General features: G+C 64.0%; 54 protein-coding genes (1 of these 54 cut by a window edge). 29 read left to right on the forward strand and 25 right to left on the reverse strand.

What is annotated here, in order from left to right; genetic code table 11:
- Positions 1-65: 65 nt before the first annotated feature.
- The 10 genes from AC54AF_RS10965 to AC54AF_RS11010 form a co-directional block, all read right to left on the reverse strand.
- Positions 66-1,007: a type II secretion system F family protein gene (locus AC54AF_RS10965; RefSeq protein WP_496636626.1), complete on the reverse strand. Its 942-nt coding sequence runs from the start codon at positions 1,005-1,007 to the stop codon at positions 66-68.
- An 18-nt stretch (positions 1,008-1,025) separates the two neighbouring features.
- Positions 1,026-1,991, reverse strand: a complete 966-nt coding sequence (locus tag AC54AF_RS10970; RefSeq protein WP_496636573.1) for a type II secretion system F family protein — start codon at positions 1,989-1,991, stop codon at positions 1,026-1,028.
- 6 nt (positions 1,992-1,997) lie between these two features.
- Positions 1,998-3,344: a TadA family conjugal transfer-associated ATPase gene (locus AC54AF_RS10975; protein WP_496636627.1), complete on the reverse strand. Its 1,347-nt coding sequence runs from the start codon at positions 3,342-3,344 to the stop codon at positions 1,998-2,000.
- 50 nt (positions 3,345-3,394) lie between these two features.
- Positions 3,395-4,555 (reverse strand): CpaE/TadZ family protein, encoded by a 1,161-nt coding sequence (locus tag AC54AF_RS10980; protein WP_496636574.1) that lies wholly within the window; start codon positions 4,553-4,555, stop codon positions 3,395-3,397.
- A 37-nt stretch (positions 4,556-4,592) separates the two neighbouring features.
- A complete protein-coding gene (locus tag AC54AF_RS10985) occupies positions 4,593-4,865 on the reverse strand; it encodes a pilus assembly protein (protein WP_131690030.1) in 273 nt (90 codons plus the stop codon).
- Positions 4,866-4,874: 9 nt separating this feature from the next.
- Entirely contained in the window at positions 4,875-6,377 is a 1,503-nt protein-coding gene (locus AC54AF_RS10990; protein ID WP_496636575.1) for a type II and III secretion system protein family protein, read from the reverse strand.
- Positions 6,378-6,404: 27 nt separating this feature from the next.
- Positions 6,405-7,232, reverse strand: coding sequence for a Flp pilus assembly protein CpaB (gene cpaB, locus AC54AF_RS10995; protein ID WP_131690032.1), 828 nt, complete (start codon positions 7,230-7,232; stop codon positions 6,405-6,407).
- A gap of 42 nt (positions 7,233-7,274) precedes the next feature.
- Entirely contained in the window at positions 7,275-7,835 is a 561-nt protein-coding gene (locus AC54AF_RS11000; protein WP_496636576.1) for an A24 family peptidase, read from the reverse strand.
- A gap of 115 nt (positions 7,836-7,950) precedes the next feature.
- Complete coding sequence (locus AC54AF_RS11005; protein WP_070304077.1) at positions 7,951-8,124, reverse strand: Flp family type IVb pilin; 174 nt, start codon at positions 8,122-8,124, stop codon at positions 7,951-7,953.
- A 204-nt stretch (positions 8,125-8,328) separates the two neighbouring features.
- Positions 8,329-9,018 (reverse strand): LuxR C-terminal-related transcriptional regulator, encoded by a 690-nt coding sequence (locus tag AC54AF_RS11010; RefSeq protein ID WP_496636577.1) that lies wholly within the window; start codon positions 9,016-9,018, stop codon positions 8,329-8,331.
- 555 nt (positions 9,019-9,573) lie between these two features.
- On the opposite strand from AC54AF_RS11010, the gene AC54AF_RS11015 reads away from it, so the two are divergent.
- The 3 genes from AC54AF_RS11015 to AC54AF_RS11025 are packed head-to-tail and all read left to right on the forward strand — an operon-like array spanning position 9,574 to position 12,007.
- Positions 9,574-10,062: a TadE family protein gene (locus AC54AF_RS11015; RefSeq protein WP_496636578.1), complete on the forward strand. Its 489-nt coding sequence runs from the start codon at positions 9,574-9,576 to the stop codon at positions 10,060-10,062.
- Entirely contained in the window at positions 10,062-10,667 is a 606-nt protein-coding gene (locus AC54AF_RS11020; RefSeq protein ID WP_496636628.1) for a TadE/TadG family type IV pilus assembly protein, read from the forward strand. Before AC54AF_RS11015 ends, AC54AF_RS11020 begins: the two co-directional genes overlap by 1 nt.
- Positions 10,667-12,007 carry a vWA domain-containing protein gene (locus tag AC54AF_RS11025; protein ID WP_496636579.1) on the forward strand — a complete coding sequence of 447 codons (1,341 nt, stop codon included), beginning with the start codon at positions 10,667-10,669 and terminating at the stop codon, positions 12,005-12,007. The genes AC54AF_RS11020 and AC54AF_RS11025 overlap by 1 nt, the downstream gene beginning before the upstream one ends.
- Before the next feature lie 27 nt (positions 12,008-12,034).
- On the opposite strand, the gene AC54AF_RS11030 is transcribed toward AC54AF_RS11025, so the two are convergent.
- Complete coding sequence (locus AC54AF_RS11030) at positions 12,035-12,688, reverse strand: hydrolase (RefSeq protein WP_496636580.1); 654 nt, start codon at positions 12,686-12,688, stop codon at positions 12,035-12,037.
- On the opposite strand from AC54AF_RS11030, the gene AC54AF_RS11035 reads away from it, so the two are divergent.
- Both AC54AF_RS11035 and AC54AF_RS11040 read left to right on the forward strand, forming a co-directional pair.
- The gene (locus tag AC54AF_RS11035) at positions 12,687-12,863 is read left to right on the forward strand and encodes a hypothetical protein (protein ID WP_496636581.1); all 177 of its coding nucleotides are present in this window, start codon (positions 12,687-12,689) and stop codon (positions 12,861-12,863) included. The two genes, AC54AF_RS11030 and AC54AF_RS11035, sit on opposite strands and share 2 nt — an antisense overlap.
- A 44-nt stretch (positions 12,864-12,907) precedes the next feature.
- The gene (locus AC54AF_RS11040) at positions 12,908-13,162 is read left to right on the forward strand and encodes a hypothetical protein (protein WP_496636582.1); all 255 of its coding nucleotides are present in this window, start codon (positions 12,908-12,910) and stop codon (positions 13,160-13,162) included.
- Between the two features lie 164 nt (positions 13,163-13,326).
- Here the strand turns inward: AC54AF_RS11040 and AC54AF_RS11045 are convergent, their stop codons facing one another.
- On the reverse strand, positions 13,327-13,671 hold the full coding sequence (locus tag AC54AF_RS11045) for a HAMP domain-containing protein (RefSeq protein ID WP_496636583.1): 345 nt from the start codon (positions 13,669-13,671) through the stop codon (positions 13,327-13,329).
- Positions 13,637-13,906, reverse strand: coding sequence for a CHASE3 domain-containing protein (locus AC54AF_RS11050; protein ID WP_496636584.1), 270 nt, complete (start codon positions 13,904-13,906; stop codon positions 13,637-13,639). Before AC54AF_RS11050 ends, AC54AF_RS11045 begins: the two co-directional genes overlap by 35 nt.
- A 398-nt stretch (positions 13,907-14,304) precedes the next feature.
- On the opposite strand from AC54AF_RS11050, the gene AC54AF_RS11055 reads away from it, so the two are divergent.
- From AC54AF_RS11055 to AC54AF_RS11080, 6 genes are all read left to right on the forward strand, one after another.
- A complete protein-coding gene (locus AC54AF_RS11055) occupies positions 14,305-15,675 on the forward strand; it encodes a DEAD/DEAH box helicase (RefSeq protein ID WP_131688001.1) in 1,371 nt (456 codons plus the stop codon).
- A 133-nt stretch (positions 15,676-15,808) separates the two neighbouring features.
- On the forward strand, positions 15,809-16,600 hold the full coding sequence (otnI, locus tag AC54AF_RS11060; protein ID WP_496636585.1) for a 2-oxo-tetronate isomerase: 792 nt from the start codon (positions 15,809-15,811) through the stop codon (positions 16,598-16,600).
- Positions 16,601-16,688: 88 nt separating this feature from the next.
- Positions 16,689-17,507: a hypothetical protein gene (locus AC54AF_RS11065; RefSeq protein WP_496636586.1), complete on the forward strand. Its 819-nt coding sequence runs from the start codon at positions 16,689-16,691 to the stop codon at positions 17,505-17,507.
- A complete protein-coding gene (locus AC54AF_RS11070) occupies positions 17,492-17,965 on the forward strand; it encodes a hypothetical protein (RefSeq protein WP_131688004.1) in 474 nt (157 codons plus the stop codon). Before AC54AF_RS11065 ends, AC54AF_RS11070 begins: the two co-directional genes overlap by 16 nt.
- Before the next feature lie 84 nt (positions 17,966-18,049).
- Positions 18,050-18,466 carry a VOC family protein gene (locus tag AC54AF_RS11075; protein WP_496636587.1) on the forward strand — a complete coding sequence of 139 codons (417 nt, stop codon included), beginning with the start codon at positions 18,050-18,052 and terminating at the stop codon, positions 18,464-18,466.
- 110 nt (positions 18,467-18,576) lie between these two features.
- Positions 18,577-18,957 (forward strand): TraR/DksA family transcriptional regulator, encoded by a 381-nt coding sequence (locus tag AC54AF_RS11080; protein ID WP_496636588.1) that lies wholly within the window; start codon positions 18,577-18,579, stop codon positions 18,955-18,957.
- A 151-nt stretch (positions 18,958-19,108) separates the two neighbouring features.
- Here AC54AF_RS11080 and phbB read toward each other — a convergent pair whose 3' ends face one another.
- On the reverse strand, positions 19,109-19,855 hold the full coding sequence (gene phbB / locus AC54AF_RS11085; protein ID WP_496636589.1) for an acetoacetyl-CoA reductase: 747 nt from the start codon (positions 19,853-19,855) through the stop codon (positions 19,109-19,111).
- A gap of 177 nt (positions 19,856-20,032) precedes the next feature.
- Between phbB and AC54AF_RS11090 the strand changes: the two genes are divergently transcribed.
- Positions 20,033-20,899 (forward strand): universal stress protein, encoded by an 867-nt coding sequence (locus AC54AF_RS11090; RefSeq protein WP_496636590.1) that lies wholly within the window; start codon positions 20,033-20,035, stop codon positions 20,897-20,899.
- A gap of 21 nt (positions 20,900-20,920) precedes the next feature.
- On the opposite strand, the gene AC54AF_RS11095 is transcribed toward AC54AF_RS11090, so the two are convergent.
- The 3 genes from AC54AF_RS11095 to AC54AF_RS11105 all read right to left on the reverse strand — a co-directional run bounded on the left by AC54AF_RS11095 (position 20,921) and on the right by AC54AF_RS11105 (position 24,315).
- A complete protein-coding gene (locus tag AC54AF_RS11095) occupies positions 20,921-21,280 on the reverse strand; it encodes a hypothetical protein (RefSeq protein ID WP_496636591.1) in 360 nt (119 codons plus the stop codon).
- A gap of 196 nt (positions 21,281-21,476) precedes the next feature.
- Complete coding sequence (locus AC54AF_RS11100) at positions 21,477-22,031, reverse strand: hypothetical protein (RefSeq protein ID WP_496636592.1); 555 nt, start codon at positions 22,029-22,031, stop codon at positions 21,477-21,479.
- Between the two features lie 169 nt (positions 22,032-22,200).
- Positions 22,201-24,315 carry a serine hydrolase gene (locus AC54AF_RS11105; RefSeq protein WP_496636593.1) on the reverse strand — a complete coding sequence of 705 codons (2,115 nt, stop codon included), beginning with the start codon at positions 24,313-24,315 and terminating at the stop codon, positions 22,201-22,203.
- 175 nt (positions 24,316-24,490) lie between these two features.
- Between AC54AF_RS11105 and AC54AF_RS11110 the strand changes: the two genes are divergently transcribed.
- On the forward strand, positions 24,491-26,161 hold the full coding sequence (locus AC54AF_RS11110; RefSeq protein WP_496636594.1) for a histidine kinase: 1,671 nt from the start codon (positions 24,491-24,493) through the stop codon (positions 26,159-26,161).
- The gene (locus AC54AF_RS11115; protein WP_496636595.1) at positions 26,158-26,859 is read left to right on the forward strand and encodes a LytR/AlgR family response regulator transcription factor; all 702 of its coding nucleotides are present in this window, start codon (positions 26,158-26,160) and stop codon (positions 26,857-26,859) included. Before AC54AF_RS11110 ends, AC54AF_RS11115 begins: the two co-directional genes overlap by 4 nt.
- Positions 26,860-26,868: 9 nt before the next feature.
- On the opposite strand, the gene AC54AF_RS11120 is transcribed toward AC54AF_RS11115, so the two are convergent.
- Positions 26,869-27,741, reverse strand: coding sequence for a M90 family metallopeptidase (locus tag AC54AF_RS11120; RefSeq protein WP_496636596.1), 873 nt, complete (start codon positions 27,739-27,741; stop codon positions 26,869-26,871).
- Positions 27,742-28,054: 313 nt separating this feature from the next.
- Positions 28,055-28,555, reverse strand: a complete 501-nt coding sequence (locus AC54AF_RS11125) for a winged helix-turn-helix domain-containing protein (RefSeq protein WP_223278908.1) — start codon at positions 28,553-28,555, stop codon at positions 28,055-28,057.
- Between the two features lie 492 nt (positions 28,556-29,047).
- On the opposite strand from AC54AF_RS11125, the gene AC54AF_RS11130 reads away from it, so the two are divergent.
- The 10 genes from AC54AF_RS11130 to AC54AF_RS11175 all read left to right on the forward strand — a co-directional run bounded on the left by AC54AF_RS11130 (position 29,048) and on the right by AC54AF_RS11175 (position 40,992).
- Positions 29,048-29,284 carry a hypothetical protein gene (locus AC54AF_RS11130; protein ID WP_496636597.1) on the forward strand — a complete coding sequence of 79 codons (237 nt, stop codon included), beginning with the start codon at positions 29,048-29,050 and terminating at the stop codon, positions 29,282-29,284.
- A gap of 394 nt (positions 29,285-29,678) precedes the next feature.
- Positions 29,679-30,680, forward strand: a complete 1,002-nt coding sequence (locus AC54AF_RS11135) for an ABC transporter substrate-binding protein (protein ID WP_131688017.1) — start codon at positions 29,679-29,681, stop codon at positions 30,678-30,680.
- A gap of 36 nt (positions 30,681-30,716) precedes the next feature.
- Positions 30,717-31,526: an ABC transporter permease gene (locus AC54AF_RS11140; RefSeq protein WP_496636598.1), complete on the forward strand. Its 810-nt coding sequence runs from the start codon at positions 30,717-30,719 to the stop codon at positions 31,524-31,526.
- Positions 31,527-31,537: 11 nt separating this feature from the next.
- On the forward strand, positions 31,538-32,329 hold the full coding sequence (locus tag AC54AF_RS11145; protein WP_496636599.1) for an ABC transporter ATP-binding protein: 792 nt from the start codon (positions 31,538-31,540) through the stop codon (positions 32,327-32,329).
- Positions 32,330-32,431: 102 nt separating this feature from the next.
- Entirely contained in the window at positions 32,432-34,348 is a 1,917-nt protein-coding gene (locus AC54AF_RS11150) for a sensor histidine kinase (protein WP_496636600.1), read from the forward strand.
- The gene (locus tag AC54AF_RS11155; RefSeq protein ID WP_034758888.1) at positions 34,335-35,681 is read left to right on the forward strand and encodes a sigma-54-dependent transcriptional regulator; all 1,347 of its coding nucleotides are present in this window, start codon (positions 34,335-34,337) and stop codon (positions 35,679-35,681) included. The genes AC54AF_RS11150 and AC54AF_RS11155 overlap by 14 nt, the downstream gene beginning before the upstream one ends.
- Before the next feature lie 105 nt (positions 35,682-35,786).
- A complete protein-coding gene (locus AC54AF_RS11160) occupies positions 35,787-36,095 on the forward strand; it encodes a hypothetical protein (RefSeq protein ID WP_496636601.1) in 309 nt (102 codons plus the stop codon).
- Positions 36,096-36,170: 75 nt separating this feature from the next.
- Positions 36,171-36,851, forward strand: coding sequence for a hypothetical protein (locus AC54AF_RS11165; RefSeq protein WP_496636602.1), 681 nt, complete (start codon positions 36,171-36,173; stop codon positions 36,849-36,851).
- A gap of 92 nt (positions 36,852-36,943) precedes the next feature.
- Complete coding sequence (locus tag AC54AF_RS11170; RefSeq protein ID WP_496636603.1) at positions 36,944-39,262, forward strand: T6SS effector phospholipase Tle3 domain-containing protein; 2,319 nt, start codon at positions 36,944-36,946, stop codon at positions 39,260-39,262.
- A gap of 107 nt (positions 39,263-39,369) precedes the next feature.
- Positions 39,370-40,992: a type VI lipase adapter Tla3 domain-containing protein gene (locus tag AC54AF_RS11175; RefSeq protein WP_496636604.1), complete on the forward strand. Its 1,623-nt coding sequence runs from the start codon at positions 39,370-39,372 to the stop codon at positions 40,990-40,992.
- On the opposite strand, the gene pbpC is transcribed toward AC54AF_RS11175, so the two are convergent.
- The gene (pbpC, locus tag AC54AF_RS11180) at positions 40,993-43,110 is read right to left on the reverse strand and encodes a penicillin-binding protein 1C (RefSeq protein WP_496636605.1); all 2,118 of its coding nucleotides are present in this window, start codon (positions 43,108-43,110) and stop codon (positions 40,993-40,995) included.
- Positions 43,107-48,860, reverse strand: coding sequence for an alpha-2-macroglobulin family protein (locus AC54AF_RS11185; RefSeq protein WP_496636606.1), 5,754 nt, complete (start codon positions 48,858-48,860; stop codon positions 43,107-43,109). Before AC54AF_RS11185 ends, pbpC begins: the two co-directional genes overlap by 4 nt.
- 470 nt (positions 48,861-49,330) lie before the next feature.
- Between AC54AF_RS11185 and AC54AF_RS11190 the strand changes: the two genes are divergently transcribed.
- Both AC54AF_RS11190 and AC54AF_RS11195 read left to right on the forward strand, forming a co-directional pair.
- The gene (locus AC54AF_RS11190; protein WP_131688025.1) at positions 49,331-50,359 is read left to right on the forward strand and encodes an OmpA family protein; all 1,029 of its coding nucleotides are present in this window, start codon (positions 49,331-49,333) and stop codon (positions 50,357-50,359) included.
- A 69-nt stretch (positions 50,360-50,428) separates the two neighbouring features.
- Positions 50,429-51,376 (forward strand): YhjD/YihY/BrkB family envelope integrity protein, encoded by a 948-nt coding sequence (locus AC54AF_RS11195; protein WP_131688026.1) that lies wholly within the window; start codon positions 50,429-50,431, stop codon positions 51,374-51,376.
- Between the two features lie 55 nt (positions 51,377-51,431).
- Here AC54AF_RS11195 and AC54AF_RS11200 read toward each other — a convergent pair whose 3' ends face one another.
- From AC54AF_RS11200 to AC54AF_RS11210, 3 genes are all read right to left on the reverse strand, one after another.
- Positions 51,432-52,631, reverse strand: coding sequence for an AI-2E family transporter (locus AC54AF_RS11200; protein ID WP_496636607.1), 1,200 nt, complete (start codon positions 52,629-52,631; stop codon positions 51,432-51,434).
- A gap of 72 nt (positions 52,632-52,703) precedes the next feature.
- Entirely contained in the window at positions 52,704-53,015 is a 312-nt protein-coding gene (locus AC54AF_RS11205) for a BON domain-containing protein (protein ID WP_034786324.1), read from the reverse strand.
- An 82-nt stretch (positions 53,016-53,097) separates the two neighbouring features.
- Positions 53,098-53,652 (reverse strand): hypothetical protein, encoded by a 555-nt coding sequence (locus tag AC54AF_RS11210; RefSeq protein WP_496636608.1) that lies wholly within the window; start codon positions 53,650-53,652, stop codon positions 53,098-53,100.
- A gap of 269 nt (positions 53,653-53,921) precedes the next feature.
- On the opposite strand from AC54AF_RS11210, the gene AC54AF_RS11215 reads away from it, so the two are divergent.
- From AC54AF_RS11215 to AC54AF_RS11225, 3 genes are all read left to right on the forward strand, one after another.
- Positions 53,922-54,368: an outer membrane lipoprotein gene (locus AC54AF_RS11215; protein ID WP_034758920.1), complete on the forward strand. Its 447-nt coding sequence runs from the start codon at positions 53,922-53,924 to the stop codon at positions 54,366-54,368.
- Between the two features lie 67 nt (positions 54,369-54,435).
- Positions 54,436-54,588 (forward strand): DUF3309 family protein, encoded by a 153-nt coding sequence (locus AC54AF_RS11220; protein ID WP_010396415.1) that lies wholly within the window; start codon positions 54,436-54,438, stop codon positions 54,586-54,588.
- Between the two features lie 44 nt (positions 54,589-54,632).
- The gene (locus AC54AF_RS11225) at positions 54,633-54,935 is read left to right on the forward strand and encodes a hypothetical protein (RefSeq protein WP_496636609.1); all 303 of its coding nucleotides are present in this window, start codon (positions 54,633-54,635) and stop codon (positions 54,933-54,935) included.
- 166 nt (positions 54,936-55,101) lie between these two features.
- Here the strand turns inward: AC54AF_RS11225 and AC54AF_RS11230 are convergent, their stop codons facing one another.
- A protein-coding gene (locus AC54AF_RS11230; protein WP_496636610.1) for a patatin-like phospholipase family protein crosses the window boundary here: on the reverse strand, positions 55,102-56,223 show its 3' portion. The gene runs 33 nt beyond the window's last position; the window shows 1,122 of its 1,155 coding nt (coding positions 34-1,155); the start codon falls outside the window, past its right edge — the gene reads right to left on this strand; it ends in the stop codon at positions 55,102-55,104.

The raw sequence follows: 56,223 nt of genomic DNA on the forward strand, positions 1-56,223 counted from the left end.
AAGGGCTGACGTAAAAAAGCTGCCGGAGGCGACTCCGGCAGCTTTTTTTTGCTCCCGCCCGGCCCTCAGCTGCCGCGCATGGCCGGCAGCAGCACGCGGTAAATCTGCAGGAACGCCGGCCCCATCAGCACCACCATCAGCGAGGGGAAGATGAAAAAGATCAGCGGAAACAGCAGCTTGAGGGCGATCCTTGCCGCCGTTTCCTCGGCGCGCTGGCGCCGCCTGGTGCGCAGCTGGTCGGACTGCACGCGCAGCGACGCGGCGATGCTCGTGCCGAAGCGCTCGGCCTGGATCAGCAGGGTCACCAGCGCGTCCACATCTTCCACACCGGTGCGCAGGGCCAGGTTGCGCAGGGCCTTGTCCTTGGCGCTGCCGGCGCGCAGCTCCAAGGTCACCAGTTGCAGCTCTTCGGCCAGGACCGCGCTTTTCAGGCCGATTTCCTGCGCCACGCGCGCCAGTGCGGCATCCATCGCCAGCCCCGCTTCGACGCACACCGTCATCAGGTCCAGCGCATCGGGAAAGGTCTCGAACACTTCGCGCTGACGCTGTTTCAGGCAGTGCGACAGCCAGACATTCGGCAGGTAATAGCCGAGGGCCGCCGCCGCGACCAGCCACAACAGCATATTGTGCCCGCCCTGGCGCAGCAGGAAATACACGAGCAGCGGCAAGCCCGCGAACAGGCCCGTCTTGGCCGCGTAAAACAGGGCGGGCGCGGCCTGGCTGCGCCAGCCGGCATGCACGAAGCGGCGGCGGATGGGCGAACTTTCCCAGCCCTCGTCCGGCAGCGACAGCCTGGCCAGCGGGCGCGTCAGGCTGACGGCGCGCGCCAGCCAGCGCCGCCTGGCATGGCGATGCCGGTCGCCGGCGGCGCCGGCATCGCCGAGCGCCCGCAGCCGCTCCTGCACCGCGCTGCCGGCGCACAGGCGCAACACCAGCAGGGCCAGCGCGAAAACGATCAGGAACAGCAGGCCCAGCAAAGCCAACTGCGCCGCACTCATGCTGCTCATCATGTCGGTTCTTTCATGTCACACCCGGATGTTGATGATTTTTCTGATGCACAGCACGCCCAGCATCAGCAAGCCCAGCGATACGGCGACCATCTTGCGCCCGCCCGCATCCGTGTACAGCACGGCAATGAACTGCGGATTCATCCAGTGCATCATCAGCGCCGCGCCAAACGGCAGCAGGCCCAGGACCCAGGCCGACATGCGCCCTTCGGCCGACAGCACGCGCACCTGGCCCAGCAATTTCAGGCGGTCGCGGATGATGGCGCTGATGCTGCTCAGCAATTCAGTCAGGTTGCCGCCCGTTTCGCGCTGGATCAGCACGGCGATGACGAAATAGCGCAAGTCCGTGCTGGGCACGCGCGCGGCCAGGTTGCCCAGCGCATCGGCCATGGCGACGCCGAAACTGACTTCGTCGAACACGGCGCGAAACTCTTCGGCCAGCGGTCCCGTCATTTCCTCGCCCACCATTTTCAACGCGGTGGGAAAGGCATGGCCGGCGCGCATGGCGCGGCCCATCAGGTCGAGCGCGTCCGGCAGTTGCTGCTCGATGCGCGCCAGCCGCCGGCTCCTGGCGCGGCGCACCAGCAGATACGGCAGCGCGGCGCCGCTCACGCTCAGACCCAGGCGCACATACCATGGCAGCGGCAGCGCGCCGGCCAGCAGCAGGCCGGCCGTCCCGCCAAGTGCGCAATAGCCGAGGAAGCCGGCCACCAGCCAGCGCATGCCCGCCTGCAGCAGCAGCTGATCGAGACGCCGCGCGCCGGGCAAGCCTTCCAGCACGCCTTGCAGGAAGGCATGGGTGCTCAGCGGGCGCTGCTTGGTGATCGACTGCGCCTGTTCGCCATCGCTGGCCGTGTACATGGCTTGCAGGCGTCGCGCCACCCGCGCCGCGCCCGGCCCCCGTGCCGCCTGCCACGCCAGCCAGGCGCCGGCCAGCAACAGCACGGCCAGGAAGGTGAAAAGATAGACGAGGTAGGAAAGCATGGCGGATCAGCGCCCCGCCGCGATGGGTTCGAACAGGGCGGCCGACACGCCGATGCCAAAGCTGTTCAGGCGCTCGAGGAAGCGCGGGCGGATGCCGCTGGCCGAGAAATGCCCGACCACCGCGCCGCCCTCGGCCACGCCCGTCTGCCGGAAACTGAAGATTTCCTGCATCGTGATGACCTCCCCTTCCATGCCCGTGATTTCCTGGATCGAGGTGACCTTGCGCTTGCCGTCGATCAGGCGCGACACTTGCACCACCACCGAAACGGCCGAGCTGATCTGCTGCCGGATGGCCTTGCTGGGCAGGTTGGCGGCCGCCATGCTGATCATGTTCTCCAGCCGCGTGATGGCGTCGCGCGGCGTGTTGGCATGGATGGTGGCCATCGAGCCTTCATGGCCCGTGTTCATCGCGCCCAGCATGTCGAGCGCCTCGGCGCCGCGCACCTCGCCCAGGATGATGCGGTCGGGGCGCATGCGCAGGGCATTGCGCACCAGCGCGCGCTGGCTCACCTCCCCCTTGCCTTCGATATTCGCGGGCCGCGTTTCCAGGCGCACCACGTGCGGCTGCTGCAATTGCAGCTCGGCCGCGTCTTCCACCGTGACGATGCGTTCGGTCTGGCCGATAAAGCCGGACAGCACGTTGAGCATGGTGGTCTTGCCACTGCCCGTGCCGCCGGAAATGAGGATATTCATCTTCGCCTTGCCCAGGCCCTGCAGCACCTCGGCCATCTCGGCCGTCATGCTGTGGTAGGCGACCAGGTCGGCCAGGCGCAGCGGATCGACGGAGAAACGCCGGATCGACATCACGGGGCCGTCGATGGCCAGCGGCGGGATGATGGCGTTGACGCGCGAACCGTCGGGCAGGCGCGCATCGACCATGGGGCTCGATTCATCGATGCGGCGGCCCACGCGCGAGACGATCTTGTCGATGATCTTCATCAGGTGGGCGTCATCGTCGAAGCTGACGTCGGTCAGCTCCAGGCGCCCGCCGCGCTCCACATACACCTGCTTGTGGCCGTTGACCAGGATGTCCGACACGCCGGCATCGGCGAGCAGCGTTTCGAGCGGCCCGAAACCCAGCATCTCGTGCTGGATGTCGCGCGTCAGGCTCTTGCGCTCGGCGTCGTTGATGACCACCGCCTCTTCGTCCAGCAGGCGCTCGACCAGGCCGCGCAATTCGTCGCGGATACGCTCCTGCGACAGGCGCTGCATGCTTTCCAGGTCGACCCGTTCGAGCAGCAGGCCATGGATGCGCCGCTTGAGACCGCGGTAGCCGTGGTTGTCGATGGCCGCCGCGCGTTGCGGCGCGAGCACGGCGATCTTGGCGCTGCCGAGCCGTTCGCGGATGGACAAGGCGGCGATGGGGGAACTAGCCATGAAATGCTCCTGTTCTGGGTTGGGGATCAGGCGCGCCGCAGGACGCGGCCCAGCCAGCCCTGGCGCGCCGTGCCGGCCGCGCCGCCGGCCAGGCTGGCGGCGAACTCCTGCAGCGAACGGGTGATCGGGCTGGCCTTGTCGAGCTGCAGGATCGGCACGCCCTGGTTGACCGAGGCCGCCGCCGAGGCGTAGTGATTCGGCACGGTGCGGTAGACCGCCGTGCCATACGCCGCTTCCAGGTCGCGCAGGCGGATCTCGCCGCCCTTGTCGTGGCGGTTGACGATGATGTGCACCTTGTCCTTCGCGTATTCAAGCGAGCGGAACATGCCCAGCAGGCGCTTGCCGTCGCGGATGTAGGGCAAGGTCGCCTGCAGGACGGGAAAGATCATGTCGGCGTGATCGAGCGCGCGCACGCTGACGGCGTCGAGGTTGCGGCCCACGTCGAGCACGATGAAATCGTACTGGCGCCTGGCTTGCCGGATGATGGCGTCGATGTGCTCTGGCGCCACTTCGCTGGCGTGGGCCGGGTCCTCGGGCGCGGCCAGCACGCTGTAATTGGGCAGGATGTGCAGCATGCTCGAGCCCAGGAACGAAGGGTCGAGCCGGTGGATGTCGCGCGTGACGTCCGACAGCGTGGCCAGCGGCTTGTTCTCGGAAACGAAGAGCGAGGCGTCGCCAAAATGCAGGTTCATGTCGATCAGGGCAACGCGCTGCTGGCCGCCGGCGGCCAGCGCATAACCGAGGTTGCTGGCGATGAAAGTGGCACCGCTGCCGCCCTTGCAGGAGATGAAGGCCAGCACTTTGCCGTTGCCATGCTCGCGCCGCTCCAGCTTTTCCTCGATGCGTTCGAGCGCCGCATACAGGCTGGCCGGCGCGGCGGGATACGGCAGCACGTCGCGCACGCCCGCGCGCATGGCCTGCAGCAGGAATTCAGGCGCCTGCTGATGGCACAGCACGATGAAGGCCAGGCGCGGATGCAGGTTGCTGAGGCGTTCGATGGCGGCCAGGTCGCCGCCATCGTTCGACGGGCGGTCGAAGATCAGCACGTCGGGCAGCGACTGCGCCGCCTGCAGCGGTTCGAGCGTTTCGCCGCCTGCCTCGATCTCGTCGAGCCGGTTGCGGCTGCGCAGCAGCCGGCCCAGTTCGGACAGCGTTTTTTGATCCCTGGAGTGGATGGCGATTTTCACGATATGCCTTGCTGGTTCTGTGGTGACGATGCCAGGCTCACGGGCGCGCCCCGACGCCGATGGTGAAGGCGGCCGCTTGCGGGGCGGGCGCGGCAAAGCTTTTCTGATACGCCGCGTAGGCGGCCTGGGCGGCCTTGCCGTCCAGGCCGGCCACGGGGTCGCGGTTCGCGCCCGCCTGCGGCGACAGCACTTGCCGCAGGCGCAGTTGCGCGACGCTGTGGCCGAACTGCCGGTCCAGGTTCGGGGTGGCGGCGCAGCCGCTGGCGGCCAGCGCGGCCAGCAGCACAGAAAGGGAAAGGGAATGCTGCATCGGGTGCTCCTAGTGAATGTCCGGGCTGGCCGGCGCTGTCTGCGTGGCCGCTTCCTGCCGTGGCCGTGGCGCGCCAGCGCCTTCCATTTTTCCTTGCAAGAAAAACTCGCCGCGGCTGGGCGCCACATAGGTGTCGGTCGGCAAGACGATGTCGCCGTCGAGCGGCTTGACCAGGTGCGGCGTGATGATGAACACCAGCTCGGTGCGGTCGGTCTGGAAATCGCTGCTGCGGAACAGCGCGCCCAGCACGGGAATCTCGCCCAGGAAGGGCAAGGCCTTGATATTGGTCGTCACATTGTTCTTGATCAAGCCGCCCACGGCAAAACTCTGGCCGTCGAACAGCTGCACCGTGGTGGTGGTTCGCCGCGTGGTAAAGGCCGGCAGCACCGCATTGGCGGCGGTGCCCCCGCCGGTGGTGATGCCGATGCCTTCGCGGTTCAGCTCCGACACTTCCGGCGCCACCTTCAGGTTGATGCGTCCGCCTTCCAGCACGGTGGGAGTGAACTTGACGGCAATGCCGAATTCCTTTTCCTCCAGCGTGATCTTGTTGGTGGTGCTGTCTTGCGCGACCGGAATGAAAATCTTGCCGCCCGCCAGGAAACTGGCTTCCTGGCCACTGATGGCCATGATGTTCGGTTCGGCCAGCACCTTGACCAGGCCATCGCGCTTTTGCGCATCGAGCGTCAGAGCGTTGCCATTCTTGCCGTGCACGGCGCCCAGCTGGCTGGGGTTGCCGCTGAGCAGGTTCGACAGCAGGCCGTAGCTCCAGTTGCCGCGCGTGCCGCTGATGCCCACGCTGGCGCCCAGCTGGTCGACCAGGGTCTTCGACACTTCGGCGATCTTCACTTCCAGCATGACCTGTTGCGGCGCCGCGATCGTCAGCATATTGATGACCTTGACGCCGGCGGCGGCATTGACAGCGCTGGCAGCGCCGTCGGCCGGCGCGGCCGCTTCGCCGGTGCCGCGCTGCGCATAGGCTTGCGCCATGTCGAGGATCTGGCTGGCCTTGACGCTGTCGCTCACCTGCCCCGACAGCACGATGCTGCCGCCGGCCGCGCCGGCCTTGACGGCCCGCTCGCCGGGAAAGACATAGGCCAGCTGCGCCTGCAAGCCCTCGACGTCGATCTCGACTTCAATGTCGACGATCACGGGGCGCTGCTGCCGGTCCCACAGGATCAGGTTGGTGCTGCCCGGGGCCAGGCCCCAGACGAACAGCTGGCTGGACGAACCCAGCATCCTGGCGCCGGCCACGCGCGGATCGTTGACGGCGATCTGCGACACCGGCAGGCTCAGGCTGCGCAAGGTGGACTTGCCCACGGCGATGCGCACGGGTGCGCCCAGGCGGGCGATGTCGGCACCCAGCGACATGGCCGGCGCCGCGACGGGCGACATGACGGCCTGCCTGGCCGGCGGCGCCGCGCTGGCGATGCCCGGCCAGGCCAGGCCTGCCGCCGCGCCGCCCAGGGCCAGGACCAGGCGCATGCCCGGGGCGTGCTTACGAAATGTGTTCATCGATCATCCTTGCTTGCCTGCTGATGTTTAAAATTGCTGGACGCTCGTATCCATGCCCTTGATGACGGTGATGCTGTCGCGCGCGGGAGCGCGTGCCGGGACCGCCTGGCGCCGCGCCGCGCGCACCGGCGCGGCCGCCGGCGCCTTCAGTTCCAGCAGCGACTCCTTGGTGGCGCCGTCCGTGGTGACAGGTGCCGGATCGACCTGGTTGCGCAGCACCAGCGACAGGCTGCCCACGCTGCGCGCCAGGTCCAGCTTTTCCACCTGCTCCGGCGTCAGCTCCAGGGTCACGGCATTGACCACCTTGGGCTTGTTGTCGTCGCGGCCGGACTCCTGCGCCACGGCCAGCACCAGGATGCGTTCGAGCACGATCTTGGAAATGGCCAGCGGCCCGCCGCCCGCCGGCCTGGCGCGGTCATCCTGCGTATGCACGAGAATGTCGACGAAATTGCCCGGCAGGGCGAAGCCGGCCACGCCCACCACGTCGTTGACGCGCACGGTCATGGCGCGCTTGCCGGCAGCCACGATGGCCGACAGGCCGCCGGTGGCGCCAGGCGGCGCGAGCTTGCTTTCCAGCACAGGCTCGCCCCTGCTGACGGCCGTGCGCGTGATGCGCCCGTCCAGCGCGCCGGCCTCGCCAAACGCCCCCGGCGGCATGGCACCCGCCGGCCAGTCCATGCCGCGCAGCATGGCCGGCGTCACCTTCGCGCCCACGCCGATATCGACCAGCGCGACCATCACCGTCTGGCTGGCCGGCGCGCCCTGCCCTGACATCCAGCGCGCCGCCGCCAGCACGGCGCCTCCCGCCATCAGCAGCGCCAGCAGCAGCACGATCGCAACGCGGCTATTTCTCATGATTTTTCCTCTTGGTAAAACTTGGGTTTCCGGACGGGTGCGTCATGCATGGCCGCCGGCCGCCAGGGCCAGCCAGATGGCGGTGCCGGCGGCAATGGCGATTGCGTACGGCAAGTTGCCACCCGGTACGGCGGGCGCGCCGACACGCGGCACCTCGCCTGCCGCGGCGCGCAGCCAGCCTTGCAGCAGCCATTGCCGGACATTGGCCATGGACTGGCGCAGCGTGCCCTGGCACAGGGCGACGGCCAGCGCCAGCACGCCGCCCGCGAGCAGGCTGCACAGCACGGCAAACACGGCGGGGCGCGGGCCAAGAAAAGCCCCCACCATCGCCATCAGCTTGACGTCGCCCGCGCCCAGCGCCTTCATCACATACATGGGCAGCAGCAAGCCCAGGCCGACGGCCAGGCCGCCCAGCGCCAGCCACGGCCCGGCCGGCGTCACGCCGGGCAGTGCCAGGCTGTTGAGCAGCACGCCAAGCACGGCGCCGGAAAACACCAGCCGGTTGGGAATGCGCCGGCGGCGCACGTCATGCCAGACAGCCGCGGCAAGCAGCCCCCACAAGACCATGGCGGGGCTGAACGTCCAGAAAGAATGAGGGTCCATCGTGTACCTGATGCAAGCCGAGCGCATGACGGCATGCGCATCGTTGGGCGGGAAATCGGCAGGCCGCTGCGCATGGGCAGCGGCCTGCCGGGGTGCAGCGCGGTGGGCAGGCGCCTTAGATCGCCGCGCCCGTCAGCTTGGTGCCGATCGCCTTGAAGGCGCCATCGAGGCCGGTGGTGAAATAGCCGACGGCCGTGACCAGCGCCGCGGCCACCAGCGCCGCGATCAGCGCATATTCGATGGCCGTCACGCCATCTTCTTCGGCGATAAAGTTTTTAATGCAATTCATATTATTCCCTTTCAGGTCAAGTTTCAAACATGATAAAAACTGAAAATACAGTCTGAAAATAAAAACATCATCCTTGTTTTTATTTGCCAATTTCTGATGCGTGTATTTTATATAAACAAACATAAAACCGAATCAGAGAAAAGTCATTTTATGCGCAGTACAAATCATCTTAATTTTTTGTCTATAATCAGTACATATGTACTGTCATTCCGCGTGGACGGGCTCGGCCAGCCGGTTGCGGGTGGCGTACACATATAATTCCAGGCGGTTGGTGACATCGAGCTTGCTGTAGATCGATGTCAGATGATTACGCAAGGTTTGCTCCGAGATAAAAGCGCGCTGGGCTATCGCACGGTTCAGCGCGCCATTTCCTTCCACCATCATGGCAACGATCTTGCGCTCCTTCAGCGTCAGCCTGGCGATCCGCTGCTCTTCCGGATCGGGCGCCGCCTCCGGCTTGTTCAGCACGCCCAGCATGCTGTCGAGCAGCGCAGGATCCAGGCACAATTCGCCCCGATGCAGGCGGGCGATGGCGTCGACCATTTGCTTGACGGACGTTTCCTTGCCCAGCACCGCGCGCGCGCCGCTGCGCACGGCGCGCCCGCATGCGGCCTGGTCCTGCGTGCCGCTGAACAGCAATGCGCGCGAGACGCCATTGCCGAGCAGCTGCGGCAGATAGTCGATGGCGCAGGCGCCGCCGCAGCCAAGGTCGGCGTCCAGCACGATGACGTCGGGACACAGGGTCCGGGCCAGCAGCAGCGCGCTGTCGATCTCGGTGGAGCTGGCCACCACCTGCATCGCCGGCTGGGCACCGGCGAGCAACTGCTCCAGGCCCCACAGCCAGGTCTTGTGGTCCGACACCAGCATGACGCGGATGACATTGTTTGTTGACATGCTTTACCTCTTTACTTGTAGCCCACTCCCATCGGGGAATGCTGTTGATCCGAATCGGCTTGCCTGCCTCGTCCGCGCGCGCCTTCTGCTGCCGCGCGCAGGGGAAAGAAGTCATGGGGGCACAAGAGGCCTTGGGCCGGCACGCGCCAACGCGGTGCGTGCCCCAGGGCAGCGGTCGCCGCATGCCGGGTGGGTGCCGATGGATGGGCAGCGTGGCCTGGGCGGGAGCGCCGCTGGCGCGCCATCGCTGCTGCCACCGCTGCTGTTGCTTACATTGCAGCATTTTTGTTGCATCATCTTGCAAAACAAGTCCTTGCCTGCACGCAGGACAATCCTGACACCAGGCCTGTTTTCATACCCGCGCATATTACTCCCGGCCCTGTCGGGACGGAGCATGCACGTTTGAAATAGCGCAGTTAATTACGATTATCTTGACCTGTAATAATTTAAATGGCGGACACGCCCTTGAAAATCGATATAGAATAATCGCCAGTCAAATGGCGCAATGCCAGCCGCCCGACATTCGTCACCGCGGAACTTAACCGGATTATTCCCATGCGTTTAAAACAGGCCGATTCCCGCATATTCCGCAAGCCCGGCGGACAAGGCGGCGCCACCCTGGTTGAATTGGCCCTGATCACACCGGTCTTTCTCATGCTGATAATCGGCATCATCGAATTGAGCATGGCCTATTTTGCCAATATGACCATGCAGCACGCGGTGCGCGAAGGCGCGCGCTATGCCGTCACGGGGGCCAAAGACCTCGACCCGAACAGCGCCAACCAGCAGCGCTACCAGGCCGTGATGCACAAAATACGCGACAGTTCCATGGGCATGTATGACAAGGTCAGCCCCGTGATCTCCGTCAACGGCAGCGATGCGGTGGGCGCCGCCATGTTCGGCCAGGCCGGCGATATCGTCGTCATTTCCGTCGATTGCCGCTGGGCGTTCGCCACGCCTTTGATCCGTGCCCTGTTCCGCGACGGCCAGGCGCATTTCGTGGTGGCCGCCACCATGCGCAATGAAAGCTTTGGCGGCCTGTGATGCGCTCCCACCGTCCGGCACGCCGTGCCGCGCGCGGCATTGCCGCCATCGAATTTGCCATCGTGCTGCCCTTGCTGGCCTTGCTGCTGTTCATGCTGGCCGACCTGTCGCGCGCCATCCAGGCCAAGACCATCCTGCTCAATATCAGCCGCGAAGGCGCCAACCTGTCCGCACGCGCCACGTCCGACCTGAGCGCCTCCAGCCAGGGCATCATGAATGCGCTGGCGGCCACCACCCCGCCGCTGGACATGAAGGGACGCGGCATGATCTACATCACCAAGATCATGGGCTACACGGCAAAGAGCGGCTTGCGCAATATCGTGCTGGAACAGTACCGCTGGGAGGCTGGCGCGAAGGCCAGCGGCTACCTGCCCGCCAGCCAGGTGTGGCAATGCGGCAGCTGGAGCAATGGCACGTGCAGCGGCATCGCCAGGGACGAATACGCCCCCACGGTGTCATTGATGCAGAGCCAGTTGGCCGATGGCGAACTGATTTACGCCGTGGAAACTTTCTACCATTTCGACATGCTGTTCGGCACCTTGAAATTTGGCAACAGCACGACGCCCGTGCTGGCGCCCAACCTCACTTCGATGACGGTATTCTGATGCGCATTCCACACAAGCGGCAAGGCGGGCAAGTGCTGGTCATGGTGGCGCTGTCGGCCGTCGTCCTGATCGCCTCCGTGGGCCTGGCCATCGATTCGGCCCTCGGCTACTTCGTCAAGGCCAAGCTCAATGCGGCCGTCGATGCGGCCAGCCTGGCGGCGGCGCGCGGCGTCACCGCGGGCAGCTCGGAAGAGGCACAGCGGGCCAGTGCGCGCCAGTCGGCAAGGGATTTTTTTGACATCAATTATCCGGATCACTTCCTGCTGTCGACGCCGACCCTCCATCCCGTCGACGTCACGTTCGACAGGGGTAGCGTCACCATCGACGTTTCTGCCACCGCCTCGCTGCCCGTCTCGCTGATGGGCGTACTCGGTTTCAAGACCCTGAACGTGGCGGCCAGCGCGCAAACCATCCGCAAGGACCTGGACATGGTGCTGGTGATGGACACGTCGCGTTCGCTGGAAAACAATGCGGACGCCGTGCGGGCGGCGGGCAAGTCCTTCCTGAACAAATTCAATTCCACGGTCGACCGGGTCGGCTTGCTGCACTTCGCTTCGGAAGCGCAAATCGACGTGCCGATCAGGCAGGTCGAGCGCGGTTTCGACCGCAGCGGCATGACCATGAAAGGCGGAAAGATCGATCAATTCACCTTTGTCGGCGGCACCAACTCTTCCGCCGGCATGTTCCAGGCACGCAAGCAGCTGAAGGACATCGCCCAGGTCAACCGCTCCAGCCTGCGCGTCATCGTGTTTTTTTCCGACGGCTCGCCAGCGGCGTTTTCCGCGTACTTTCCCAATGCCGGCGGCAAATGCCAGACGGCGGGCGGGCTCGCGACCTTTCCGACACTGCAAAACCCGGCATTGGCCGGCCTGTACCGGATGAAAGTGAGCGACACGCTGCAGTACGGCGATTGCGCCGCCAATCAGATCACCGCGCTTCCCGCATGGTATAACGCGAATAATGACGCGGCGCTGCGCGAATTTCCCATCGTGACCAACACGCCCCGTGTCGTGACCGCTTCCATCGCCTCGGCGCAAGTGCAATGGACGAATGTGCACCGCGCCTCGCGCAACCTGGTCGAGGCGATGGCAGCCAAGGCGCGCCAGGAAGGCATTTTCGTCTTTACCCTGGGCATGGGCAGTTCGCTGACCAAGCCCGAGGGCCCGGACAAGGAAAAAGGCGAAGACTTGCTGCGCTGCCTGGCCAACGCGCCCGATGCGAAAGCCAGCTGCCGCAAGCCGGCCGAACCCGTGGGCTTGTACTGCTATGCGGCCACCGAAAGCGAGCTGAGCCCATGTTTCACGCGCCTCGCCTCGGCCATTTTGCGTATTTCCAAATAAGTAGCGGCGGCGGGGCATCAGTGAAAATCAATGGCCTTCGCTGGCGTTGAACATCGATTTGGCGTAGATCAAGCCCAGGCCATAGCCGCCACCGTGCGCCACGGCCGTCGCCACCGTCTCGTCGTAGGTTTCGCCACGGGCCCAGTCGCGCTGCAGTTCCAGCAAGTATTGCACGGACGTCATCGGCTGCGCGCCCGCCTGCAGCATGCGCTGCATGGCCATCGCATGCGCTTCATCGGAGACGTCGCCGCTGGCGTCGGCGATCACATAGACTTCAAAACCCTGTTCCAGCGCCGACAGGGCTGGCCCCACGATGCAGACGGACGTCCACAGGCCGGCCAGCACGATCTTGCCCTTGCCGTAGCCATTCACCTTGTCGGCGATGCGCGCATCTTCCCAGGTATTCATGCTGCTGCGGTCGATCGGCGCCTGTTCCGGGAAGACGGACTGGATTTCATCGAAGATGGGGCCGGAGAACGATGTGGCGGCCACCGTCGTCAAAATCGTCGGCACCTTGAATTCACACGCCGCCTTGGCCACCAGTGCCGCATTGTTGCGCAGCAAGGCCAGGTCGATGGAACGGGTGGCGAACGCCATCTGCGACTGGTGGTCGATCATGATCAGGGTATGATCGTTCGGGGTCAGCAGTTTTTGTGCGGCTTGGGCGGTGGCGACAGGCATGATGTTTTCCTTAGTGAAAATAATTGAATATGAAAAAGAAAGCTCGTTATACGGCGTTTCTGCTCCTGCCCTTGCGCCACGCTGTGTGCGCCGGGCCAGTGCCATGCAGTATGGACGAGATACTTTGAAAACAAAAACGGAAAAAATGCCAAGCCATATGCAATTTTTTCGATGATATAAAATAGCCGCAGCAGCGGCCCGCACATCAAGGAGAAAAACATGGGATTTGAATTCAGGATCACGGCCAGCCTGACGCAGGAACAGCGCCAGCACCTCGCGCAGCTGCCAGAGTTGGCGGCGACGGCGCCGCGCCCGCCCGGCGCCGCCATGCCCGACACCGAGGCCAGGCTGACGGACGCCGGCCTGTACATCTGCCAGCACCTGCGCCCGGACCCGTGGCACGGCCTGGACGCCGTGCACGCCTGGCTCGATGCGCAGGGCGTGGACTACGCCGTCGCGGAGATCGACGACTAGGCTGGCAAGGCGCCGTCAGCGACAGCCCTGGCTAGAACTCTTCCCATTCGTCACTTTTGGCGAGGCGCTGGCCGTCGCCTGCCTGCGCGGGGCGGAGCGCCCTGCCGGGCGGGCGCGCGGGCAAGCGCGTAACAGGGCTCGCTTCCTTGCGGCGCGGCGTTTTTTCAGGGCGAGAAAATTCGCCTGGAAGGCGATGCCGTCGATGACGCCGTCTCTTCCAACGAACTGGCCTGCTGTTCCGTGCGCGCCGACAGGTCGATATTGCCCGAGGCAATCTGGCGCGACGCCGTGGCGATGGCTTGCGTACCGCCGCGCACTTCGGTGACGATGCGCAGCAGGCTGCTTGTCATGTCTTTCAATGCCGGCATCAGCTCGCCCGTCCCATCCTTCGAGCGCACCTCCATCTGCACCGTCAAGTCGCCCTGCGCCACCTGCCTGGCCACATCGATCGCCGAGCGCAACGGCGCGCTGATGTTACGCGCCCGCCAGCCAGGCTTGCTTGGCAGCATCGAGCTTCGCCGGGCGCTCCTGCTGGGCCGGATTATCGCTGGTCATGTCGCGCGCCTTGGCCAGGTGCGTGCCAAACCAGGCCTGCCCCGCCTTGTACGGCTCCAGCGACGCCTCGGCGCCCGTGATCACGTAGCCGCGCTGGCCTGTTTCCATATTGATCAGGCTTTCCAGGATTGCGCTGTTTTCGGCGAGGACCTGATAAGTGTGGGTATTGATGGCATTGACGTCGGCCAAGCGCGAAACATTCTACGTTGCGACAGTGACCAGGCCGGCCAGCAACAGGACGATGGTGCCGAAACCGCCATACAGGCGGGTGGCGATGCGAAGATCGGCGATACGCATGATATTCCTCCAGGAATGAACACTCCGGCGCCACGGTGAGTCCCGCGCATGCAGTGGTTACAGGCAATAGTAGGGAACAACGGCAATAGGGAGCGCGCCCTTGCTTCACTTTTCTTTACGTGCGGCCTTGCAAAGCTGAAACAAAACAGGCGCGTTTTTGCCAGGCTGTTATACTTCGCGTGTGCGGCACATATGACCAGTCCCCTTGCCGCTGTCTTTCGACCCCTAATCTGATTGCCTGCGACTGGCGCCCCCCGATGGCGACAGGCCGATCTCACAATAAAGTTACCATGTCCTTTTCCTCCCTCGGATTGTCCGACGCTATCGTACGTGCCGTTACCGAACACGGCTACACCGTGCCGACCCCCATCCAGACGCAGGCGATTCCCGCCGTGCTGGCTGGCGGCGACTTGCTGGCCGGTGCACAAACCGGTACCGGCAAGACGGCCGGCTTCACCCTGCCCTTGCTGCACCGCCTGTCGACTGACGCGAATGGCGCAGCCATCACCAGCAACACCTCGACGCGCCCGATCCGCGCCCTGATCCTGGCACCGACGCGCGAACTCGCCGCGCAGGTCGAGGAAAGCGTGCGCACCTACGGCAAATACACCAAGCTGAACTCGACCGTGATCTTCGGCGGCGTCGGCATCAACCCGCAAATCAAGCAGCTCAAACACGGCGTCGACGTGCTCGTCGCCACGCCGGGCCGCCTGCTGGACCACATGGGCCAGGGCACGGTCGATCTGTCGAAGGTGGAAATCCTGATCCTGGACGAAGCCGACCGCATGCTCGACATGGGTTTCATCCGCGACATCAAGAAAGTGCTGGCCGTGCTGCCGCCGAAACGCCAGAACCTGCTGTTCTCGGCCACGTTCTCGGAAGAGATCAAGGCCCTGGCCGACGGCTTGCTGAACAAGCCAGCCATGATCGAGGTGGCGCGCCGCAATTCGACCGTGGAAGTGATCAAGCAAAAGATCCATCCCGTCGACCGCGACAAGAAGCACCCGATGCTGTCCTACCTGATCAAGTCGAACAACTGGACGCAAGTGCTGGTGTTTACGCGCACCAAGCATGGCGCCAATAAACTGGTCGAGCAACTGGGCGCGGACGGCATCGGCGCCCTGGCCATCCACGGCAACAAGAGCCAGTCGGCACGCACGCGCGCGCTGTCCGAGTTCAAGGATGGCACCTTGCAAGTGCTGGTCGCCACCGACATCGCCGCGCGCGGTATCGATATCGACCAGTTGCCGCACGTCGTCAACTACGACTTGCCAAACATTCCGGAAGACTATGTGCACCGTATCGGCCGCACGGGCCGTGCCGGCGCCAAGGGCGAAGCCGTGTCGCTGGTCTGCGTGGATGAGCACGAAATGTTGAAAGACATCGAAAAGCTGATCAAGCAGACGCTGCCGCGCGAAGTCATCGAAGGCTTCGAGCCGGACCTGAACGCCCGCGCCCAGCCTGTGCAATTGCGCAGCGGCACCGGCGGTCACCGCAACAACAGCCGCGCGCCAGCCGGCGCCGTGGTGCGCGTGAAAACCGGCGGCAGCGGCGCCAAGCCACGCAGCGCCGGCCCGGCGGGCGGCGGTGGCGGCGGCAACCGCAGCGGCAATGCGCCGCGTTCGGCGGCCAATCACCGCTCCGGCGGCCGCGGCCGTTAATACACGCTGGTAAGCGCGTATCGCAGGAATAAAAACCGTTCCAGGACTTGCTTCTGGAACGGTTTTTTCATGCACGCCACCAATTGCCAATTTGGGCTAGGATAGCAGCCATCATCCTCACCTGCGTGCTGCCATGCCGAACTTCGCTGCCAACCTCAGCATGATGTTTACCGAACTGCCCTTCCTGGACCGCTTTGCCGCCGCCAGGGAAGCGGGCTTCGATGCCGTCGAATTTCTGTTTCCCTATGCCGTCGAGGCGCGCCAGATCGCCATGCGGCTGGAACGCCACCATCTGCAGCTGGCCGTCTTCAATTTTCCGCCCGGCGACTGGGAGCACGGCGAGCGGGGCATCGCCTGCGATCCGCGCCGGGGCGAGGAATTTCGCGACAAGGTGCAGCTGGCGCTCAACTACGCGCTGGCGCTCGGGGCGAAACAGTTGCATTGCATGTCAGGCATCGTGCCGCCCGGCATGAGCCTGGAGCGGGCGCGGCAAAGCCTGATCGGCAACCTGCAATTTGCCGCCGACGCCTGCCGTCCGCATGGCATCAACGTGCTGATCGAGCCGATCAACCACTATGACATGCCCGCTTACTTTCTGCACCATAGCCAGCAGGCGGCCGACATCATCGCCGACTGCCAGCGCAGCAATATCTTCCTGCAATACGACATTTATCACATGCAGCGCATGGAGGGCGAGCTGAGCAACACCATCCGCGCCATGCTGCCCCTGATCCGCCACATCCAGGTCGCCGATACGCCGGGCCGCCACGAACCGGGCACGGGAGAAATCAACTACCGCCATCTGTTCAAGCTGCTCGACCAGATCGGCTACGCCGGCTGGGTCGGCTGCGAATACCGCCCCGCCAGCGACACCGTTGCCGGACTGGGCTGGCGCGAGCGATTGACGGCCAGCGCGGGCAACTGATCGCAGCGCGCTTGCGCGCGCACAAGGCGGGCGGCGCAAGCCGGCACGACAATACCTTTCCATACAGTATTTCCTGTCGAGAGGTGACGTGTCCGCCCTGCCCGCCCGCCATCGCCGCGCCCTTGGCCTGAACCTCTGCCTGCACCTCGGTCTGGCTATCGTCCTGTGCGGTTGCGCCAGCCCGCGCACCGACCTGGCGCAAGTGCGCGCCCTGGCCGCCGGCACCGCTGCCTTGACCGCCTTCAGCGAACTGTCGCAGCGCCACGTGGACACCTACCAGCGCGCCCGCCCCTATCTGTCGCCAGCCGAAGACGCGCGCGAACGCCTGCTCGATGCGCAGCGCCGCGCCGCGCAGGCCGACGTCGCGCGCCTGGCGCAGGCCGTGCGCCTGTACCTGCAGGCGCTGGGGCGGCTGGCCGATGCCGACGCGTATGACGTGCAGCCCGAACTGGCCGGCGCCGGCGCCGCCATCCGCGCCTGGCCCGGCAGCGGCATCGACGACCGCCATGTCCGCGCCTACACCTTGCTGCTGCAGCAACTGTCGCGCCTGGGCGGCGCGGCCAGCCAGCAGGCGCACCTGGCGCAAGTGCTGCACGACGGCGACGCGCCGCTGCAAGCCCTGCTGGCCGCGCTCGACAGCTTGCTGGCGCTGTACGACAAGAGCGGCGATAACGAGCGCGACATGGTACTCGGCTTGCTCGACGTGGAAATCGCGTATGCGGACGCGCCGCCGCAGCGCCTGCTGGCCGTGCTGGCGAAAAACATGCAGCAAAGCAAAACCGAGGAATACCGCCTGATTGGCTTGCGCCATACCCTGGCGCGCCGGCAACTGGCGGCACTGGCGCGCCAACACGCCCAGCTCGCCGCCGCCCTCACCACCACGGAGGCTAGATGGACGGATCGGTAAGCAGAAGCAACAACAGCGAACGCCGCGAAGCGGCGCTCAGCAGCGCCATGCGCGTCGAACAACTGGCCGACAGCCTGTCGCAGGCGGCCGTCACCCTGCACGGCGCCGTCATGCGCGCCATCCGCAAGCGCGCCAGCCAGGGCGCCGACGGCATCAGCCACAGCCAGGCGCAAGCCGTCTTCGCCCTGGAAGTGGCCTTGCGCCAGCAAGCCAACCAGCTGTATGCCGATGCCGCCGGGCACACGGTAGCCGGCCTGGAAACGGCGCAGCGCCAGCTCAGCGGCCTGCTCGACACGGTGCGCCTGCGCATCGCCCGCAACGACGACGTGCGGCACTGGATCAGCCTGGCGACGAGCTTGTTGCACCTGGGCAGCGCCGTCCTCGCCGGCAATCCCGAGCGCATCCTCAGCACCCTGGGCAAGGTGCGTGAGCGGTTGCAAGAGATGGCACCGGACTGATTGAAATCGGCCGGCGAGCGCCTATACTGGGACGTCCCCGCCTGGCAATCGTGCCTGCGGGGGCGATGACCGGAGGAGGCCAATATGCGTATCGAACCGTATTTGCAATTCGATGGAAACTGCGCGCAAGCGCTGGAATACTACCGCCAGCACCTGCATGGCACGGACCTGTGCCTGATGCCATATCGGGGCTCGCCGGCCCAGGGCCAAGTCAAGGAAGACTGGTATGACAAGATCATGCACGGCTCCGTGCAATTGGGACCCACCATGCTGATGGGCTCGGACGGCGGCTGCGACGAGGGCGCCAAGGGCATGAGCGGCAGCGCGATCTGCCTGACCGTCGATACGCCGGAAGAGGCGGAACGGGTCTTCGACGCGCTGGCGCGTGACGGCAAGGTCCAGATGCCGCTGGAGGAAACGTTCTGGGCCAAGCGCTTCGGCATGCTGAAAGACCAGTTCGGCGTCGCCTGGATGGTCAACTGCCTGAAAGAGCCTGCATAGAACGGCCGCTGCCAGCCTGCGCCGCGTCAAACGCGGCGCATGTAGTAGCGCAAGCAGAGCCGCCAATCTTGGACTACCATAATGGAAGTAACCTCTACCGGGTGACAACCATGAATGAATTGCCGCAAGACCAGCTGCAGCGCTTGCGCAGCGTGCTGGAGCAACGCAAGCTGGCGTTACTGGAACAGATCGAGAACGAAGCGGCCGAAGCGGATGCGCGCGCCTCGCTGCTCAATGAAATCGAAGCCTCGCCGGCCGACAATGCCAGCGTACTCACCTTGAACGCCCTCGTCAGCGAAGCGGCCGAGCACAACCTGGCGCAGCTGGCCATCATCAAGCACGCGCTGGCCAAGTTTGCCGATGGCAGCTATGGCCTGTGCGACAACTGCGGCGAAGCCATCGGGCTGTCGCGCCTGAACGCGCGCCCCGAAGCGCGCCTGTGCATCGATTGCCAGACGCGGCTGGAAAAAGCCCAGCGCTCGGTACCATGACTGCGCAACGACAAAGGGCAAGGCATCGCTGCCGTGCCCCTTGCTGTCCAGCGACTGCCATCCGTCCGCTGCCAGCGTCTGTGCGCCGGCTGGGTGGACGGGTCTCCTCTACTGCCATTGCCCTACTTTAAGTATTCAGCTGCAGGCCGGATCAGCTCATGTGCTGTCCGCCATTGATGGCGATGTTCGCGCCCGTGACGAATGCCGCCTCGTCGGACGCCAGGTAAGCCACCAGGGCCGCCACCTCGTCCGGCTCGCCCAGGCGGCCCAGGGGAATCTGCGGCAGGATCTTCGTTTCCAGGATATCGGCCGGCACGGCCGTCACCATCTGCGTGCGCAGGTAGCCGGGCGAGACCGTGTTGACGGTGATGCCGTGGCGCGCCACTTCCAGCGCCAGCGCCTTGCTGAAGCCATGCACGCCCGCCTTCGCGGCTGCGTAGTTGCACTGGCCAAACGCGCCCTTCTGGCCATTCACGGACGAGATATTGATGATGCGGCCCCATTTTTTTTCCAGCATGGGTTCGAGCACCTGCTTGCTCATGTTGAACAGGCTGTCGAGATTGGTGCGCATGACTTCGGCCCAGTGCGGCAATTCCATCTTGCGCATGCTCTGGTCGCGCGTGATGCCGGCGTTATTGACCAGCACGTCGACGCGGCCGTACTGCGCCAGCACGCTTGCCACGGCCTCGCTGCAGGCAGCGAAATCGCTCACGTCGAGGGCCAGCGGATGAAAATAATACTGCTGCGCCTGCTGTTCGCCGAGCCAGCTTTCCACCCGCGCATTGCCCGGCGTATGCGCCGCCACGACGGCAAAGCCCGCCGCATGCAGGCGGCGGCACAAGGCCGTGCCCAGGCCGCCCATGCCACCCGTGACCAGCGCTACCTTTTGCTCATTCATTGCTGTCTCTCCCCGCTTGTTATGGTTGTTCTGCGTGGGATCAAGTGTAGGTGCAGTTTTTATCGCCAGCTTTGCGCCAGATCAAGTGCCCAGCCTGTCAAGAATGCCGCAGTCGTGCGCGGCCGGCACCCCGGACTGTGCCAGAATGGCCGCTACTGCACAGCGAGAGGCCAGGCCATGACATACAAGACCGTATTGCTCCACATCGACGACAGCGCAGGGCGCGGCGCCCGCATCGAAGCGGCCGCCAGCATCGCCCAGGCCTGCGGCGGCCACCTGACGGGCGTGGCTCTGACGGGCGTGTCGCGCCTGCTGTACCAGAACCAGCCCGACCTCGATGCCGATCCGAACCTGAGCTTGCATCTGAATTTCCTGCGGGAACGCGCGACGCGCGCCCTCGACGGTTTCGAGGCGCAGGTGCGCGCGGCCGGCGTCGCCTCGTTCGAACAGCGCGTGCTCGACGACGAAGCGGCGGGCGGCATCAGCCTGCTGGCCCGCTATGCGGACCTGGTCGTCATCAGCCAATACAATGCCAAGGATAAATCGCCGTCCGTGATGCGCGACTTTCCCGCGTATGTGCTGCTGCATTCGGGCCGTCCCGTGCTGATCGTGCCGTATGCGCCACCGCTGCCGCTGCTGGCGCCGCCGGCAGCGGCGCGCAGTGTGCTCATTTCCTGGAATGCCAGCAAGGAAGCGAGCCGTGCCGTGAGCGCCGCCCTGCCCCTGCTGCAGCGCGCCGGGCAAGTCCACGTGGCCATCTTCGACGCCCAGGTGCATGCCACCGAGCACGGCGAACAGCCGGGCGCCGAACTGACGCACTACCTGGCGCGCCACGGCGTGGAAGCGCGGCTGCATTTGCTCGATGGGGGTGGCGTGCGGCGCGGCGATATCGGCGAAGCGCTGCTGTCGCAGGCCGCCGACCTGTCGGCCGACTTGCTGGTGATGGGAGCGTATGGCCATTCGCGCCTGCGCGAAACCATCCTCGGTGGCGTCACGCGCACGATTTTGCAAAGCATGACAATCCCCGTGCTGATGGCGCACTAGGCCATCGGGCTGATGGCAGGGCTAGCCGCCCTGCCAGGGCTGGCTGCGGATCTTCGCCACCTGGCGCTGCGCCAGCCACTGCCACAGCTGCAACGCGTCGCCCTGCGGCAGGGCCGACATGTGGCGCGGACGGGCCAGGGCGATTTCGCAATCGCGGTCCGACCATTCCTCGAAAGTGACTTCGCCTCCGCTAGCGACCTCGACCTGATACATCAAGCCATCGTCGTAACCGAAGCGCAACAGGACGGTGGCCGGGCTGCCGTCCGGCGTGACGGCGCCGCCACGGTAGACTTCGGCCAGCGCATCGGCCAGCTGTGCCGGCGAGGGCGCGCAGATGTCGCGCCCATCGGCCCGTGTCAGAATGAACCATGCCTGTGTCATGACGCGCCCTCCTATCCATACTCGTTAGCATGCGAGGCAAGTACTACGGGCAGTCACCTGGGTCCAGTGTCACTTCGGGCGCGCGGAAACTATCCCTGTCGGCATTGTTTACCAATCATTAGCAATACTAACAAGGATCATACCTAAATTTCATGCAGCGCGGAATTTATGCATGTTGCGCCACAGATGCGCTGATTTACGCCACCAGCACGGGAATGCTGAGTGGGTCAAAATCATGCCAGTCGCCATTGGCGATCGTGCCTTCCGCTTCCTCGATATGCTCGGCGCCCAGCCGGTGCAGCGCCTCGAGCGCCCGTTCGCGCTCGTCGAGGCCGCCCAGCGCGACGGCGATCAGCATGCCCGGATGCCGCGGCTGGCGGCGGTTTTCTCCGTTATCCTCGGGCTCACCCGCCTCCTTCATTTTATTGAAACTGTAAAGCGAACCCACGTGCGCGCCCACCAGTGCCCCCACCACCGGGCCCAGCGGCCCTGTCGCCAAGGTGGCGGCAGCGCCGATGCCCGCGCCGACGGCGGCCCCGACGGCCACGCCTTCGACCACGCCTTCCGGCGTCTCCATGGCACCGGGCGACATGTCGCGGTCGCCACCGAGCGCGTGCAAATCGTGCTGGCCCGGCTGATTGACAAAGAAGGCGCTGATGTGGCTATCGGCAAAGCCCGCCTGGTTCAGGGCGGCGCGCGCGGCGTCGACCTGTTCCTGCAACTGAAAATGACCTGCGATGATGCGTGACATGATACGGCCCTCCTGGTCGGCTGCGGGCGCACCATGCGCCACTTCCCTAGCGTGCGCTCACCGACCGTGAAATACCGTTCGCTTACGCACACAGCCGCTCACTCATGTCTGCTGGGCAGGAAGAAATACGCCCCGAAAATCACCAGCAGCAGAGATATGAAGAATTCATCTAAGGCGTCAGCACCGGTGCGGCACCGCCGAGGCGCAGGATCGCCGCTTTTGCCCCCACGGCGCCCGGATAGCGGGGGTCAAGCTGCAGCGCCTGGCGGTAAGCCTCGACAGCCTGCGGATGCAAGCCTTGCTCCACATAAAACTCGGCCAGGCTATCCTGCAGATTCGCGTCGCGCGGATGCAGGCTGACGGCCGCCTGCAGCACGGCCATGCCTTGCGCCACGGCGCCGCTGCCTTTCAGCCGATAAGCTTCCAGGTTCAGCGCCGCCGGACTGGCCGCGCCCAGCGGATCGCGGGCCAGCGCCAGGCGCAGGGCGGCAACGGCGGATTCTGTCTTGCCAGCGCGCTGCAAGGTCAAGCCTTGCAGCGCATGTGCGCGGTCGCTGAGCGGATACAGTGCCACGGCCAGACGGCTGGCCGCCAGCGCCGCCTCCGCCTCGCCGCGCCCGGCCGACGCTTGCGCCAGTTCCTGCAGCTCGGGCACGAAATCGGGGTAGGCGCGCTGGCCGCGGAAGGCCGTGCGCAGCTGGCTATCGAGTGCGGCGATGGATGCGGAGACGGGCGCAGGTGCGGCCGGCCAGGCGATGGCGGCCGTGCGGTCCCAGCTGGCGGCCAGGGTCACGATGGCTTGCTCGAAGGCGGCCTCAAAACGGGGCAAGGTGCCGGCCTTTGTACCTTGCGACAACAGGACATAGTCGCGCGCAAATGCCAGCGCGCCGCCGCGCGAGTATTGATTCAGGTCGATGCCCGCCTCGCGCAGCTGGGCGGCCATGCTGGCGCCGGCCGCCAGGAAAACTCTTCCGCCTGCGGGATGGCGGGCCGCTTCGATGTAGGCGCGCGCCGCCGGGGCGTCGGGCGCCAGCGCCTGGCGGTTGATTTGCCTGAAGGCCTCGCGCGTGGCTGCCGCATCGGCATAGGGTTCATTCGTGCGCTCGGCATGGGACCGCCCCTCCTCGAACAGGCCTTGCGCCACCTGGTACGCGCGCTGCGCGCCCGCATCGGCGATATACGTTTTCAGCTGCCACGGTTCGCCCGTGACCACCTCGAACAGGCGCTGCACGAAGGCTTCCGGATTGACGCGCTCGAGATTGGAGGCGACGGCAATGGTCAGCTTGCGCGAGGGAAAGCTGTACAGATAGGTGACGGTTTCCGGCTGCTGGCCGCTGTGGGCGATGGCGTAGCGCCCGCCCGTCGGAAACAGTTCCCAGCCCATGCCATAGTGCGTCAAGCGGCCCGCGCGCGTGGCCATCGGCTGCACCATGGCGGCCACGCTGGCCGCCGACAGGATCTTGCCTGCATGCACACCCCTGCCGAAAGCGAGCATGTCGGGCACGCTGGCGCGCGTGCCGCCGGCCGAAAAGCGGCTGCTGATGTCGACGAATTCCGAATTCTTCCACTCCTTGCCGGCCAGCCGGTAGCCGCGCACGCGGTGCGCGATCACGGTGTCCGGGTCATCCATCACGGTGGCGTCCATGCCCAGCGGCCCCCACACGTGGCGCCGCATGTAGCCGCCATAGCTTTCGCCCGAGGCGCCCTCGATGACAGCGCCCAGCAAGTTGTAGCCATAGCTGGTATAGCGAAAGCGCGTGCCCGGTTCGGCGATCAGGTCGAATTGCTCGAAGACGGCAATGGACTGGCGCGTATCCTTGTGCTCCTTGAAATGCTGTTCCGCCTTGCTGTCGCGGTAGGCGTCGATGCCGCCCAGGTGGCCCAGCAACTGGCGTACCGTCACGGGAAACGCTTTGACGGGGAAGTACGGCACATAGGTTTGCACGGGCGCATCCAGGTCAACCTTGCCCTGTTCCACCAGCTGCAAAATGGCCACCGCCGTCATGGGCTTGGTGACGGACGCCAGCCGGTAGCTGGAACGGGCCGTGGCCGGCACGCGGTTTTCCAGGTCGGCATAGCCATAGCCTTTTACCCATTCCACGTCGCCCTGGCTGAAACCGACGGTCACGCCCGGGATGCGCTCCGCCCCCATGCGCTGGGCCGCCCAGCCGTCGAAGTCCGCCAGTCGCGCAGCCAGCGCAGGAGCGGGAGCGGAGGCGGCTTGCGCCGCGCCGCAGAACAGCGCCAGCGCGCCGGTGAAAGCGTAGTATTTGCTGCTTTGCATAGTCATGATTCCATGGTGAGGGCCGTGTGCACAGCACGGCGCTCATGCATGGTAAGTGTCTTTCACACAGCATAGGCGGGCCATGCACGAAATGCACGTGGCCGGCACGAACGGCACCGAAGTGGATGAAAATGTTGCAAAGGGGTCGCAACGGGGTAGCACATGAGCAGCTACAATGCCCGCCATGCCCTCCTTCTTCCGCTACCTGCTGCGGTACTGCCTCGCTGGCTGCCTGGCCTTGCCCACCTTCGCCTGCGCCATGCATCCGCTCTGGCTGGACGAAGGCTGGCGCGCCTGCGGCAACACGCCGTCTGCGCCCGCCTCGCTGCAGCAGCTGGTTCAACCGGGCCAGTTGCTGTGCGTCGAGCGCGACGTCACCCTGGCCGCCACGCCATCGTCGACGCAGCTGCTGGTGCTGTCGGCGCTGGCTTCGAGCGAGCTGTGGCTGGATGGCGACTTGATCGGCAGCAATGGCCAACCGGCCCGCCAGGCCAGCGGGGAACGCGCGGGCGACATCGATTTCGCCATCCACCTGACGCCACAACAATTGGCCAAGGGCAAGCACCACCTGCGCCTGCTGCTGTCGACGCAGCAGGTGCCTGCGCACCTGGTGTCGCCATTTTATGCGCTGTACCTGGTCGACCGGCAAGACTACCGCACGGGGCTGGTCTGGTACCGGTTGCCGCCGCTGCTGCTGGCCGGGGCGCTGGGCGCCGTCGCCGTGCTGTTCCTCACCTTGACGGCGCTGTACCAGCGGCAGCGGCACTGGGCCATGTTTGCCGCGCTGTGCCTGGTGGCGACGCTGCTGCTGGTGGCGGAACTCTGGCGCAGCTTTGCCGGCTATGCCTACCCCTGGCACATGCCGCGCCTGTATGCCGTCAGCGCCCTGACCTGGCTGTTTTCCGCCTTGCTGCCCCTGTATTTTTATACGGCCTACCGCCTGCCGCGCTGGCCGCTGGCGGCGGCAGCGCTGCTGGCGTGCATCGCGCTGGCTGGCGCGTTGCCCACGCATTTCGACGCGCGCTGCTGGTGGATGTTTCTGACGGGTCTGGCAGCGAGCCTGGCGCTCAACCTGGCCGCCCTGTGGCGCCGCCTGCCGGGCAGCCGTGGCGGCACCTTGATCGCGCTGGCCTCGTGCGCGCTGTTCCTGCTGACGGGCAGCCAGTTTGCCGAAGGCGGCTTCGCCATCGTCGTGTGCTTCTTGCTGCTGCCCCTGTGTGCGCAACTGCTGGCGCAGCTGCTGCGCGAACGCAGCAAGGCGGCGCGCGCCCAGCAACTGGAAAACGAGCTCTTGCGCAAGAGCATGCAACCGCATTTCCTGATGAATTCCCTCAGCCTGATCAGCGAGCTCAATGCGCAATCGCCGCAGGCGGCCGAAACCTTCATCGAGGCGCTGGGCGCCGAGTTGCGCATGCTCAATGAATTTGCCCAGCAGCCCAGCATTGCCCTGACGCAGGAACTGGCCCTGTGCCAGAATTACCTGAGCATCATGGGCACGCGGCTGCAACAGCCGTGCAGCCTGCAGCTCGATGGCGAGGCGGCGGGCATCACCGTGCCGCCCGCCCTGTTGCTGACGGCGCTGGAAAATGCGTTCAGCCACAACCGCTACCGCCACGGCGCCCTGTTTGTCCTGCGCATCGTAAAACATGCACAAACGCACGTGCTCACCCTGCTCCTGCCCGAAGGCGAGACACGTCCGCACGCGGGTAGCGGCGTGGGCGAACAGTACATCCGCGCCAGCCTGCGGGCCGTGTTTGGCGATCATGCCCGCTATGCCAGCGAATATGCAAGCGAACAACCGCCAGCGGGCTGGCGCCTCACCTTTACCTTGCCGGCGGCGCCATGAATGTATTGATACTGGAAGATGAACCGCTGATCGCGCAAGGCCTCGAACGCGAGGTGCGCGCGCATTTCGGCGCGCGCCTGACGGCGCTGGCGCTGCATGACAATGTGCCGCAAGCCCTGGCCGCCCTGGCGCAGGAGCAGGGGCAGGACCGGATCGACTTGCTGCTGCTGGACTTGAATCTGCATGGCGCGGACGGCTATGACTTGCTGCGTTTGGCGCAAAGAGCCCCGTTGCAGACCATCATCGTCTCGGCCCAAGCGGAGCGCTCGATCACGGCGTTCGAGTTCGGCGTGCTCGACTTCGTCGCCAAGCCCTTCAGCCGCGAACGCCTGCACAAGGCGCTGCTACGCTATACGGAGCGGCACACGCAAGCGGCCTCGCTGGCCATCAAGAGACGCGGTGCCCTGGAATGGATCACCATGGCCGAGATCGACCACGTGCAGGCCGATGGCCACTACAGCAATATCGTGCTGCGCAGCGGCGAACAGTGCTTTCATGACTTGCCTATCGACAAACTCATGGCCTTGCTGCCGCCCCACTTCCTGCGCGTGCACCGCTCCTACATTGTCAACAGCCTGGGCTTCAAGCGGCTGCAGATCGCGGCGGGCGGCAAATACGCGCTCGACACGCAGACCAGCACGGGCATTCCCGTCTCGCGCAGCAGTTATCCCGCGCTGAAACAGCGGCTGCTGGGCTGAAGTCCCCGCTTACCAATGGGGCGCGTAGTTGGGGAATGGCGCGGCCATGTGCTCGGGTTCCACGGGCGGCGCCATCCAGTCGCGCGGGTCAACCTTGTAGTACTGCAAGAATTGCGCATACAGTTCTTCATGGTGCTCGGCCATCTGGTACGGCTTTTCAAAGAAGGTTTCCGTCGCCACGGCAAAGAATTCGGCGGGATTCGTGGCGCCGTAATGGTCCATCACGCTTTGCTGCTGAACCATGGCGTCGTGGCGCAGGTTGTCGAAGTCGCGCGACAGCACGGTGGCCCAGCTGCGGTAGCTCGACACGCTGGACAGGTACGGTGCGCCATTCGCGGCGCCCGATTCGCTGTCGAGTTGATGGGCAAACTCATGCAGCACCACATTCTGGCCATCGCTCCAGTCGGCCGCACCGCGCTGCACGTGGTCCCACGCCAGCACCACGCGGCCATCGCCCCAGGATTCGCCCAGCAAGCCATTCGCCGATGGCGTCACCACGCCGCCCGGCCCCACTTCATCGCGCGTGACGATAAATTCGTTGGGATACACGAGAATGGTGTCGAGCTCGGGATACACCTGCGTCTGGCGATTCAGCAGTAGTAGACAGGCCTGGCCGGCGATGGTGTAGCGCATCTCGTCCGTGATCTCCAGGCCGCCACAGCCGACGAATTTCTTCTGGTACAGGAATTGCACGACGAGACGGCGCAACTGCTCCTGCAGCGGGGCCGGCATGCGCGGATACACGGGGATATTCTTTTCCAGCACGGCCAGGCCTTCGGCCGGCAAGGGTTTCGCCAGGGCCCGCTTCAGGCGCCAGCGGGGAAACCACAGCGACAGCACGATGGCGGCCGTGACAAGGGCGATCCACAGCAGCGGATTCATGCGGCGGCCCGCTTCAAGACAATGAAGGCAATGGGGCAGGAGAACACGGCGTAGGCAGACAAGGACAAGCTCCTTCAAGTGGACCCGCGCGTTGCGGGCAGCAGTCCAGCCCACATGGGGATGCTTGCAGTCTTTTCAATCAGACTACGTGAAACGGCCTGCCTGAACGCCAAAAGCCGGGTTGCAACCCGGCTTCTATTACGTCACAACGCCCGACAAAACCGAAGCGAGCGGAAGGGAGAGGTGGCTAAGAAGCGCAACCGTACGAAGGTACGGTGAGCCTATCCCGACGCGCAGTAGGTTTGGTCAGGTGTTACTCAGCCGATTTTTGCTGTGGCGCTCCAAACAATGCGGCCACCAGCGGATCGCGCGTCACGGGACCGCGGTTGACGCGGATGGCGTAATGCGTGTCATCGGCCAGGATGTGGAAGTGGCGGCCGCTGCCTGCCATGCTTTGCTCGCGCAGGCCGGGACGGTCCTTGCGCGGTGGCGCGCCTTCGCGTTTCGGCTGGACGATGGCTGCCAGAAAGGCGCGCACGCGCTCAGGGTCTGGCGTCAGCTGGTACACTGCCTTGCCCAGGTAGGTGGCGGTGCCTTCGATGTAGCGGGCCAGTTCGATCACGCCCGCTTCGCGCAGGTCGCGGATGTATTTGCGGGCGCCCGATGGCGAAAACTTGAGGAACCAGGCGATTTCGTCGGCCAGCATCTCGTGCAGCGACAATTCGCCGATCAGCTTTTGCATGTTTTCGATGCGGCGCAGCGTGGCCGACGTCGAACGCACGCGCTCGATCGGTGCCATGGAAATGGGATTCATGCGTTCCGGGGGGATGGGTGCTGCGCGTTCTACCATTTGCGAGCCTTTTTCGGGGCTACGAAGTTCCTGGTGCGCTGCCTTTAATTCGCTCTTCACGTGAGACTGAGTCATTGCATGCATTTGAATACTCCTTTTAAACGATTGCCGGTAGCCCGGATTGTTAAGTTCTTGGCAATTTTTATACCAGAACACCACGAATCCTGAGCGTCTGCGGACAGAATGCCTGTATCGGCGGCTACGGTCTGTGCGTTAACGAACATTAGAAGCAAGAAAGTGAAAAATATTGCCCTACTGAATTCTTTCTCTCATGGCATCTAAAAAAGACATCTAAAATGCTGTATTCCCACTTGGTGCTTCATTCATGGCGCAAAGTGAAATAGCGAACAGAAGCGGAAGCACCATTGCAATAAATTCAAGCTTCGCGCGCGGCGCACGCCGCCCGCATCGCGATCCTTCGACGCTTGCTCCTTCGATTCTTGCAAAGGAAACATCATGAAAATGCCTGCCCTGTTCGCCGCTGCCTTGCTCGTCACCCTGTCCGCCTGTAAAAAACCGGCCGAAGCGCCGCTGCCCGAAATGGCGCCCAATCCCAGTTCCGCCCCGCAGGTGATGCCTGCCCCCATCACGCCAGCCATGCCGGAAGCGGGTCCCGGCAGCGTGACGCCACCGGCGCCGCTGACCGATCCCGCCACCGCGCCTGCCCTGCCGCCTGCCACGGCGCCAAAGTAAAGCCGGCGCACGGCATCAGACCGGCGCCCGCGCGGCGCCATCCCGACTCCACGGGGGAGTTACGCGTTGCCAGCCTGTTTGCAACGCGTTTTTTTACGATTGGAGTCGGACGCGCGCTGAAGGTTCAACGGCATGCGGCCCCGCAAGCGAGCATCGAAGCGGCCACCAAAAATGCGGCAATCCGCACAGCCTTTCCCCTCGCCGTGCGGAAAGACGGAATATCGCCATTTCCCATTTTCAATAGATTCAAATTAAACCTTTATAAACAATCACTTGCAATAAATCCCAAAATGCGCTCCACTGGCACGGAAGATGCTTTTATATTTTTATAGCCGCCATCAGAGCGGCAGCCTGACCCACTATATAAAACCATCTACCTTTTGGAGACAACAGCATGGCACGCACCTTCCGCATCTCGTCCTTCCTCAACACCAAGGCACTGGCCATGGCCGTCGCACTGGCCGCGCAATTCCCGCTGGCCGCCCATGCGGCCGACCTGGTCCGCCTGGGCAACCTGAAATTCGCCCATTACGGCGCCGTCGCCTACATGAAGGAAATCGCGCCGAAATACGACCTGAAAATTGAAGAGCGCATCTTCGCCAAGGGCCTCGACATCGTGCCGGCCATGATCGCCGGCGAAATCGACGTGTCCGCCAGCGCGCTGGAAGCGGCCATCACGGGCCGTGCCACGGGCTTGCCCGTGTACCTGGTGGGCGGCTTCGCCAAGGGCGGCGTGCAGATCGTCGGCCGTCCCGACCTGAACATCAAGGGCATCGCCGACCTGAAAGGCAAGAAAGTCGGCGTCACGCGCGGCGGCCCGCAGGAAATCCTGCTGTTTGCCGAACTCACCAAGGCCAAGCTGACCTGGTCCGACAAGCCGGGCAAGGACGTGCAGATCCTGTACATGGGCTACCCTGACCTGAACCAGGCACTGCTGACCCGCGACATCGACGTCATGAGCCAGTCCGAGCCGTACTCGACCCAGGCCATCCACAAGAAATACGGCGCGGCCATCCTCAAGCCGTATGACACGCCACTGGGCGAGCCCGTGCGCGCGCTCGTGATGACGGAAAAAATGTACAAGGAAAAGCCGGCCGTGGCCCAGCGCTTCATGGATTGCTTCGTCGCCGCCACGCGCGCCTTCCTGGCCGACCCGAAACTGGCGGAAAAATACGTGCGCGAATCGATGTTCAAGAACCAGATCACGTCCGACGACTACCGCGATGCCATCGACAACGCCATCTTCACGGAAGACATCACGCAAAGCCACGTGCAGCTGACCACCGACTACATGGTGAAATTCGGCGTGGGCCGCATGGCCAAACCGCCTGCCGCCAAGGATTGGGTCAAGCTGGACCTGCTGGAAAAAGCCAAGAAGTCCTATGTCTCACGCTAACCACGCCAATCTGAAAGTGTCACGATGAATATTCAAATGATGAAACGCTTCGCGCACGGTGCCGCCGTGCCCGTGGCCGTGCTGCTGTTCTGGCAGGCGCTGTCCACGTTCGGCTGGATCAACCCGCAGATCCTGCCGTCGCCCGTGGCCGTGGTGGTGAAATGGTATGAATACCTGATTCCCATGGAAGCGTACACGCCCGAAGCGGGCAATTACCTGGTGTGGATGTTCTCCGGCGAATTGCCGCACGACGCCTGGGCCAGCCTGTCGCGCGTGCTGGGCGGCTTTGCCATCGGCGCCGGCCTGGCCTTGCCGCTGGGCCTGCTGATGGGCACCAACAAGACCATCTATAAACTGTTCGACCCGCTGGTGCAGGTGCTGCGCCCGATTCCGCCGATCGCCTACATTCCGCTGGCGATCCTGTGGTTCGGCCTGGGCAACCCGCCCGCCTTCTTCCTGATCAGCATCGGTTCCTTCTTCCCCGTGCTGATGAATACCATCGCCGGCGTGCGCCAGGTCGACGGCATCTACATCCGTGCCGCGCGCAACCTGGGCGCCAGCCAGATGACCATGTTCCGCCGCGTCATCCTGCCGGCCGCCACGCCGTATATTTTGGCTGGCGCGCGCATCGGCATGGGCACGGCCTTCATCGTCGTGATCGTGGCGGAAATGATCGCCGTCAACAGCGGCCTCGGTTTCCGCATCCTAGAAGCGCGCGAGTACTTCTGGTCCGACAAGATTATCGCCGGCATGTTTACCATCGGCCTGTTCGGCCTGGCCATCGATATCGCCATGAATGCCCTGAATAATCATTTGCTGCAGTGGCACCGCGGCCTGGAACACTGAGAGGAACGGCCATGACCACGATCAATATCAATGCAGTCAATAAAATCTTCACCACGGGCGGCGCGGACGTCATCGCCCTGAAGGATATCAACCTGGAAATCGCCAGCGGCGAGTTCATCTGCCTGCTGGGGCCGTCCGGCTGCGGCAAGTCGACCCTGTTGAACGCCATCGCCGGCTTCTCGCAGCCGACGTCGGGCCAGATCCTGGCCGGCGGCAAGCTGATCACCGAACCCGGTCCCGACCGCGGCATGGTGTTCCAGGAATACGCGCTGTTCCCATGGATGAGCATCGAGAGCAATATCGCTTTCGGCCTGGAAATCGCCGGCAAGACGCCGGCCGACATCCGCGAGCGGGTCGACATGCTGCTGAGCATGCTGGGCTTGACGGAATTCCGTGCCCGCTACCCGAAAGACTTGTCCGGCGGCATGCGCCAGCGCGTGGCGATTGCCCGCGTGCTGGCCCTCGATTCGCCCATCATGCTAATGGACGAGCCATTCGGCGCACTGGACGCCTTGACGCGGCGCAACCTGCAAGATGAATTGCTGAAAATCTGGAAAGTCTTCGGCACCACCATCGTTTTTGTGACGCACTCGATCGAGGAATCGATCTACCTGGCCGACCGCACCATCGTCATGACCTACCGTCCCGGCACCATCAAGCGCGACGTGGCCATCGACCTGCCCCGCCCGCGCGACCCGAGCGACCCGGAGTTCAACCGCCTGAAGCGCATGCTGGGCGAGATGGTGATGGAAGAGCAGCAAAGGCACCATAATGCAGAAACGATGGCGAGTACGGCAGATTAGTGGTGTCTGACCCAACGGCAACGGCCGGGGTCGGCCCCTGAGGGTCCGACCCCAGTCCTTCGCTTTGGGGTCACATCTCTTCAACCCGACACACGGAGCACCATGGCATTCGGCAAATGGACCCTGAGACCCGCGCTCGGCCCCCTGCTGGCCGTGGGCTCGCTGGTCGTGCTGACGTGGGCCTCGTATGCCTGGGTCCAGCAGCGCCAGCTCGATGAGTTGCACCGCACGCTGGATTCGCGCGCGGAACTGTATGCGGCGTCCATCGGCGGCGCCCTCAACAAGTACGAATTCCTGCCCCTGGCCGTGGCCCAGAGCGATGCTGTGGCGCAACTGCTGGAACAGCCGAGCGCCGACAAGGTCGCGCAGATCAACGCCTACCTGGTCGACATGAACCGCCGCGCGGGCGCCTTTGCCGTCTACGTGCTCGACGACAAGGGCACGACCCTGGCGTCGAGCAACTGGCAAGACCGCAGCTCGTATGTGGGCGTCAACTACGGTTTCCGGCCCTACTTCAAGGATGCGTTCGCGGGCGGCATCGGCCGCTTCTACGGCATCGGCTTCTCCACCTTCGAGGCCGGCTATTTCATTTCGCAACCCGTGCAGCGCGACGGGCGCATCATCGGCATCGTCGCCGCCAAGGTCAACCTGGACTGGATCGAGCAATCGTGGCGCACGCCCGGCGCGGGCGAACAGATCTGGGTCAAGGATGCGAATGGTGTGATCATCCTGGCCACCACACAAGCCTTCAAGTTCAAGACCCTGGCCCCGCTGTCGCCGGCCGCGAAGAACGATATCAGCGCGCAACGCCAGTTCCTGCAAGAAAATCTGCCCATCTTGCCGCACCAGGTGCAGCGCCAGTTCGTCGATGGCGCCAGCGTGATGACCCTGGAGCGCCCGCAGGCGGGCGACACGCCGGCCCTGTCCGGCAGCGCCGGCAAGGTGAACTATCTGGCCGTGAACCGCGCCCTGGGCCCGCTGCAATGGCAAATCACGGTGCTGGCCGAGCTCGATCAGGTCGATGAGGCGGCGCGCAACGCGGCCGTCGCCGCCGCGCTGGGCTGGGCCTTGCTGCTGCTGGCCCTGATGTATGCGCGCCAGCGCCGGCGCCGCATCGCCGACAAGCTCAATGCGCAGCAGACGCTGGCGCGCGCCTATGAACAGCTGGAAATCAAGGTCGAGCAGCGCACGGCCGACCTCGTGCATGCGAACGGCCGCCTGCAAGCGGAAGTGGCCGAGCGCGAACGGGCCGAGCAAACCTTGCGCTATGCCCAGGCGGAACTGGTGCAAAGCGGCAAGCTGGCGGCCATCGGCCAGATGGCGGCCGGCGTCACGCACGAGCTGAACCAGCCGCTGGCCGCCCTGCAAACGTTTTCCGACAATGCCAAGGTGTTCCTGGCCCGGGGCCAGATCGACGATGCGCTCGACAATCTGTCGACCATTTCCGACCTCGTCAAGCGGCTCGGCTATGTCACCTCGCAACTGAAAGGCTTTGCCCGGCGCAGCGACGATGCGCGCAAACCCGTCAGCGTGCGCCAGGCGTTTGCGCAAACCATGCTGCAAATCCGCACGCGCAAGCATTCCCAGCGTTTGACCCTGCATGAAAGCTGGCTGGAGGACGACATCATCGTGCTGTGCAACGCCATCGGCCTGGAGCAGGTGTTTACCAACCTGATCACGAACGCCATGGATGCCGTGCCGGAAAGCGAGCCCGTGCAAATCTGGTTCCAGGTGCGCCGCGAAGGCGACCTCGCCGTGCTGCATATCACCGATAATGGCCCCGGCATCCCGCTGGCCTCGCTCGACAAGATCTTCGACCCCTTCTATACCACCAAGGAACACGGGCTGGGCTTGGGATTGTCGATCAGCGCAGGCATACTGCGGGCGGCCGGCAGCGCACTGGCCGTGCGCAACCGCAGCACGCAGGAAGGGGGCGGCGCGCAATTTACCATCACCCTGAGCTGCGCCCCGGGGGATAAGAATAAAGAGACTGAGGAAACACCCGATGCACGAGAATAATTTTGAAGGCATGCAAGTGCTGCTGGTGGAAGACGATGCCGTCGTGCGCAAGGGCGCCCGGCAATCGCTGGAACTGGCGGGCCTGCAAGTGACGGCCGTGGCCACGGCCGAAGAAGCGCTGCCCTACCTGGTGCCCGAATTTGCCGGCATTTTACTGAGCGACATCAAGCTGCCCGGCATGGATGGCTTGAAACTGCTCGATATCGCCGTGGCGCAGGATGCCAGCCTGCCCGTCATCCTCGTCACCGGTCACGGCGACGTGTCGATGGCCGTGGGCGCCATGCGCCGTGGCGCCTACGATTTCATCGAAAAACCGTTTTCCGCCGACTTGCTGGTGGAAGTGTGCCGCCGCGCGCTCGACAAGCGCCACCTGGTGCTGGAAAACATGAACTTGCGCCGCCAGCTCGAGCAACGGGTCGGCATCGAGGCGCGCATCGTGGGCCGCAGCGCGGCCATGGCCAAGGTGCGCCAGCTGGTGCTGAACCTGGCGCCGAAATCGGCCGACATCATCATCCTCGGCGAAACGGGGACAGGCAAGGAACTGATCGCCCGCTGCCTGCACGACTTCAGCGAACGGCGCGATCACCCGTTTGTCGCCATCAACTGCGGCGCCCTGCCCGAATCGATCTTCGAATCGGAACTGTTCGGCCACGAGGAAGGGGCATTCACGGGCGCGCAGCGCCAGCGCATCGGCAAGATCGAATACGCCAACGGCGGCACCCTGTTCCTCGACGAAATCGAAAGCATGCCGCTGGCCCTGCAAGTCAAGCTGCTGCGCGTGCTGCAGGAACGGCAGGTGGAACGGTTGGGCTCGAACAAGCTCATTTCCGTCAATTTCCGCGTCATCGCCGCCGCCAAGGAAGATCTCAATGTATTGGCGGAACAAGGAAAATTCCGTCCCGACCTGTATTACCGCCTGAACGTGGCCAGCCTGACCCTGCCGGCGCTGCGCAACCGGCGCGAAGATATCCCCCTGCTGTTCGAATTCTTCGTGCTGCAGGCGGCGCTGCGCTACGGCCAGCCGGCCGCCCTCGTCAGCGGCGAACTGATCGCGTCCCTGATGGCGCAGCGCTGGGCCGGCAATGTGCGCGAGCTGCACAACGTGGCCGACCGCTTCGTGCTGGGCCTGCTCGACGACACCCTGAGCCCGGCCGGCTGCCGCGAGGCGTCGCTGGCCGAACAAGTCGACACCTTCGAGATATCCATCATCGAGGAAGCCTTGCGCCGCCACAATGGCAACGTCATCGACGCGGCGGCCAGCCTGAATATCCCGAAGAAAACCCTGTACGACAAGCTCAAGCGCTTCGATATCTCGACGGAACAATTCCGTTGATCAGTAGCAAGTAGCCGACACAGCCATGAGGCGGCGTCCTACCCGTGCCGACGGCATCCTGTGTGAGAATGCCAGCTCACACCAACACTTGCACAGGACACTGCCATGAAAACCGCCACTCTCTTGCTGGCCGCCACCCTGATGACCGTCGGCGGCGCCTGGGTGCAAGCCCAGTCGACGACGAATGTCAACCAGACGGGCAACCACACCAACAATCCGAATGATCCGGGCCAGCAATCGGACCAGTCCGACAAACTCGACAACAAGGGCAGGCTGATCCACGACGGCAAGCCCGCCAAGACCCGCACGGACAAGCGCAGCCGCCGCGGCAAGCCTGTCGCCACGCCGGACACCCCGGCCGCCAGCGGTCCCTCTACCTCGCCGCCAGCGACACCGGCAGCGCCGGCCCGCTGAGGCACGCGTCCAGCGCGCGCCACATTGCTCCAAGGCACGTTATCATCCCGCCTTTACAAGATAGCCAGGAAAACAATGAAAGCAGCATGGTTCGGGATGGTGGCGGCAAGCGTATTGGCGGCCGCGAGCGTACAGGCGGCGCCCACGGTGGGCGAATGCATGGAACTGACGACGGGTATCAAGTTCAGCAAGAACAATGGCGACGCGCAAGTCAACGTCGAGGAACTGTTCGAAGGCAAGAAGCTCAAGGGCACGCAGCTGATCCTCGACGGCGGCGTACTGCTGGCCACGTCCTACCAGGACATCCGCGACGGCCAGGTCTTCCTGACGGGCACGATCCATTACAACGAAGACGGCACCGTGCGCAGCAAGAACGTCTACGCGCCGCAGTCGGCCATTCCCGCCACCATGCGCCCCGGCCAGGAAGTGCGCGTGCAATTTTCGGACACGCAAACGAGCACCCACTACCCGCTGGCGGGCCTGTCCGACAAGATCACCACCTCGACCCGCACGGACGAGCGCAATTTCTCCATTACCTTCCTGGGCTGGGAACGCCTGGAACTGGGCGGGCGCCGCTTCCCCGACGCCTGCAAGTTCGAACTGCGCGACGTCGGTGGCAAGAGCCGTGGCAAAAGCGGTGAATACGTGTGGTACGCGCAGGGCTATGGCGTGATCATGACGGACAAGCTGGACAGGGATGGCGACGTGCAGCCCGCGTATCGCATTGCGCTGACGAACATCATCAGTGCGCCGTAAGGCCGCATTCACTCCCGCAATGTTTGCGTAAGCGCAACTAATCCTCCACCTCGCCGCTCTACACTGTCCTGTCTGGTCAGCATGGAGCGGTGATGGCGTATCCCAAACTTCCCTACATCAGCGGCCAGAGCACCGCCCTGCTCCATTGCGACCGCATGCAGGAAGCCATCGTGCGCATCCGCCCGGAGCTGCCCGGCAATATGATCGTCATCCATGGCGTCAATGACGTGGGCACCAGTTTTGGCGCCGTGGAAAAGGGCCTGTGCCAGGGACTCGATGCGCGCATGTACGGCGGCGGCCACGTTTTCAACCCGGCCACCTACCGCCTGCCGCAGGAGTCCGACAAGCATGAAGTGATCGCCGATCCGGACGCCATCTATTTCAAACGCCAGCCTGATGACACGACGTACAGCCCCGTGATCCCGTTTTACTGGGGCTATTGCGAACAAGGCAATGCCAGCAAAGTGGTCAACGGCCAGAACACGGACCGCTACGGCAACCGCCTGGACAAGGACATGTCGAAGAACGGCGGCCCGTTCGGCAACGCCACCAACACCCTGCCCGACATGTGGAACAAGGGGCTGTTCTCGCCATACGACGTGGGCGGCGACCCCGTGCGGCCCCTGATGACGGCGCCGGGCCGCATGTACATGGTGCTGGCCGCCAAGCGCCTGGCCACCCTGATCGCCATGATCCGCGATTACGACAGCGATGACGTGGTGTCCATCGTCGCGCACAGCCAGGGCTGCCTGATCTCGCTGCTGGCGCAAGCCTTCCTGCTCGACGAGGGCAAGCGCCCCGCCGACACGCTGATCCTCACGCATCCACCCTACAGCCTGGTGGAAGATACGACCATGTTTTTCGGCGCGGCGGAAGCGAGCCGCATCTTTGGCGGCGGCCGGGATGCGGCGATGGAAAGCCAATACGACGCCATTGACAACCGCCAGACCCTGCATGCGCGCCTGCAAACCCTCGTGCGGATCGTGCAAGGCGTGGTGGCAAAAAAACACGCCACGCCCGCCTTTGCGCAGATCAAGGATCATGCCGTCTGCCATGGCATGGCGGGCGCGGCGTGGCGCGCGGAAGCGGATCGCGACAACCGGGGCAAGGTGTATCTGTACTTCTGTCCCGAAGACATGACGGTAGCGCTGGACAATATGCAGGGCATCGGCTGGCAAGGCATACCCGACCACATCGACGGCCATAGCCTCTCCAAGACCAAAGGCAAGACGGCCAAAAGCCTCTGGGGTGGCGGTCCCACCTACTGGGAAAAGGAATTCCAGCGCCGCCAGCCGCTGGCGGAACTGGGCAAGGGGTTTTACCAGCGCGTGTTTACCAACAAGCAACGCTTGGATACCGCCGGCAAGAACAACGGACCGGTGCTGGTGGGCCAGCCGCCGCACGACTTCGCCCTGCGCCTGGAAGGCGAGGACGACCATGCCCATGTGGCGGGCGCCAACCGCGGTCATCGGGGCAACCATGACGAGGCGCCGTGGCCGCCCGTCAAACCCGGCAAATGGAATATCTTTTCCACGGCAGCGGGTCGGCGCGAGGGCTTGCGCACGATCAATGGCGAAGCGCTGCGCGTGCCCAGGGCGGCCGTGCTGGACGGCGGCGAGATCCGCCCTGGACAATTCCCCAAGGATTCCGACCAGGCCAGGCTGCCGCGCGACCGGCAAGGACCGTGCGAAGAGGTCGACCCCATCGACGCGGCCATCGCGGTGACCAGCAAGCAAGGTTTGCGCATGCGCAAGCAAGAAATCATCGCCGATCCGCGGCCGCTCAAGCATCGCATTCCCGAATTCGGCGCCGGCATGTTCGGCGCGGGCCAGCGCGAGCAAGTGGAAAAGGCCCTGAACCTGGGCAAGGAAGCGGGCGATCAATGCAAGCTCGACCGCGTCTCGCGCCATCCGGGCGGCGGCGACAGGCTGCGCGTGGATCGCGAAGAAACCCCGAACGAGGCCCGCCAGCGCTGGCAGAACGAGGTCAGCCCCAAATCCTTCCACGGCGCCATCATCGGCAACGCGGAAAACCACCGCAACGTGACGGAGTATGACGTGGCCATTGGTGGCGGGAAGGCGAGCAGTGATCCGAGGTTTTATGAATATTTGTGCGCCGTTGCCGACTGGCGATTACAAGGCGATATCCGTAATCCAGTGCGACCATCCATCCCCCGGTGGAATGACTTCAAGAAAAAATTTGCAATCTACCTGGCGGCAGAACCGGCGCAGCGCCAGCTCATTATCAAAGGCAACGCCGACTATTACAGCTCGGGAGTGTTGCCAGCCTTCGTGCCTGCCTTGCAGGCGGGTCTACCATCCACTGTTGTGTGTGAAACAATCAACGGCAGGCGTACCGAATCGGTCGTCACGCCAGTCGTCCACAAGCCAAGCGACGATATCCCAAAATGAAAAGTGCATTTCCACGCTTACGATATCCACTCGGTGCCGCCCTCATCGTGTTGGCTCTGTTTGGGTCTTTGCTGATCAGTCCGTCACCTTTCTTATTGGAGTCCACGATGAGCAGCAAAATATGGCGCCACCTGCAATGGCTGTTGCTGATCCCGCCCATCGTCGCGGCTACATTGCTCGGTTCTCGCTGGCTGCATTCGTCCAAGCCTGTGGCCGTCGCACAACCGCAAGTGCAACAGGCGGCGCCCAGCGAACAGGACAAGCGGGAATATGTGCTGGAAGTCATCGGTCTCGGAGTCACTCTGGACAAGTATCGCCAAGGCAAGCTGTGGGAAGCGCTGCAGCAGGGAAATGCCTACGCCAGCATCCGCGAACAGGACAAGGAAAAATACACCTGGGACGCCATGCAAAGAGCTGGGATAGCAGGTGGCCGCGGCGGCGACACGCTGGAGAATGGGGCGAGGGATACTCCCATGTATTTCGGCGTCCCTGTTTTCAATGCTGAGCCACCGATCTTCAATTCGCGCATGCTGGACAGCCCCGACTCGCCAGCCATAGGCCTGGCCGGTGGCGCCGCGTCATCCGGTCTGCACTGGCATCTGTTCGCCAGTGGTCCACGCCGCCTGAGCGAACATCCGGACCGCATCCTGGAAGAGGTATTCGCCTTTTTCGATGCCCATCCCGACATGCCTTACATCGTACTCAATTCCGAAGACAGCATGCCAACGCGCGACCTGTACAGTCCTGACAACTCTCCGCCGCTCACACATGACGGCCGCTACATCCCCGAAATGCCCGACGCCTCCGCCCTGTTCGTGCTGGCCCGGCGCGATCGCATCGACGCCGTGCGGAAGTTTGCGTATGACGATGCGCCGCCCGAGGACAGCGTCGATGACCTCAACACCTACGGCGTGGCGCGGCGCCTGTATCTGGCATATGACAAATTGATGCGGGCAGTACCCCATCCAGACAAAAAAGAAGACCCGAGCGCATTCACCCAGCGCCAGCCCTCAATCGCCGAATGGCTGCCCGTCGCCGCACAATTCGCGCAGCGCTCCGACATCCGTGGCACGGGCAGCTTCAGCATGGTCGACAGGCTCAAACACAAGACTTATCAGCCACCGAAAGACTGGCAGCCCACGCCCTGGTTTCCCCTGCCCTTCAACAAGGAGCAGCTGGCCCAGCTGGACCGCCTGCCGACCTTCGGCTTCATCCACCGGCCCACGTTCGTCAGGATGGTCGACAAGGATGGAAAAACCTTAACGCGCAAGGGCCAGCGCGAACACGCCTTGCAGGCGGGCTGGCAGGAGGCTCTGCGCAGCCTGCCGGAAAGCGAGCGTCGCGCCGCGCCGGCGCGCCTGGTCGCCGCCACGGGTGGCAATCAGGCGCAGCTGATTGCGCTGCACAAGACCTTGCTGAGCCATGCGGAAGATGGCGGCACGGAACTCGACAGCGGCAACACGGCGCAGTGGATCGACACGGACCAGCGCCTGGGCAACACGGGCGCGGCCACCCTGTTCGTGCAGATGGCCATAGCCGTGATGGGCAGCTACCGCGACGGCGGCGTCAGCGCCGTGGTGAATTTGCGCAACCCGGACGAAGCGACCATCGTGCTGGTCAGCCCGCCGTCGGACGAAAAACGCCGCGTGCAAAAGCATCCGCACGGCGGCGACGTATTGCGGCATTACGTCACGCCGGCCATCGACCCGGCGAACTATCCATCGAACTGATTATCTGCCCTGTGCGGCAAGCTGCGCCAGCGCATTGCCCCGCACCTGGAACGCCGCCCTTGCCAGCGTCTTGCCGGCGTCATCGACGAGGGCCAGCGCATGCTTGCCCGGCACGGGGTGCCAGCTGATGCTCTCCGCTGCGCCGCCCATGTCCCTGCCGTCGAGCACCCAGCGCAAGCCGTGGCTGCCCTGCGCCTGGAAGAACACGCGCTGCAGGGCGGACGGGATGTCGGGGTCGATGGCGAGGATGCTGTCCTCGGCCGGATACACGATGGCGGGCGGCTTCACCGTATCGCCCAATACGGCGATGACGGGACTTTCCGTGCCTGCGATAAACCATTCGCGGCGCGGCGCTTCCAGCGCGGGCTGGTACGCCACCATCTGCTGCAGCACGCCGGGCGGCGCTTTCGGCGCGTGGCTGGGCACGTTCTTGTGCAGATAATCCATGACGTCGCGCCAGACGGGCGCGGCGCCCGTCACGCCCGACACGTCCCACATGGGCTTGCCGTCGAAATTGCCCACCCACACGCCCACCGTGTAGCGCGCCGAGTAGCCCATGCACCAGTTGTCGCGCATGTCCTTGCTCGTGCCCGTCTTGACGGCGCTCCAGAAATTTGTCCCCAGCTCGTTGCGCAAGCCAAACGTCATGCTGCGCGCGGCGCGGTCGGCCAGAATATCGCCCACGATGAAGGCGGCGCCCGCTTCCATCACGCGGCGCCTGTCCTTGCCCGCCTGTCCCGGCTGCAGGCTGGCCGTGCTGTACAGGCCGCCATTGGCCAGCGCGCGGTAGGCGTTGGCCAGTTCCAGCAGGGTCACTTCGGACGAGCCCAGCGCCAGTGAGGGGCCGTAGTACTCGGCCGGTTCCGTCAGGCTGGACAGGCCCACTTCCTTCAGGCGGTTGTAGAAGCCGTCCTGCCCCGTCAGCAGTACCGTGCGCACGGCGGGAATGTTGAGCGAGCTGGCCAGACTGGTGCGGGCGCTGACGTAACCCTTAAAATTGCGGTCATAGTTTTGCGGCGCATACATGCCGGACGCCGTGGCGACGTCGAGCGGCGAGTCGTCCATGACGGAGGCGGCCGTCATCAGGCGGCGCTCGATGGCCAGTTCATACAGGAACGGTTTCAGGGTGGAACCGGCCTGGCGCAGGGCCGTCACGCCATCGACGTGGCTGCCGCCCGCGTTGCCCACATAGGCGAGAATGTCGCCGCTGCGGTTATCTAAAACGATGATGGCGCCATCGTTGACATTGCGCTCGCGCAAGGAGGCCAGTTGCTGGCGCAGATTTTCCTGCGCGAAGCGCTGCAGGGGGCCATCGAGCGTGCTGGCGACCTGCGCACCCGGCTGTTTCAGCAGCTGCTGCGCCACCTGCGGCGCCGGCGCGAGGTCGGCGTACAGGGCCGTGCGCTGCAAGGCCGTCTGCACGCGCTGGCCGATCAGCTGGCAACTGCTGTCCATGCGCCACTCCTTCGCCAGCGCGCAGGCGCGCCGCGTGACGGTGGCCGGCGGCGCATTTGGCGCGCGCACCAGGCTGGCCAGGATGATGGCGTCCGTCTGGTTCAGGCCGGACGGCGCCTTGCCGAACAGGCTGTACGAAGCGGACGCGATACCTTGCAGCTCGCCGCGGAACGACACCAGGTTCAAGTACGCCTCGAAAATCTGCGCCTTGCTCCAGCTGTCTTCGATGGCCTGCGCGGCACGCATCTGGTCCCATTTCTGGCGCAGGCTGCGTCCGCCCGCTTGAGCCTGCAAGTCCGCATCGAGCTGGCCCGCCAGCTGCATGGTAATAGTCGAGGCGCCCCGGGCTTTCTTGGAAAACAGATTGTCCCAGGCGGCCGTGGCCAGCGCGGACACATCCACGCCGCCATGGCGCATGAAGCGCTGGTCTTCCGCCAGCAGCACGGCCTGCTGCACGGCGGGAGAAATATCGGCCAGCGGCACCCACGGCAAACGCCGCACCTTCATGTCCACGCGCAAGGATTGCAGCGGCGCGCCGCTGCGGTCCAGCAATTGCGCTTCCGAACTGCGGTAGGCGGCCCGCACCTGGCCCGGCGTCAGTATCGCTTCAGCGAAGACCGGGCCGGCCAGCAGGCAGCCCGTCAGTAAAACAATCCCTTTCACTGCCCCACCTTCACGTTCGCGTTCGGCGCCTCGCCAAACATTTCCGGCGAATACATGGCTTCGATGCGCGTGGCCGGCAGGCTGAAATCCCCGGCATTGTTCAGGCGCACCGTGTATTCCACGCTCCAGCTCCCCTTCGGCACGAAGGCATAGTAGGCGCGGAAAGCATCGAAGGCCCGCTCCTCGAATGTGGGCCAGACCCAGCCCGTGGATTTTTCACCGGCCGTCATCAGCTGCGAATCGCGGCCCAGGCCATTGCCCAGCACCGTGGCGCTGGCGGGAATCGGGTCGTCGACCACCACCCAGCTCATGTCCGCCTGCGCGGATAAATCCAGACGCACGCGGTAGACGTCGCCGCGCGACCACGCGCCCGCCGTCTTCTGTTCCACCGGGGTAATGGTCTTCTTCATGGTATAGCCGCTGGAGACGGGCGCCTTGAGCGGGATGGCCGCCAGGCTTTGCACGGTGGCCCACGGTTTGCCCGTGCCGCTGTGCGCCAGGCCCAGGGTGTCCGTGCCCTTCGGCCACGCTTGCAGCACGGGGCCCACTTTCGCCGCGCCATTCCACACGAGCGCTTGCGTATCGCCGCCCAGCTTGACGGCGCTGGCGCCCGTCACGGGTATGGACTCGAACTTGGCCGAGAACTTGGCAATGGCCAGGGTTCCCCAGGCGTTGGCCACCGTCGTATCCCAGCGGCCCTTTTTCTGGCGGCCCATGCTGCCGCGCACCAGGCGGCCGATGTCATCCTTCCACGCCGGATTGTCCATCACGGCCAGCAACAGCCGGTTGGCGTTGACGTCGCCGGACACCATCAGCCACCACCAGTTATCCTTGCGCTCGGTGGAAAAGCCCATGGTCGTGCCCTGGAAATTCAAACGGCTGCGCAGGATCTGCTGCGCCTCGGCCTGCAGCGCATCGCGGCGCGCCAGGCTTGGCGTGCGTTGCAGCAACAGGCTCCAGTCGATGACGGCGGAGGTCGGCCACAGGTTCGGGCTGATGCTGATGCTCTCGAGCGCATCGGGCGGCACCTTGTTCGAACGCGACAGCGCTTCCAGCGCGGCCAGCTTGCGCACGGCCAGGTCGGTCGTGGCCAGTGCGGAACGGCGCACGATCTTGCCCTGCACGAAGGCCGTCAAGGCTGCTTCCATGCGGTTTTTCGTCTGTTCGGGAATCGCATAACCCGCTTCCCGGGTGGCCGACAACACATACGCCGTCAGGCTGTCGCTGCCCTGCTCCATGATGGGGAAGTATTTCAGCATGCCATCGCTGTCCAGGTAGGCGGGCAGGCTGGCGGCCAGCTTGTTCCACGCCTCCTGGTCTTGCAGGGCGATGGCTTTCGACGTGTTTTGCTCGAAGCACGTGTACGGATACGCGGCCATGTACTCGCGCACGCCGGGCAGCTCGCCACCGAGCTTGGCGACAAAGCTGGTCTGGATTCCGCCCCGGCCCGGCAAGGCGCCGGCCGGCATCTGCACGGACATATTGATGGGTTTGTCGATCTGCTGCAAGGTGGCCTGGTACGTGCGCACGGGCGTCGCCTGGCCTACCTTCTGCGTGATTTTCAGTTTGTCCGTGTGGCTACCGGCCTTGGCGCCTATCTCCCACACAATCTGTTGGGCACCGAGCGGCACCTGGTAATCCCAGCCCGTTTCGCGCGCTTCGCCCGCCGCCAGGGTCAGGCTCTGGCGTGGCAGCGCCTTCCCGGCCGCGCTGGCGTTCAGGTCCACGCTCAAGGATGCGGCCGAGGTGTTGCGCACCGTAAAGCCCGCGCGCAACTGGTCGCCTTCGCGCACCAGGGTTGGCAAGCCCGACAGCAAGATCAAGTCTTGCGAGCTGCGGATATCCGTGCTGCCCGTGCCAAACAACTCCTTGCCGGCGCTGGCGATGGCGACGATGCGAAAGGCCGTCAGCGAGTCGTTCAGCGGCACTTGCACCGTCGCTTCGCCCTTGGCGTCGAGCTTGACGGTGCCCTTCCAGAACAGCAGGGTGTCGAACAGTTCGCGGCTGGCGCCCTTGCCGCCGCCACCACCGGCCGGGAAGGCCTTGCGGCCGAAGTGGCGCTTGCCGATCACCTGCATCTGCGCCGTCGCCGTTTCCACCTGCAGGCTGCGCTGCGCCATCATGGTGTCGAGCAGCTTCCAGCTATCGTTGGGCATCAGTTCCAATAAACCCGTGTCGACGGCCGCCAGCGCCACTTCGGCGCCGGCCGGCAGCGGCTTGCCATCGGCGCGGCGCACGCGCACGGACACCTCCGCCTTGTCGCGTGTTTTATACACATCCTTGTCGGACACCACCATCACGTTCAGCTCATGCGCCTGCCAGCCCACGTTCAGGGGCGCGATGCCCATCTTGTAGGCCGGCTTGCCCAGGTCGACCAGGGCCGTCGGCTGCACGCCATCGACCCTGCCCCGCACGACAAACACGGACACATACACGTTCGGCGCGTAGTTCGGTTTGACAGGGATATTGACCACCGGTTCCCGGCCATTGAGCTGGCGCACATAGGTGTCGAGGATGCCTTCGCGCTCGACCGTGATCAGGGCCGTGCCCGAGCGGAACGGCATGCGCACCTGCAAGCTGGCTTCCTGGCCCGGTTCATAGCGTTTCTTTTCTGGCAGCACGTCGATGCGGTCATTGTCGCTGGCGTTGAACCACCAGTCGCCGCTGCCGGCTACCCAGGTTTCGCGGTTGGCGACAGCCGCATTGCCGGACGCATCCTGCGTGCGGGCGCGCAGAATCAAGTTGCCGCTGGCGGGCGCCTTCACGTCACAAGTCAAGAGGCCCTTGTTGTCCGTCTTGCCATTGCAGGCAGGGCCCAGCTTGACGACTTCGCTGCTGTTCTCATACGCATAGAAGCCGCCGATCAGCCGCCGGCGGTGCGAATAGCTGTTGCGCTGGAAGAAGTCGACGGCGACCGGAGCGTTCGCCACGGGCTTGCCATTGGTACCGAGCACGGCGACCCTGAACTTGAAGGCTTCCTTGCTCAAGGCCCAGGCATCGGGCTTGATGCCGATCACATAGTTGGACGGCCACAACGGCACGCGCGTGGCCACCGAGGCCGTCTCGCCATTCGCATCCTGGAAAGCCATTTCCGCCACCAGGTCGCGTGGCGTGGACAACTGCGGCAGCTGGTCGATGACGATGCGCGCACCGCCCGCCTTGTCCAAGGTCAAGCTTTGCGTGCGCGCTGCGGTAGCGCCGGGGCCGGCGGGTCCGCCATGGCCTTCGTCCTGCCACTCGCCATCATCGTCGTCGTAACCCGTGCCCTGCTTGACGAGGCCTTCCTTCACGTCGCCATTGCTGAAGCTATAGTCAGGATAATCGGCAAAGCTCACGCTCTTGTCCTGCAGCACCGTGCGCAGCTTGACGGGCGCATTCGTGGCGGCGCCGCCCGCCAGATACGTGATCTGCGCATCGAGGGCCACCTGCTTCGCCTGCACGGCGGGTGCTTTCGGCCCCTGCAGCACGGCTTTCATGGTGGGCACGCGGAACGCTTCCACGCGGAAACTGCCGGACGGGCGGCCCGCCATCGTCACGCTGTATTCGCCTTGCTTGGCGTCGGCGGGAATGACCCAGTCGCTTTCCGCCGTGCCGCTGGCGGACCAGCGCAGGGGCAATTGGTAGTTCTGCTCGCTGCCCTGGTGCGTGATGACGATGGAGGTAGCGCTGCCGGGGCCGTTGTTCTTGTCGACCAGGCGCATGCCCTCGGCCGTGTGCTTGCGAATGAAATGCTTCATGTGCACGGTTTCGCCGGCGCGCAGCAAGGTGCGGTCGAAAACGGTGGCCAGCAGGGTGTTGTCGGCGCGCGTGTCGTCCGTGGGCAAATTGAAACGCCAGGCTTCGATGCCGCCCACCCAGTCCGACAGGGTGAACGTCATGTCGCCGCCGCTGCGCGCACTGATAAAGTAGCGGCCATTGTTCTTGCAGCTGGAATTGGCCAGCTCGCCGGGGATGTGCGCCACGCCGTCCGCTCCCGTGGCGCCTTGCCACAGCAGCTTGCCGGCGCAGTCGCGCACGGCCACTTGCGCTTTCGCGACAGGCGCGCCCTTGTCGAGCGACGTCACCCACACGAGCGACGATTGCGCGCCATGCTTGAAGTGGGCTGCCAGATTCGTCACCAGCGCGGCCGTGCGGATGTAGGCCGTGGTGGGTTTGCCCAGCAGTACCTTGCCGAGGATGGGGCTGGCCAGCTCGACCACGTAAAAGCCCGGTTTCGGCAAAGGAATGCCGATCACCTCGAAGGTTTTCCTGCCATCGGGACGGGGCAGGCTGATGGGCCGCGTGCCGGCCGCGCCGGCCAGCACGGATTTGCTCATGTTGCCCGCATATTGCGCGTAAGGCTGCCAGTATTCGCCCCCGTCGCCATTGCCGGCCAGGCGCTGCATCCACTCGATGATGAACTTGTCATCATTGTCGGGCACGCGCAAGCTGGCGCCCGTGGCGGCAGCGGATGGCTGGGCAACTTCCTTACCCGACAGCACCGGCTCGATATTGCGCACGGTCACGGGCAGCAAGCCGTCACCCTTCGCTTCGATGATGCCGAACGGCGCCGGGAACTTCAGCAGCGGCGGCTGTTCGCCCGTGCGCACCGTCATGGGGAAGCGCGCGCGGTTGAGCAAGGCGCGGCCCGCGTCATCCGTCAGCTTCGGCGGCAGGGTCAGGACAAAACTTCCCTGCACGGGAAACGGGCCGTTGAAGGTGGCGTCCTGCAGGAATTCCGCCTTTTCTTCCTCTTTTGCAATCGTCGGCGCATACGTCTTGCCGCCGCCCTTCAAGGTCATGGCGCGCACCTGCGCCGCGCTCACGGGCGCGGAAAACTGCACGCGCATGGGCAGGAAGGGAATGCACTGCTCCTTCGGATTGCTGCGTTCACAGCTGAACTTGGCCGTGAAGTCGGGGCGCGTCTTGAACTGCAGCGTTTGCGCCTTGTCCGTGGCGATGCCGCTGGCGCTGGCGATGCCCTCGCCCCACACCAGCGACACCTTGGCGTTGGCGGGGAAGCTGCGCTTGCATTGCAACACGGTCACAGGCAGCGGTGGCGCGCCCTTGCTGGCGACGGGCATGCCCACTTTCCACAGCGTGCCCCGTTTCTTGAAATACACGGTCAGGTAGCGGTCGAGAAAACTCTTGCGCAGAGTCAATACCTGCTCCAGTTCCTTGCCTTTGAGCAGGCGCACGGGAATCTTTTCATTGATGCCATCGGCGCGGCAATACGCATTGGCGGCCACGCTGGCCTCGTTCGGCGCGGCGTCGAGTCCCAGCACGAATATCTGGTTTTCATCGATATACGGCTGGCCGTCATATGGCACGGCCTCGACGATGGCCGGGCCGCCCGTGGAGAAGCGATAGGAGGCCGTCCCCTGCAAGGGCTTGCCTGCCTGGTCCTTCAGCCCCGCTTTCAAGGTAAAGCTGCACGCTACGCCGGCCGGCAAGTCGCGCTCGAAATCGTAGTTCCAGTTGCGCTCGTCGGCCCAGCGCCCCGCGCCCGCCACGACGGCCGGCTCGGCCTTGCCGCAATCGATGGCGAACGGCGCGGGCAAGCCCATGTCGCCGAACGGCACCATCGGCGTGGCGAACTGGGCCCGCACCTGGCGCACGGCCTTGACCGTGCCGCTCGGTGAAAACAGGGACACGCCGCTATCGGCCCAGGCCGGCATAGCCAGGCCCGGCGACAGCAGCACAGTCAGCAGGCCCAGGCGGCCCAGTTTGCCGGACAGCGGTGAAGAAACAACACGGGGGTGATCAGGCACGGGTGACTCCTTGATGAAAAGTGGCGGAGCTGGCTGCGGCGCGCAAAAGTTGCCCAGGAGAAGCCCGGCAAAGCAACAGAACGCGGCAGGAATACAACATGAATGTAATATTAGTTATCAAGCTCATCATTGTTGCTAATATACAGTGGCATGCTGGTAACAAGTCGTACGATTGCCTCTCGTCGCGGCACCAGGAAGTGGCCGTGATTGCAAAAGTCTGCAGCGGCGAATGAGTTTTTTTCAACACCACAGTCTTTGTCGTGAATCTGCAACACCATTGATATACAACAATGCTTTGTGCGCTAACGCACCGACCTCTCGAACCTGGAATCGTATTCTTAGTCCAACAGCAGTGCATTTATCGCAAGAAAGCGCACCTGGAATGGTTGTCTATCTCTAGCAATAGCATGTCTGGCAGTTGTCGCATTGATGCAGTAGAGAAAATCTCTTATCAACGTTGGGAGTTACTTGTGAATAATCTAAAAAAAATCGCCGTTGCCGCCGCAGTACTGTGCTCCGCCCTCGGCGCACAGGCCCAGGAAATCAATCCCTCCTGGTACATTCAACCTAGCCTCAACGCACTCAAGCCAGATTCCGACTTCGCTACGGATAAAACCGGCTATGGCGCAGGCTTGCGTTTCGGTAAACCTGTTTCCCAGGACTGGGATATTCAGCTGGGCACCACGTATGCCCGCTCCAAGGATGGCCAACAGCGCTACCAGCAAAATACGCTGGGCGTAGACGGTCTGTACATGTTCTCGCGCAAAGCCTTCCGCCCCTTCCTGCTGGTCGGTGCCGGCATGCAGCGCGACAAGGACACCAGCCTCGCTTTCGGCGAACGCAGCAAGAGCTCGCCGTACGCCAGCGTCGGTCTGGGCTTCCAGTCCACGATCAACGATCAATTGTCGTTCCAGGCCGACGTGCGCAATGTGCACGGTTTCCTGCGCGGCAATACGTTCGACCCGAGCAGCAAGGCCAACAACTACTACGTCACGGTGGGCCTGAACTTCGCGTTCGACAAACCACCTGCACCGCCGCCACCACCGCCACCACCGCCAGTGCGTGAAGAAGTCGTCGTGGTCGTGCCGCCACCGCCACCACCACCACCGCCAGCACGCTTTGAAAAAGTGACGATGGCGGCAACGGAACTGTTCGCGTTCGACAGCGCCAAGCTGGGGCCGACACAGACCAAGCTCGACGAAATCGCCCGCGTACTGAACGCAGCGCCGGACGTCAACAACGTCGTCATCAGTGGTTATGCCGACCGCATCGGTTCGGCCAAGTACAATCTGAAACTGTCGCAGCAGCGCGCTGATGCAGTCAAGGAATACCTGGTCGCCCACGGTGTCGCCGCCAACCGCCTGTCGGCCGAAGGCAAGGGCTCCACCAATCCTGTCGTCACCTGCGATAACAAGAAGCGTGCCGATCTGATCAAGTGCCTGGAACCAAACCGCCGCGTTGAAGTGGAACAGATCACCATCGAACGCCGCGTGCAGTAAGCCAGACAGTGGTACGCCACTTGTGAATAAAAAAGGGGCTCGCGCCCCTTTTTTGCATTGAAAGCCAGCATGAATTTTTCTACCCGCTATCCCCGACTGGCCGGCCTGGCGCCGTTCAGCAAGCAGATGCGCAGCGTCATCGTCTGTTCCGTCACCGAATGGCTGGAACACCGCGCCTCGAGCAAGGGCGCCGCCCTCGCCTACTACACCCTGTTTTCCATCGCCCCCATCCTCGTGCTGGTGATCGCCATCGCCGGTTTTTTCTATGGCCCGGCCGCCGCGCGCGGCGAGCTGATGGGGCAACTGCAGGGTTTGCTGGGCACGCAGGGCGCCGAAGCCATCCAGCTGGTGCTGGCCGGCGCGAAGAACCATGATCAGGGGCGCATCGCCACCCTCATCGCCAGCGCCCTGCTGCTGTTTGGCGCCACCAGCGTATTTGCCGAACTGAAAGCCAGCCTCGATGAGATCTGGCAAGTGCCACCGCTGAAGGAAGCGGGCGCCTGGGACATGCTGCGCACGCGCTTGCTGTCCTTCGGCCTGGTGCTGGTGCTGGCCTTCCTGCTGATGGTGTCGCTGGTGGTCAATGCCGCCATGGCCATCCTGGCCAACTTCTGGGAAGGCGTGTGGAAAGACACGGCCGTGCTGTTTACCATCCTGTCGAACCTGATCGGCTTTGCCGTCATCGCCAGCCTGTTTGCCGTCATCTATAAAATGCTGCCGCGCGTGCGCCTGTCCTGGCACGACGTGCTGATCGGCGCCATCGGCACGGCTTTCATGTTTTCACTGGGGAAGTATGCAATTGGCGTGTATATCGGCAATAGCGGCGTGGCCAGCAGCTATGGCGCGGCCGGGTCGCTGGTGGCCCTGCTGCTGTGGGTATATTACTCGGCGCAAATTTTCTTCCTGGGGGCCGAATTCACGCGCCAGTTCGCGCTGCAACTGGGCAGCATGAAGGATATGCCGAAGAACGACGATGGCGATGTGCAGGTCAAGATACTGAAACGCCACCAATCCTGAACCGGCTGCAGGATGTCAAAACGGCGTCCGCGGGCGCCGTTTGCCTTGCCGCAAGCTATTCGCCCAGCAGCTCGGCCACCGCTTCCATGCCTTGCACGCGCTCAGCCACCACTTTCACGATGACGATGATGGGCACGCCCAGCAGCAAGCCCCAGACGCCCCACAGCCAGCCCCAGAACAGCAGGCTGATGAACACGGCCGAGGGATTCATGCGGGCGATGCGCCCCGTCATCCAGGTAGTGACAAAGGTGCCGACCAGAGTGGCGATGGCCATCGACGTGCCCGTCACCAGCACGACCATTTCCAGCGATTCGAACTGCAAAAAGGCGACCAGCCCCGTGGCGATAGTGATGAGCAAGGGACCGAAATACGGCATGATGTGCAGCAAGCCGGCCACGATGGCCCAGGCACCCGCGTTTTCCAGGCCGATCACGCTCAGGGCGATCCACATCAGCAGCGCCAGCAAGCCATTCGTGACGAGCAGCATGAACATATAGTTCTGGATCGAGGTATTGATGTCTTCCAGAATGTGCACGGTGACCTTCTTGCGGCTCAACGACGGGCCCGTCAGCTTGACGAGCTTGCGCTTGAAGGTATTGCCCGACAGCAGCAGGAAAAACACGAGAAAGATGACCATGGCGGCCTGGCTGAGGAACCCGACCAGGCCCAGCGAGCCGGCCCAGACCCAGTCCATGATCTTGAAATTCGGCGCGTCCGGCGCGGTGGCGGCGCGGCGGACGTTGCGGCGCGCCTCGGCGCCAGCGGCCACTTGCTCGATGGCATTGGCCACGGCCTGCATCTTCTCGAAGGTGCTGTTCTTGCCACCCGTGTTCTCGGCGATCAGCCGCGACAGTTTATGGGTGGCGGCCGGCAACTCTTCAACGATGGATTCGAATTCGCCCTGCACGCGCTCGATCACGACGACGGAGCCAAACAGGATCAGGGCCATCACCACGCTGGTGCCGATGGCGCGCGGCAGGCGCAACTTTTCCAGCCAGGCGACGACGGGATTGAGGGTATAGGCAATGAAAATGCCGAAAAGGACGGGAATGAGGAATTTCTGCGCCCATTGCAACGCAAAGATGAAGCTGACGGTGGCGATAATGCCCAGCGCCATGCCGCGCGCATTGACATGCAGCGGCAAACGCAAGGATGCGTCCGGGTGCTCCCCGGGCGCGCCGGGAGGTGGCCCGACAGGCTCGGTGGAGACAGCCGCCACCGGCTCGGGCGGGGTATCTGTAGGCTGGATATGCATGCGATTCCCGCGACGGTCGGTGGAGAGCCACAGGGCCAGCCGTGGGGCTGGCCGCTGCGGCAGGTCATGCCATTACTTGACGCGGATGTCGTTTTTCACGGACTTCACGCCCTTGACGCCACGGGTAATTTCGCCCGCTTTGGCGGCATCGGCAGGCTGCGCCACGAAGCCGCTCAGCTGAACCACGCCCTTGAAGGTTTCAACGTTGATTTCCGTCGATTTCAGGGTAGGCTCGTTGAAGATGCTGGCTTTCACTTTGGTGGTGATGGCCGCGTCGTCGATGTACTCGCCCGTGCCTTCCTTGGTTGGGGTCGAAGCGCAACCTGCAACGGCGAACAGGGATGCGACGAAAAGGCCAGTAGCGATAGATTTAGTAAATTTCATGGTTTTTTCCTTAGGAGTGGTCAATCAATGTGCTCACAATGAGCTTCTTATACCAGTTTGGTGACTGCGCGCCGGAGGGAGCTCAGTAGCCGAACTGGGTTTTTGCAGCCTTGATACAGTCATCCTTGGCTGCGCCGGCCAATGCATCGCATTTTTCTGTCGCGACCTTGTACTCGGCTTTTCTTTTTGCTTCACGCGCATCGCTGCGCGCTTCGATGACTTTCTTGTCTGCCTTGGCATCGGCCAGGGCCGCCACCTTGGTGGACTTGGCCAGCTTGACGCAGACATCCTTGTCGTTGCCCGTCAGCGCATTGCAGCGCGCCAGGTCGACGTCGTAGTTGGCATCGGCAATCTTGATGCGCGCCTTGGTGTAGGCGCGCAGGGTATTCGTGTATTGCGCTTGCGCCACCGCTTCGTCGTAGGTGCGCACAGCCTTCGCTTCGGCGATGCAGACATCCTTCGGGTTGCCCGTGATTTTTTCGCATTCGGCATGCGCCAGCTTGTAATTCAGGCCCGCCTGTTCATTGGCCGCCTTGTAGGCTGCTTTTGCTTCCGGCGTGGCCGCCACTGCGTGGCCGCCCCAGGCGGCGCATGCCAGGCTGACGACGATGGCGGTGAAAAGCTTATTCTTGTTCATGTTGTATTTCTCCCTGGTGGTAGCAAGCATGTCTGCTTGGCATGACTACCGTTTTACGTGGATAGTCGCCGCTCTTCTGTACGCTGCCGTACACAAGTAATTTATTTTGAAAGCAGAAGGCCGATAGGGAGAAATAACAACGTTTTGCCGGATCGCTCCAGCCAACAATACCATCTTCGACCGCCAATAAGTGCGTGCGGCAGCGTACAGACCGGGGACAGGGGCGTGTCTAAGATGGCACTACACCCTCACCTCGTCAGGAGAATAAAATGAAAACCAACGCCACCTTGGCTGCACTGATGCTCGCCGCTACCGCCGTACTGAGCGGTTGCGCCACCGGCCCTTCCCAGTCACAACAATATTACCCGGCCAACCAGCCGGAATCGGCCATGTACGGCACCGTCGACTCCATCCAGATCGTCCAGGGTGGCGGACAAACCAGCGGCGCTGGCGCCGTGGTCGGCGGTATCGCCGGCGCCCTGCTGGGCAATACCATCGGCTCGGGCAGCGGACGCACGGCCGCCACCGTGGCGGGCGCCGTCGCCGGCGGCGTCGTCGGTAACCAGGTGGAAGGCCGCAAACAGCAGGCGCAGGCTTACCAGATCAGCGTACGCCTCGACAACGGCGAGTACCGCACCGTGGTGCAGGACAACGCGAATGATTTGCGCCCGGGCAACCGCGTGCGCGTCGTTGACGGCCGCGTCTACCGCTATTAATTTCCGGCGGAGCTTGCCAGCAGGCATCCGCCATCCCGCATGCGTCGTACGATAACAAGGAGTTGCCATGGGCACCATCATTCTGATCATCTTGATCCTGGCCCTGGTCGGCGTCCTGCCTACCTGGCCGCATAGCCGCAACTGGGGTTACGGCCCCAGCGGCATCGCCGGTCTGGTCGTAGTGATACTGATCCTGCTATTACTGACAGGCAGGTTGTAAAAAAGGGCGCTGCGGCGCCTTTTTTATTTCATGGAGGAAATATCATGACTATCCACAACACACTCCTGGCCACCCTGTTCGCCTGCACCCTGGCGCCACTGGCACTGGCCCAGACGGCCACGCCGCAGCCGGGCGACCCGCAACGCTGGTACCAGGAAGACAGCACGGCGCAAGCCCAGCTGCGCACCCTGCGCAAGGAAATCGCCGCCGCCCTGGCCGAGGCCAGGAAAGCCTGCCGTTCGGAACCCTCCGCCGCGCGCGCCACCTGCCTGAAGGAAGCGCAAGACACGTACCGGCAAGACATGGCAAACGCGGAAAAACTGCGCGCAGCGGCGCATCCGCAGTGATGCGCCGTGCGGTTGCGGCGCTGGACTAACCGCAACACCTGACACAACCGTCGCGAGCGGAAGGGAGAGGTGGCCAAGAAGCGCAACCGTACTTTGTACGGGACGCCGAGCCGGTGAGCATCGCAGGCCGCCTATACCGACGCGCAGCAGGTTTTGACAGGCGTCACTAAGCGGCGTCGCGTTCGTAGGGGGGCAGTTCGTGCACCACCAGCGGCGTGTCCTCCGTGACAAAGGCCAGCCAGCCGGCGGCCTTGATCGCGCGCAAGCCATCCTGGTAGCCCTGCTCCCAGCGCCACTCGATGGAGCCCTTGGAGAAATTGATGTCCTTGGCCGCCATATGCCAGTCGCGCCCTGCATACGGCAGGCGCACGATGTGCATGGTGCTGTCGCAACCGAGCGCCACCAGCTCGTCCGTCTGCTGGCGGTTGTGCTGCGTGTCGGGCAGACCGGCGTACAGTTCGCGCAATTTGCGCTGCAAGGTATGCGTATTGACATAATCGGCGATATGCCGCTTCGAGCGCGACGCGAATGTCACGTCTTTTTGCCGCGTCTGCACTTCATCGAGGGTGGTCGGTTCCGGCCCTTCCGAGCTCCACAGGTCGACCATAAAGACCAGGGTGTCGACGTGGGGCGTGTCGTCGAGCACGGTTTCCAGCGGCGTGTTCGAGTACAGGCCGCCATCCCAATATAAATCGCCATCGACGCGCACGCCGGCAAAGCCGGGCGGCAAGGCGCCGCTGGCGCGGATATGGTCCGCCGTCAGAGACTGCTGCTGGCTGTCGAAACTGGTGAGGCTGCCGCATTTGACGCGCAGGGCGTTGACCGTCAGGCGCATGCCGCCGGGCTGGTTCAGGTAATCGAAATCGACCAGTTCCTCGAGGGTGGTGGCCAGCTCGCTGGTGTCATAAAAACTGGCCTCTTCCGGCTTGACGGCGATTCCGGCGGGAAACAGGCTGAAGGCGCGCGGCTTGAAGAAGCCGGGCACGCCGCGCAGCACCGTATCGAGCGTGGCCAGCCAGATGTTCGAGCGGCGCTGCCGGTCGGACACCAGGTTCATGTCGATGCTGTCGCGGTGCGCCACGCGCTGCCAGAACTGTTTCAGACGCACGAGCCTGTCCTCGTGCTTGTTGCCCGCCAGAATGGCGGCGTTGATGGCGCCGATCGAGGTGCCCACCACCCAGTCGGGCGCCAGGCCATGCTCGTGCAGCGCGTGGTAGACGCCGGCCTGGTAGGCGCCCAGCGCGCCGCCGCCCTGCAGCACCAGCACGATGCGCAGGCGCGAGGGATT

Source organism: Janthinobacterium sp. JF4, assembly GCF_059617925.1.

Coding starts and splice junctions, on each gene's coding strand:
- AC54AF_RS11000 (WP_496636576.1), bottom strand. CDS start 7,835: ATGGACCCTCATTCTTTCTGGACGTTCAGCCCCGCCATGGTCTTGTGG.
- AC54AF_RS11195 (WP_131688026.1), top strand. CDS start 50,429: ATGAATTTTTCTACCCGCTATCCCCGACTGGCCGGCCTGGCGCCGTTC.
- AC54AF_RS11030 (WP_496636580.1), bottom strand. CDS start 12,688: ATGCCTGTCGCCACCGCCCAAGCCGCACAAAAACTGCTGACCCCGAAC.
- AC54AF_RS11220 (WP_010396415.1), top strand. CDS start 54,436: ATGGGCACCATCATTCTGATCATCTTGATCCTGGCCCTGGTCGGCGTC.
- AC54AF_RS11135 (WP_131688017.1), top strand. CDS start 29,679: ATGGCACGCACCTTCCGCATCTCGTCCTTCCTCAACACCAAGGCACTG.
- AC54AF_RS11005 (WP_070304077.1), bottom strand. CDS start 8,124: ATGAATTGCATTAAAAACTTTATCGCCGAAGAAGATGGCGTGACGGCC.
- AC54AF_RS11145 (WP_496636599.1), top strand. CDS start 31,538: ATGACCACGATCAATATCAATGCAGTCAATAAAATCTTCACCACGGGC.
- AC54AF_RS11115 (WP_496636595.1), top strand. CDS start 26,158: ATGAATGTATTGATACTGGAAGATGAACCGCTGATCGCGCAAGGCCTC.
- AC54AF_RS11215 (WP_034758920.1), top strand. CDS start 53,922: ATGAAAACCAACGCCACCTTGGCTGCACTGATGCTCGCCGCTACCGCC.
- AC54AF_RS11205 (WP_034786324.1), bottom strand. CDS start 53,015: ATGAAATTTACTAAATCTATCGCTACTGGCCTTTTCGTCGCATCCCTG.
- AC54AF_RS10965 (WP_496636626.1), bottom strand. CDS start 1,007: ATGAGCAGCATGAGTGCGGCGCAGTTGGCTTTGCTGGGCCTGCTGTTC.
- AC54AF_RS11080 (WP_496636588.1), top strand. CDS start 18,577: ATGAATGAATTGCCGCAAGACCAGCTGCAGCGCTTGCGCAGCGTGCTG.
- AC54AF_RS11210 (WP_496636608.1), bottom strand. CDS start 53,652: ATGAACAAGAATAAGCTTTTCACCGCCATCGTCGTCAGCCTGGCATGC.
- AC54AF_RS11090 (WP_496636590.1), top strand. CDS start 20,033: ATGACATACAAGACCGTATTGCTCCACATCGACGACAGCGCAGGGCGC.
- AC54AF_RS11120 (WP_496636596.1), bottom strand. CDS start 27,741: ATGAATCCGCTGCTGTGGATCGCCCTTGTCACGGCCGCCATCGTGCTG.
- phbB (WP_496636589.1), bottom strand. CDS start 19,855: ATGAATGAGCAAAAGGTAGCGCTGGTCACGGGTGGCATGGGCGGCCTG.
- AC54AF_RS11025 (WP_496636579.1), top strand. CDS start 10,667: ATGCGCATTCCACACAAGCGGCAAGGCGGGCAAGTGCTGGTCATGGTG.
- AC54AF_RS11095 (WP_496636591.1), bottom strand. CDS start 21,280: ATGACACAGGCATGGTTCATTCTGACACGGGCCGATGGGCGCGACATC.
- otnI (WP_496636585.1), top strand. CDS start 15,809: ATGCCGAACTTCGCTGCCAACCTCAGCATGATGTTTACCGAACTGCCC.
- AC54AF_RS11160 (WP_496636601.1), top strand. CDS start 35,787: ATGAAAACCGCCACTCTCTTGCTGGCCGCCACCCTGATGACCGTCGGC.
- AC54AF_RS11075 (WP_496636587.1), top strand. CDS start 18,050: ATGCGTATCGAACCGTATTTGCAATTCGATGGAAACTGCGCGCAAGCG.
- AC54AF_RS11170 (WP_496636603.1), top strand. CDS start 36,944: ATGGCGTATCCCAAACTTCCCTACATCAGCGGCCAGAGCACCGCCCTG.
- AC54AF_RS11140 (WP_496636598.1), top strand. CDS start 30,717: ATGATGAAACGCTTCGCGCACGGTGCCGCCGTGCCCGTGGCCGTGCTG.
- AC54AF_RS10985 (WP_131690030.1), bottom strand. CDS start 4,865: ATGCAGCATTCCCTTTCCCTTTCTGTGCTGCTGGCCGCGCTGGCCGCC.
- AC54AF_RS10990 (WP_496636575.1), bottom strand. CDS start 6,377: ATGAACACATTTCGTAAGCACGCCCCGGGCATGCGCCTGGTCCTGGCC.
- AC54AF_RS11020 (WP_496636628.1), top strand. CDS start 10,062: ATGCGCTCCCACCGTCCGGCACGCCGTGCCGCGCGCGGCATTGCCGCC.
- AC54AF_RS11070 (WP_131688004.1), top strand. CDS start 17,492: ATGGACGGATCGGTAAGCAGAAGCAACAACAGCGAACGCCGCGAAGCG.
- AC54AF_RS11010 (WP_496636577.1), bottom strand. CDS start 9,018: ATGTCAACAAACAATGTCATCCGCGTCATGCTGGTGTCGGACCACAAG.
- AC54AF_RS11125 (WP_223278908.1), bottom strand. CDS start 28,555: ATGAATCCCATTTCCATGGCACCGATCGAGCGCGTGCGTTCGACGTCG.
- AC54AF_RS11110 (WP_496636594.1), top strand. CDS start 24,491: ATGCCCGCCATGCCCTCCTTCTTCCGCTACCTGCTGCGGTACTGCCTC.
- AC54AF_RS11015 (WP_496636578.1), top strand. CDS start 9,574: ATGCGTTTAAAACAGGCCGATTCCCGCATATTCCGCAAGCCCGGCGGA.
- AC54AF_RS11130 (WP_496636597.1), top strand. CDS start 29,048: ATGAAAATGCCTGCCCTGTTCGCCGCTGCCTTGCTCGTCACCCTGTCC.
- AC54AF_RS11035 (WP_496636581.1), top strand. CDS start 12,687: ATGATGTTTTCCTTAGTGAAAATAATTGAATATGAAAAAGAAAGCTCG.
- AC54AF_RS11150 (WP_496636600.1), top strand. CDS start 32,432: ATGGCATTCGGCAAATGGACCCTGAGACCCGCGCTCGGCCCCCTGCTG.
- AC54AF_RS11045 (WP_496636583.1), bottom strand. CDS start 13,671: ATGCTGCCAAGCAAGCCTGGCTGGCGGGCGCGTAACATCAGCGCGCCG.
- AC54AF_RS10970 (WP_496636573.1), bottom strand. CDS start 1,991: ATGCTTTCCTACCTCGTCTATCTTTTCACCTTCCTGGCCGTGCTGTTG.
- cpaB (WP_131690032.1), bottom strand. CDS start 7,232: ATGAGAAATAGCCGCGTTGCGATCGTGCTGCTGCTGGCGCTGCTGATG.
- AC54AF_RS11105 (WP_496636593.1), bottom strand. CDS start 24,315: ATGCAAAGCAGCAAATACTACGCTTTCACCGGCGCGCTGGCGCTGTTC.
- AC54AF_RS11155 (WP_034758888.1), top strand. CDS start 34,335: ATGCACGAGAATAATTTTGAAGGCATGCAAGTGCTGCTGGTGGAAGAC.
- AC54AF_RS11100 (WP_496636592.1), bottom strand. CDS start 22,031: ATGTCACGCATCATCGCAGGTCATTTTCAGTTGCAGGAACAGGTCGAC.
- AC54AF_RS11055 (WP_131688001.1), top strand. CDS start 14,305: ATGTCCTTTTCCTCCCTCGGATTGTCCGACGCTATCGTACGTGCCGTT.
- AC54AF_RS11225 (WP_496636609.1), top strand. CDS start 54,633: ATGACTATCCACAACACACTCCTGGCCACCCTGTTCGCCTGCACCCTG.
- AC54AF_RS11175 (WP_496636604.1), top strand. CDS start 39,370: ATGAGCAGCAAAATATGGCGCCACCTGCAATGGCTGTTGCTGATCCCG.
- AC54AF_RS11200 (WP_496636607.1), bottom strand. CDS start 52,631: ATGCATATCCAGCCTACAGATACCCCGCCCGAGCCGGTGGCGGCTGTC.
- AC54AF_RS11040 (WP_496636582.1), top strand. CDS start 12,908: ATGGGATTTGAATTCAGGATCACGGCCAGCCTGACGCAGGAACAGCGC.
- AC54AF_RS11165 (WP_496636602.1), top strand. CDS start 36,171: ATGAAAGCAGCATGGTTCGGGATGGTGGCGGCAAGCGTATTGGCGGCC.